Annotated in this window: 57 protein-coding genes, 2 tRNA genes and 3 pseudogenes (2 of these 62 cut by a window edge); 29 read left to right on the forward strand and 33 right to left on the reverse strand. The window is 62.2% G+C overall.

Features of this window, described 5'->3' with window-relative positions; translation table 11 throughout:
- The 3 genes from LIW51_RS16220 to LIW51_RS16230 all read left to right on the forward strand — a co-directional run.
- Positions 1-341: the end of a succinylglutamate desuccinylase/aspartoacylase family protein gene (locus LIW51_RS16220; RefSeq protein WP_227375129.1), read on the forward strand. 616 nt of this gene lie to the left of the window's left edge; 341 of the gene's 957 nt are visible here — the last part of the coding sequence; its start codon lies beyond the left edge, outside the window; the stop codon is at positions 339-341.
- Positions 341-1,429 carry a threonine synthase gene (locus tag LIW51_RS16225; RefSeq protein ID WP_227375130.1) on the forward strand — a complete coding sequence of 363 codons (1,089 nt, stop codon included), beginning with the start codon at positions 341-343 and terminating at the stop codon, positions 1,427-1,429. The genes LIW51_RS16220 and LIW51_RS16225 overlap by 1 nt, the downstream gene beginning before the upstream one ends.
- Before the next feature lie 406 nt (positions 1,430-1,835).
- Positions 1,836-2,537: a hypothetical protein gene (locus LIW51_RS16230; RefSeq protein ID WP_227375131.1), complete on the forward strand. Its 702-nt coding sequence runs from the start codon at positions 1,836-1,838 to the stop codon at positions 2,535-2,537.
- 228 nt (positions 2,538-2,765) lie between these two features.
- On the opposite strand, the gene LIW51_RS16235 is transcribed toward LIW51_RS16230, so the two are convergent.
- On the reverse strand, positions 2,766-4,052 hold the full coding sequence (locus LIW51_RS16235; RefSeq protein WP_227375132.1) for a tRNA(Ile)(2)-agmatinylcytidine synthase: 1,287 nt from the start codon (positions 4,050-4,052) through the stop codon (positions 2,766-2,768).
- Between the two features lie 146 nt (positions 4,053-4,198).
- Between LIW51_RS16235 and LIW51_RS16240 the strand changes: the two genes are divergently transcribed.
- A complete protein-coding gene (locus LIW51_RS16240; RefSeq protein WP_227375133.1) occupies positions 4,199-5,146 on the forward strand; it encodes a transcriptional regulator in 948 nt (315 codons plus the stop codon).
- A 36-nt stretch (positions 5,147-5,182) separates the two neighbouring features.
- On the opposite strand, the gene LIW51_RS16245 is transcribed toward LIW51_RS16240, so the two are convergent.
- From LIW51_RS16245 to thrS, 5 genes are all read right to left on the reverse strand, one after another.
- Positions 5,183-5,353 (reverse strand): hypothetical protein, encoded by a 171-nt coding sequence (locus tag LIW51_RS16245; RefSeq protein WP_227375134.1) that lies wholly within the window; start codon positions 5,351-5,353, stop codon positions 5,183-5,185.
- Between the two features lie 250 nt (positions 5,354-5,603).
- Positions 5,604-5,852, reverse strand: a complete 249-nt coding sequence (locus LIW51_RS16250) for a glutathione S-transferase N-terminal domain-containing protein (protein ID WP_227375135.1) — start codon at positions 5,850-5,852, stop codon at positions 5,604-5,606.
- Positions 5,853-6,008: 156 nt separating this feature from the next.
- The gene (locus LIW51_RS16255) at positions 6,009-7,442 is read right to left on the reverse strand and encodes an NCS2 family permease (protein WP_227375136.1); all 1,434 of its coding nucleotides are present in this window, start codon (positions 7,440-7,442) and stop codon (positions 6,009-6,011) included.
- Between the two features lie 93 nt (positions 7,443-7,535).
- Entirely contained in the window at positions 7,536-8,249 is a 714-nt protein-coding gene (locus LIW51_RS16260) for a phosphoribosyltransferase family protein (RefSeq protein WP_227375137.1), read from the reverse strand.
- A gap of 84 nt (positions 8,250-8,333) precedes the next feature.
- Positions 8,334-10,274 (reverse strand): threonine--tRNA ligase, encoded by a 1,941-nt coding sequence (gene thrS, locus LIW51_RS16265; protein WP_227375138.1) that lies wholly within the window; start codon positions 10,272-10,274, stop codon positions 8,334-8,336.
- A gap of 374 nt (positions 10,275-10,648) precedes the next feature.
- Between thrS and LIW51_RS16270 the strand changes: the two genes are divergently transcribed.
- Positions 10,649-10,858 carry a hypothetical protein gene (locus tag LIW51_RS16270; RefSeq protein ID WP_227375139.1) on the forward strand — a complete coding sequence of 70 codons (210 nt, stop codon included), beginning with the start codon at positions 10,649-10,651 and terminating at the stop codon, positions 10,856-10,858.
- Positions 10,842-10,979 (forward strand): hypothetical protein, encoded by a 138-nt coding sequence (locus LIW51_RS16275; RefSeq protein WP_227375140.1) that lies wholly within the window; start codon positions 10,842-10,844, stop codon positions 10,977-10,979. The genes LIW51_RS16270 and LIW51_RS16275 overlap by 17 nt, the downstream gene beginning before the upstream one ends.
- 117 nt (positions 10,980-11,096) lie before the next feature.
- On the opposite strand, the gene pyrE is transcribed toward LIW51_RS16275, so the two are convergent.
- From pyrE to LIW51_RS16290, 3 genes and pseudogenes are all read right to left on the reverse strand, one after another.
- Positions 11,097-11,624 carry an orotate phosphoribosyltransferase gene (pyrE, locus tag LIW51_RS16280; RefSeq protein WP_227375141.1) on the reverse strand — a complete coding sequence of 176 codons (528 nt, stop codon included), beginning with the start codon at positions 11,622-11,624 and terminating at the stop codon, positions 11,097-11,099.
- Positions 11,625-11,676: 52 nt separating this feature from the next.
- On the reverse strand, positions 11,677-12,237 hold the full coding sequence (locus tag LIW51_RS16285; protein ID WP_368411745.1) for a CDP-2,3-bis-(O-geranylgeranyl)-sn-glycerol synthase: 561 nt from the start codon (positions 12,235-12,237) through the stop codon (positions 11,677-11,679).
- Positions 12,238-12,339: 102 nt separating this feature from the next.
- Positions 12,340-13,649: pseudogene (locus LIW51_RS16290) on the reverse strand (RNA-guided endonuclease InsQ/TnpB family protein).
- Between the two features lie 189 nt (positions 13,650-13,838).
- Here LIW51_RS16290 and LIW51_RS16295 point away from each other — a divergent pair.
- From LIW51_RS16295 to LIW51_RS16310, 4 genes are read left to right on the forward strand one after another with little or no spacing between them, the layout of a single operon-like run.
- Positions 13,839-14,669, forward strand: coding sequence for a proline dehydrogenase family protein (locus tag LIW51_RS16295; RefSeq protein ID WP_227375142.1), 831 nt, complete (start codon positions 13,839-13,841; stop codon positions 14,667-14,669).
- A 50-nt stretch (positions 14,670-14,719) separates the two neighbouring features.
- Complete coding sequence (locus LIW51_RS16300) at positions 14,720-15,364, forward strand: DUF502 domain-containing protein (RefSeq protein WP_227375143.1); 645 nt, start codon at positions 14,720-14,722, stop codon at positions 15,362-15,364.
- A 54-nt stretch (positions 15,365-15,418) separates the two neighbouring features.
- Positions 15,419-15,814, forward strand: a complete 396-nt coding sequence (locus LIW51_RS16305) for a DUF6276 family protein (protein WP_227375144.1) — start codon at positions 15,419-15,421, stop codon at positions 15,812-15,814.
- A 59-nt stretch (positions 15,815-15,873) separates the two neighbouring features.
- Complete coding sequence (locus tag LIW51_RS16310; protein WP_227375145.1) at positions 15,874-16,299, forward strand: HIT family protein; 426 nt, start codon at positions 15,874-15,876, stop codon at positions 16,297-16,299.
- A 172-nt stretch (positions 16,300-16,471) separates the two neighbouring features.
- On the opposite strand, the gene LIW51_RS16315 is transcribed toward LIW51_RS16310, so the two are convergent.
- The 4 genes and pseudogenes from LIW51_RS16315 to LIW51_RS16330 form a co-directional block, all read right to left on the reverse strand.
- Complete coding sequence (locus LIW51_RS16315) at positions 16,472-16,924, reverse strand: DUF7504 family protein (protein WP_227375146.1); 453 nt, start codon at positions 16,922-16,924, stop codon at positions 16,472-16,474.
- Between the two features lie 212 nt (positions 16,925-17,136).
- Positions 17,137-17,413: pseudogene (locus tag LIW51_RS16320) on the reverse strand (DUF7854 family protein).
- 1 nt (position 17,414) lies between these two features.
- Positions 17,415-19,511: a minichromosome maintenance protein MCM gene (locus LIW51_RS16325; RefSeq protein WP_227375147.1), complete on the reverse strand. Its 2,097-nt coding sequence runs from the start codon at positions 19,509-19,511 to the stop codon at positions 17,415-17,417.
- Positions 19,512-19,559: 48 nt separating this feature from the next.
- Positions 19,560-19,958, reverse strand: coding sequence for a helix-turn-helix transcriptional regulator (locus LIW51_RS16330; protein WP_227375148.1), 399 nt, complete (start codon positions 19,956-19,958; stop codon positions 19,560-19,562).
- A 160-nt stretch (positions 19,959-20,118) separates the two neighbouring features.
- On the opposite strand from LIW51_RS16330, the gene LIW51_RS16335 reads away from it, so the two are divergent.
- Positions 20,119-20,361: a hypothetical protein gene (locus LIW51_RS16335; RefSeq protein ID WP_227375149.1), complete on the forward strand. Its 243-nt coding sequence runs from the start codon at positions 20,119-20,121 to the stop codon at positions 20,359-20,361.
- A 220-nt stretch (positions 20,362-20,581) separates the two neighbouring features.
- Here the strand turns inward: LIW51_RS16335 and LIW51_RS16340 are convergent.
- From LIW51_RS16340 to LIW51_RS16350, 3 genes are all read right to left on the reverse strand, one after another.
- A tRNA-Pro gene (locus LIW51_RS16340) sits at positions 20,582-20,654 on the reverse strand.
- A gap of 421 nt (positions 20,655-21,075) precedes the next feature.
- The gene (locus LIW51_RS16345; RefSeq protein ID WP_227375150.1) at positions 21,076-21,864 is read right to left on the reverse strand and encodes a helix-turn-helix transcriptional regulator; all 789 of its coding nucleotides are present in this window, start codon (positions 21,862-21,864) and stop codon (positions 21,076-21,078) included.
- A 119-nt stretch (positions 21,865-21,983) separates the two neighbouring features.
- Positions 21,984-24,038 carry a DEAD/DEAH box helicase gene (locus LIW51_RS16350; protein ID WP_227375151.1) on the reverse strand — a complete coding sequence of 685 codons (2,055 nt, stop codon included), beginning with the start codon at positions 24,036-24,038 and terminating at the stop codon, positions 21,984-21,986.
- A gap of 254 nt (positions 24,039-24,292) precedes the next feature.
- On the opposite strand from LIW51_RS16350, the gene LIW51_RS16355 reads away from it, so the two are divergent.
- Positions 24,293-24,469, forward strand: a complete 177-nt coding sequence (locus tag LIW51_RS16355) for a hypothetical protein (protein ID WP_227375152.1) — start codon at positions 24,293-24,295, stop codon at positions 24,467-24,469.
- On the opposite strand, the gene LIW51_RS16360 is transcribed toward LIW51_RS16355, so the two are convergent.
- Positions 24,466-24,834, reverse strand: coding sequence for a cupin domain-containing protein (locus tag LIW51_RS16360; RefSeq protein ID WP_227375153.1), 369 nt, complete (start codon positions 24,832-24,834; stop codon positions 24,466-24,468). The two genes, LIW51_RS16355 and LIW51_RS16360, sit on opposite strands and share 4 nt — an antisense overlap.
- A 24-nt stretch (positions 24,835-24,858) precedes the next feature.
- Positions 24,859-26,070, reverse strand: coding sequence for an RNA-guided endonuclease InsQ/TnpB family protein (locus tag LIW51_RS16365; RefSeq protein WP_227375154.1), 1,212 nt, complete (start codon positions 26,068-26,070; stop codon positions 24,859-24,861).
- Positions 26,071-26,210: 140 nt separating this feature from the next.
- On the opposite strand from LIW51_RS16365, the gene LIW51_RS16370 reads away from it, so the two are divergent.
- The gene (locus tag LIW51_RS16370) at positions 26,211-27,377 is read left to right on the forward strand and encodes a M50 family metallopeptidase (RefSeq protein ID WP_227375155.1); all 1,167 of its coding nucleotides are present in this window, start codon (positions 26,211-26,213) and stop codon (positions 27,375-27,377) included.
- Between the two features lie 34 nt (positions 27,378-27,411).
- Here LIW51_RS16370 and LIW51_RS16375 read toward each other — a convergent pair whose 3' ends face one another.
- Both LIW51_RS16375 and LIW51_RS16380 read right to left on the reverse strand, forming a co-directional pair.
- A complete protein-coding gene (locus LIW51_RS16375) occupies positions 27,412-29,028 on the reverse strand; it encodes an ABC transporter substrate-binding protein (protein WP_227375156.1) in 1,617 nt (538 codons plus the stop codon).
- Positions 29,029-29,030: 2 nt separating this feature from the next.
- The gene (locus LIW51_RS16380; protein ID WP_227375157.1) at positions 29,031-30,371 is read right to left on the reverse strand and encodes an APC family permease; all 1,341 of its coding nucleotides are present in this window, start codon (positions 30,369-30,371) and stop codon (positions 29,031-29,033) included.
- 109 nt (positions 30,372-30,480) lie between these two features.
- Between LIW51_RS16380 and LIW51_RS16385 the strand changes: the two genes are divergently transcribed.
- Together LIW51_RS16385 and LIW51_RS16390 are read left to right on the forward strand one after the other, a co-directional pair.
- Entirely contained in the window at positions 30,481-31,146 is a 666-nt protein-coding gene (locus LIW51_RS16385) for an SOS response-associated peptidase (RefSeq protein WP_227375158.1), read from the forward strand.
- Positions 31,147-31,201: 55 nt separating this feature from the next.
- Positions 31,202-31,621, forward strand: coding sequence for a hypothetical protein (locus tag LIW51_RS16390; RefSeq protein ID WP_227375159.1), 420 nt, complete (start codon positions 31,202-31,204; stop codon positions 31,619-31,621).
- A 193-nt stretch (positions 31,622-31,814) separates the two neighbouring features.
- Here the strand turns inward: LIW51_RS16390 and LIW51_RS16395 are convergent, their stop codons facing one another.
- The 7 genes from LIW51_RS16395 to LIW51_RS16425 form a co-directional block, all read right to left on the reverse strand.
- Entirely contained in the window at positions 31,815-32,579 is a 765-nt protein-coding gene (locus LIW51_RS16395) for a hypothetical protein (RefSeq protein ID WP_227375160.1), read from the reverse strand.
- A 38-nt stretch (positions 32,580-32,617) separates the two neighbouring features.
- Positions 32,618-33,337, reverse strand: coding sequence for a hypothetical protein (locus LIW51_RS16400; protein WP_227375161.1), 720 nt, complete (start codon positions 33,335-33,337; stop codon positions 32,618-32,620).
- Positions 33,334-33,684, reverse strand: a complete 351-nt coding sequence (locus tag LIW51_RS16405; protein ID WP_227375162.1) for a DNA polymerase V family protein — start codon at positions 33,682-33,684, stop codon at positions 33,334-33,336. Before LIW51_RS16405 ends, LIW51_RS16400 begins: the two co-directional genes overlap by 4 nt.
- Positions 33,681-34,397 carry a hypothetical protein gene (locus LIW51_RS16410; RefSeq protein WP_227375163.1) on the reverse strand — a complete coding sequence of 239 codons (717 nt, stop codon included), beginning with the start codon at positions 34,395-34,397 and terminating at the stop codon, positions 33,681-33,683. The genes LIW51_RS16405 and LIW51_RS16410 overlap by 4 nt, the downstream gene beginning before the upstream one ends.
- Positions 34,398-34,516: 119 nt before the next feature.
- A complete protein-coding gene (locus LIW51_RS16415; RefSeq protein ID WP_227375164.1) occupies positions 34,517-34,681 on the reverse strand; it encodes a hypothetical protein in 165 nt (54 codons plus the stop codon).
- 20 nt (positions 34,682-34,701) lie between these two features.
- Positions 34,702-34,774, reverse strand: a tRNA-His gene (locus LIW51_RS16420).
- A gap of 79 nt (positions 34,775-34,853) precedes the next feature.
- Positions 34,854-35,255, reverse strand: a complete 402-nt coding sequence (locus tag LIW51_RS16425) for a hypothetical protein (protein ID WP_227375165.1) — start codon at positions 35,253-35,255, stop codon at positions 34,854-34,856.
- Positions 35,256-35,326: 71 nt separating this feature from the next.
- Between LIW51_RS16425 and LIW51_RS16430 the strand changes: the two genes are divergently transcribed.
- Positions 35,327-36,520 carry an ATPase domain-containing protein gene (locus tag LIW51_RS16430; protein WP_227375166.1) on the forward strand — a complete coding sequence of 398 codons (1,194 nt, stop codon included), beginning with the start codon at positions 35,327-35,329 and terminating at the stop codon, positions 36,518-36,520.
- A 195-nt stretch (positions 36,521-36,715) separates the two neighbouring features.
- Complete coding sequence (locus tag LIW51_RS16435) at positions 36,716-37,900, forward strand: aspartate kinase (RefSeq protein ID WP_227375167.1); 1,185 nt, start codon at positions 36,716-36,718, stop codon at positions 37,898-37,900.
- 271 nt (positions 37,901-38,171) lie between these two features.
- On the opposite strand, the gene LIW51_RS16440 is transcribed toward LIW51_RS16435, so the two are convergent.
- On the reverse strand, positions 38,172-39,572 hold the full coding sequence (locus LIW51_RS16440; protein ID WP_227375168.1) for an FAD-binding oxidoreductase: 1,401 nt from the start codon (positions 39,570-39,572) through the stop codon (positions 38,172-38,174).
- A gap of 238 nt (positions 39,573-39,810) precedes the next feature.
- Between LIW51_RS16440 and hemL the strand changes: the two genes are divergently transcribed.
- Positions 39,811-41,151, forward strand: coding sequence for a glutamate-1-semialdehyde 2,1-aminomutase (gene hemL / locus LIW51_RS16445; RefSeq protein WP_227375169.1), 1,341 nt, complete (start codon positions 39,811-39,813; stop codon positions 41,149-41,151).
- Positions 41,152-41,210: 59 nt separating this feature from the next.
- Here hemL and LIW51_RS16450 read toward each other — a convergent pair whose 3' ends face one another.
- Positions 41,211-41,483 (reverse strand): hypothetical protein, encoded by a 273-nt coding sequence (locus LIW51_RS16450; protein ID WP_227375170.1) that lies wholly within the window; start codon positions 41,481-41,483, stop codon positions 41,211-41,213.
- Between the two features lie 185 nt (positions 41,484-41,668).
- Here LIW51_RS16450 and LIW51_RS16455 point away from each other — a divergent pair, with 185 nt between their 5' ends.
- The 5 genes from LIW51_RS16455 (at position 41,669) to recJ (ending at position 46,791) form a co-directional block, all read left to right on the forward strand.
- On the forward strand, positions 41,669-42,229 hold the full coding sequence (locus tag LIW51_RS16455; protein ID WP_227375171.1) for a DUF7847 domain-containing protein: 561 nt from the start codon (positions 41,669-41,671) through the stop codon (positions 42,227-42,229).
- A gap of 307 nt (positions 42,230-42,536) precedes the next feature.
- Positions 42,537-42,986, forward strand: a complete 450-nt coding sequence (locus tag LIW51_RS16460) for a hypothetical protein (protein WP_227375172.1) — start codon at positions 42,537-42,539, stop codon at positions 42,984-42,986.
- A gap of 539 nt (positions 42,987-43,525) precedes the next feature.
- On the forward strand, positions 43,526-44,623 hold the full coding sequence (gene hemC, locus LIW51_RS16465; protein WP_227375173.1) for a hydroxymethylbilane synthase: 1,098 nt from the start codon (positions 43,526-43,528) through the stop codon (positions 44,621-44,623).
- Positions 44,620-45,351, forward strand: coding sequence for a uroporphyrinogen-III synthase (locus LIW51_RS16470; RefSeq protein ID WP_227375174.1), 732 nt, complete (start codon positions 44,620-44,622; stop codon positions 45,349-45,351). Before hemC ends, LIW51_RS16470 begins: the two co-directional genes overlap by 4 nt.
- A gap of 27 nt (positions 45,352-45,378) precedes the next feature.
- On the forward strand, positions 45,379-46,791 hold the full coding sequence (recJ, locus tag LIW51_RS16475; RefSeq protein WP_227375175.1) for a RecJ family nuclease: 1,413 nt from the start codon (positions 45,379-45,381) through the stop codon (positions 46,789-46,791).
- A 75-nt stretch (positions 46,792-46,866) separates the two neighbouring features.
- Here recJ and LIW51_RS16480 read toward each other — a convergent pair whose 3' ends face one another.
- Positions 46,867-47,286, reverse strand: a complete 420-nt coding sequence (locus tag LIW51_RS16480) for a hypothetical protein (protein WP_227375176.1) — start codon at positions 47,284-47,286, stop codon at positions 46,867-46,869.
- A 1,071-nt stretch (positions 47,287-48,357) separates the two neighbouring features.
- Between LIW51_RS16480 and LIW51_RS16485 the strand changes: the two genes are divergently transcribed.
- The 4 genes from LIW51_RS16485 to LIW51_RS16500 all read left to right on the forward strand — a co-directional run bounded on the left by LIW51_RS16485 (position 48,358) and on the right by LIW51_RS16500 (position 51,917).
- Positions 48,358-48,684 (forward strand): DUF5783 family protein, encoded by a 327-nt coding sequence (locus LIW51_RS16485; RefSeq protein WP_227375177.1) that lies wholly within the window; start codon positions 48,358-48,360, stop codon positions 48,682-48,684.
- Positions 48,685-48,923: 239 nt separating this feature from the next.
- Complete coding sequence (locus tag LIW51_RS16490; RefSeq protein WP_227375178.1) at positions 48,924-49,283, forward strand: NifU family protein; 360 nt, start codon at positions 48,924-48,926, stop codon at positions 49,281-49,283.
- An 80-nt stretch (positions 49,284-49,363) separates the two neighbouring features.
- Positions 49,364-50,866 carry a sulfatase gene (locus LIW51_RS16495; RefSeq protein WP_227375179.1) on the forward strand — a complete coding sequence of 501 codons (1,503 nt, stop codon included), beginning with the start codon at positions 49,364-49,366 and terminating at the stop codon, positions 50,864-50,866.
- Position 50,867: 1 nt separating this feature from the next.
- Entirely contained in the window at positions 50,868-51,917 is a 1,050-nt protein-coding gene (locus LIW51_RS16500) for a lysylphosphatidylglycerol synthase transmembrane domain-containing protein (RefSeq protein WP_227375180.1), read from the forward strand.
- 45 nt (positions 51,918-51,962) lie between these two features.
- Here the strand turns inward: LIW51_RS16500 and LIW51_RS16505 are convergent.
- The 3 genes and pseudogenes from LIW51_RS16505 to LIW51_RS16515 form a co-directional block, all read right to left on the reverse strand.
- Positions 51,963-53,172, reverse strand: a pseudogene (locus LIW51_RS16505) (RNA-guided endonuclease InsQ/TnpB family protein).
- Between the two features lie 151 nt (positions 53,173-53,323).
- Positions 53,324-54,223: a ketopantoate reductase family protein gene (locus LIW51_RS16510; RefSeq protein ID WP_227375181.1), complete on the reverse strand. Its 900-nt coding sequence runs from the start codon at positions 54,221-54,223 to the stop codon at positions 53,324-53,326.
- A 30-nt stretch (positions 54,224-54,253) separates the two neighbouring features.
- Positions 54,254-54,577 (reverse strand): DUF7130 family rubredoxin-like protein, encoded by a 324-nt coding sequence (locus tag LIW51_RS16515; protein WP_227375182.1) that lies wholly within the window; start codon positions 54,575-54,577, stop codon positions 54,254-54,256.
- A gap of 197 nt (positions 54,578-54,774) precedes the next feature.
- On the opposite strand from LIW51_RS16515, the gene LIW51_RS16520 reads away from it, so the two are divergent.
- The gene (locus tag LIW51_RS16520) at positions 54,775-55,095 is read left to right on the forward strand and encodes a hypothetical protein (RefSeq protein ID WP_227375183.1); all 321 of its coding nucleotides are present in this window, start codon (positions 54,775-54,777) and stop codon (positions 55,093-55,095) included.
- 68 nt (positions 55,096-55,163) lie between these two features.
- Positions 55,164-55,775: the 5' portion of a prephenate dehydratase gene (gene pheA / locus LIW51_RS16525; RefSeq protein WP_227375184.1), read on the forward strand. The gene runs 201 nt beyond the window's last position; 612 of the gene's 813 nt are visible here — the first part of the coding sequence; the start codon lies at positions 55,164-55,166; its stop codon lies beyond the right edge, outside the window.

Below are 55,775 nucleotides of genomic sequence, written 5' to 3' on the forward strand. Positions count from 1 at the left end.
GCTGGGACGAAGAGAGCATCCAGTTCGGCGTCGACGGTGTGTTCAACGTCTTACGCTACTACGGCTTCCTCGACGGGGACGTGGAACTCGAATCCCAGACGCGAGCGACCGGATTCGACCGCTACGGCGCACCGAGCGGCGGTCTCGTCACCTTCCGACGAGACCTCGGCGACGAGGTTGACGCGGGCGACGTGCTCTTCGAGGTCACCGACGTGTTCGGCAAACTCAAAGCCGAAGTCACCGCCGACAGAACTGGCATCTTCTGGCGCTCCCGCCGCCTGCCGCAGGTCGCCACGGGCGAGTACGTCTGCTCGGTCGGAACCGACGTCGACCAGTACTGATGCCGACCGACCTCTCCTGTTCGGCCTGCGGGCGCGAGTTCCCCGCCGGGCCGGACGAACCGTGGCGGTGCAAGTGCGGTCAGCCACTCGACTTCTCCGAGCGACCGCTTCCCGACGGCCCCGCCCCGAACTTCGCCAAAACCGACACGCGCGAGGGTCTCTGGGCCTTCTCGGAGTTCCTCCCCGTCCGGCAAGTCGTCACCCTCGGCGAAGGCTTCACCCCGCTGGTGGACGCGGACGACTGGAACGCCCAATTCAAACTCGATTGCGTCTTCCCCTCGGGGAGTTTCAAAGACCGCGGTGCGACCGCGACCCTCTCCCGCGCCGCCGAACTCGGCGTCGAGACGGTGCTCGAAGACTCCTCGGGCAACGCGGGCGCGGCCATCGCCCAGTACGCCGCACGGGCGGGTATCGACGCGGAGATCTACGTTCCCGCGGACGCGAAGGAATCGAAACTCGACGCCATCGAGCGCGCCGGTGCGACTCCGGTTCGCGTCGACGGAAGCAGGCAGGACGTGACCGAGGCTTGCATCGACGCGGTGGAGGCGGGTGAGGGCTGGTACGCCAGTCACGCGTGGAATCCGGCCTTTTTCGCGGGGACGATGACCGTCGCGCTGGAACTGGCCGCCCAGCGCGACTGGTCGGTGCCGGACGCCGTCGTCTGCCCGCTCGGCCACGGTACCCTCTTTCTCGGGGCGTACCGGGGCTTCCGCGCCCTGTTCGACGCGGGGTGGATCGACGGGATGCCCCGACTGCTCGGCGTGCAGGCCGAGGGTGTCGCACCGATCGCGAGCGAACTCCACGACGCCGACGAGGGGCGAAACGACGTGGCGGACGGTATCCAGATCGCCCACCCCGCCCGCCGCGACCAGATTACAGACGCAATCGAGGCGACCGACGGCGACGCTATCGCGCTGGACGCGGAGGCGACCCGAGAGGCGCTCGACGCGCTCCACCGGACGGGCTTCTACGTCGAACCGACGAGCGCCGTGGCGGTCGCCGGGTTATCGGCGTACCGCGAACGCGGTGTCCTCGACGAAGACGCGGGCGTGGTCGTTCCGCTCACCGGTCACGGACTGAAATCGTAGCGTTCCTCCAGCATTTTCGGCCTCGTCGCTCTTCATAATTTTACTACGATTAGGGTAGATTTACTTCGTCTCAGGATATATTATTAAAATGTTTGTCAAGTCAATATTATACAACGAGAAGAAGTGTACTAAAAGGAGTCGCGGCCGGAACGACCGCGCTCGCAGTTCCGGCGGGCGCGAAACGCCCCGAACGAGGACGGAGTCTCGTCGGACGACGCGTCTTCCTGGAATCGGGCGTCGGTCTTGACCTACCCGCCGGAGCGAACCGCGTCGAAAGTCCCACCGCCGCCGACGCGCTGCTCCTGTCCGCGGATACATCGGTTCCGCGCGGCCGACTCGTGAGCGCGCTGAACGCGGCGCGCCGATCTCGTTCGTCGGGACTGGTGCCGACGACGCGCTCGTCTCCTTGTTGTACGACGTGCGCCCCTCGAAGGCCGCGGACGCGGCGACGTCGTCCGCGCTCGAAAAGCCCGCCGACCTCTCGGCGATCTTCGGCGTCAAGTACGACCGAAACGCTCCCGCCTCAGTCGCGGTCGCGTGGCCGCGCGGCGGCGCCATCGACACGCATCAGTATCGAACCGACAGTCCGTCACGGAGCTATGTCCTCTCCCGAATCGACGGGACGTTCGAACTCGGCGGTGCGACGAGTACCCCGACGAGCAGCGCGACGACGATGGCGTACACCTGTCCCGACGCCGAAAGCGGCTGGGACTGCCTCGGCCGGAGCCACGAGGAGAAAGACCTGAACGAACACGGGCAGATAGAGAAGTTCGTCTGGGGTGCGAAAGCCGCCAACGAAACCGACCCGAACCGCGATTACTTCTCGTGGAAGACCAAGTTGAGCATGACGCCCGGCAAGGCGCTCGGTCGCTCTGACTGGATGAACGACTACGTCCTCCGAACAATGGATTTCGAGGACAACTGGCGAAGCACGGCCCCCCGTCCACGAGCGGGTCGAGCAGTAGTTCGTTCAGCGTCGGCGTCTCGGCGACCGGCTCGGAGGTCGACACGAGCCTCGGGTGGGGCTGGTCGACGGCCCACTCGCACACGAACATCGAGGAGACCATCGACCTCGTTGCGGAGAAGGCCACGCACAAGTTCGACCTGAAGTTCGGCGAGAACGTCTCCGAGACGACGTTCAACGCCTACCCCGGCTACCGAATCGACCCGGCGGACGGGACGACCACGGTGAACTACTCCTACACGACCGATTGGATGTTCAAGGACGACCACTGGTACGGCGACGATACGTACAAGTACCACATGTACGGCGACGGGACGTGGACGGCCTGAACTCTCGACCGACGCTTAGTTCTTCGAATCCCCGACCGCTCGGCTATCGCTCCGGATGCGTCGGCGCGTCGAATCCGCCTCTGACGAGGGGTTTTGCGATGTGCCTGCGCGCCTCCGGCGGCACCTCGTACCACCCCGGTTCCAGTTCGCGCTCGACCTCCCGTTCGACCTTTTCGTCCGCTCGCGTTCCGCAATCACGACACCGATAGCCCTGTCCCGCTCCCGCGCTCTTCATCGAGCGTCCGCAGTTCGAACAGCTTGGCGTGACGAGTTCGGTCGTGTCGAGGTCTCGCACCGCGAATTTCTCCAGCTTCAGGGTTCCTCGGGCGACCTCGCCGCAAGCCGTGATTCGGTCGCCGGCCCGGAGGTCTCTGACGCGGTTCCGAAACCGCTTCGTCGGTTCGAAGGCGGCACAGCGCAGTTCGCTCCGTCCGTCCGCCAAAGCGAAGAAAACGTGCCCTCCGCGTCGCGTCTCCGGCTTCGAGACGACGGTTCCAGTGACTCGGTAGGCGCGCCCCTCCGCCACTCCGGAGTCGTCCTCGACCGTTCCGAGGTCGGCGTCTCGGAGGTGAGCGTCGGTGCCCTGATTCGTCACGAAGAGGGCAGTTCGCGCGACTGGTTCGCCGTCGATTCGGTCGGCGACCCGCCGGACTGCGTCCGGGTCGTCGCCGCGAATCCCGTGTAGGATGGGACAGGGCGTGCGTGGGACGCAGACCGCCCCGCCAGTTCCGCGGTCGACCGTGTCCCAGACCGCGGGGTAGGCGTCGTCCGCGGCGTCGAACACCGACTCCACATCCACCTCGCGGGGCGTCCCCCAACGTTCGGCTTCGCGGTAGGAGATGTGCTCGTAAGTCCACTCGGCGAACGCGACCCAACTCCCAACCGCGGCCAGCGCGCCGATCTTTCCGCGGGCGTTTTTCCACCCCGCGTGGCGGTAGTCCGCCGCTTCGATGCGTCGCTCGGCGTCCTCGCGGGAGAGGTGCTCTCGAACCGCGGAACGGGCGAACACGGCGACTTGGTCGGGCGTCTCGTCAGGGGCGTGCGGCGCGACCACGAGTCCGGGATTTGTCTTCGGGTCGTCCGTCTCGGCGGCGGCTTCGAGTTCGTCGCGTGCGAGTTCGAACGCCCGCTTCGGATCGAGGTCGGTGTGGATAGCGAGCGCGGCGTTTCCTCGCGTCTTGTGCTTCACGGCGGGGTTGAGGCGAACGAGGAGCAGTCGCTCCACGTCACCTCCCGCCTCTCGAACGCGCTCCGCGACGCGCGCCGCGAGGTGGGTCGTGCACATCCCGCGTTCGCGGGAGTCGGTGTCGTCGAGACCGATGACCGTCACGTCCGGGGATTACCGCGTGGTGGATTAACGACTTTCGGAGCCGCGTTGCGGTATATGAATCTATCGCCGTCGCTCTCCGCAATCGCAAGACTGCGGCACGGTGTTCCGACAAAACGTATTTATATTGGAATCACTTACCTCTCACTATGTCTCGGTCTGCACTGGTCGACAACGTGACTGCGATGCTCGACGACGCAGGGTTCGCGGTTAGCGACCGGTGTGCTATTCGACCGAAGAGCTTCGACGTGGCGGCTCGACGCGGCTCCGACCTGCTACTGTTGAAGATCCTCGGAAACATCGATGCGTTCGACGCCGAGACCGGCGTGGAGATGCGACGGCTCGGCACTTACCTCGAAGCGACGCCGATTGTCATCGGTCTGCGCTCTCGAAACCAAGACCTCGAACCCGGCGTGGTGTACTTCCGCCACGGCGTGCCGGTGTTCAGCCCCGACACGGCGCTCGACCTCTTCGTCGAAGGCGTGCCGCCGCTGGTGTACGCCGCGCCCGGCGGTCTGTACGTCAACATCGACGGTGACGTGTTACAGGACGAGCGCAAAGAGCGCGGGTGGAGCCTCGGCCAGCTCGCCACCGAACTCGGCGTCTCCCGCCGAACCGTCTCGAAGTACGAGGACGGTATGAACGCCAGCGTGGACGTGGCGATCGCACTCGAAGATCTGTTCGACCGGGAACTGACCAGCCCGGTGGAAGTGTTCGAAGGTGCTGAGGAGGTCATCGAGAATTCCGAACTGGACGAACCGGAAGCCGAACCGGACGACCAGCATATGTTCACCGTGCTCACCCGCGTCGGCTTCACGGTGCATCCGACGACTCGCGCCCCATTCAAGACCGTGAGCGAGGACGAGCAGGAAGACCGCGTCCTGACAAGTCACTCGGCGTTCAACCGCACCGCCGAGAAGCGCGCTCGAATCATGAGTTCCATCAGTCACGTTGCGCGCACTCGGTCGGTCTATTTCGTGGACTCGGCGCGGCGCGAGACCGTCGACGACACCGCGCTGGTCGAACGCGAAGAGGTCGAAGGAATCGACGACCCCGACGAACTTCGGAAGCTGATCCGCGAGCGGGCGAAGGCGTAGTCGGTCGACTCGATTCGCTTTTCAGCCTCCCCCGCCCTATCCGTCGTCCCCACCGCCCTCTCCACCTTCTCCGCCTTCACCGCCCTCCCCGCCTTCTCCTCCTTCTCCTCCCCCGCTATCCTCACCGCCTCCGCCGAATCGCGCACAGCCGGCGAGGCCGCCGATGAGCAGACCGGTCGCACCGAGCAGTTGGCGTCGAGTCGTCATGTTCGTCGCTACGTGCGGGACTGTGGTAAATCGGATGGCCCGACGGCAAAAATGACGATCCCTGCATGGGGAGCGATAGCACCAAGGCTGAAGACGGTGTGGCTTCGTGTTGTTCGGTGGTCGATACTCGTTCGCGGGCGGTACGGTTACTTTGCGGGCTGTACTCGATTCGTCGTAAGCCGACATTTCGTCGTAACTATACGACAGATGGTGTTCCAGTTCGTCTTCTACGTTAATATCTGCAGTAGTTTTAACTCCCGTACGTCTCTTCGAGATAGTTCACGATGTCGTCGCTCTCGGCCATCCCCTCCACGCCGTGCTCCGGGTCGACCAGCACCGGGACGCCGGTCTGACCGCTCACTTCCTCCACTTCGGTGCGCTCTGCGTGGGCGCGCGGGACGTAATGGGATTCGTAGTCGAGTTCGAGTTCGTCCAGTTTCCGCGTCACCTTCGCGCAGAACGGGCAGCCTTCGAGTTCGTACAGTTCGAGATTCGACATGCGCGAACGTAGGAACGGACGAAACAAGAGTTTGTTGTTGGTGAGCAAATCCGCTGGATTTGCGAGGGACAGAACGAGGCGGTTCGTCTTCCGGCGGTGAGCAACTCCGACGGACTTGCGAAGTGCGAAAGACGCGGTAAAAAGCGACTCGTCGATTCAGACGTTCGCCTGTAGGAATCCGCCGGTTCGGACGACAAAGTAGATAACGAACGCCAGCGCCAGCGCCCACTGGCCGGGGCGCACGTCGCGCCACTCGCCGGTTGCCACCTTCACGATGGGGTAGCTGACGATACCCGCAGCGATACCGTAGGCGATGGAGAACGTCAGCGGCATGATGATGATTGTCATCCCCGCCGGAATCGTGTGGGTGATGTCGTCCCACTGGATGTCGGTGACGTTGCCGAGCATGATGATGGCGACGACGACTAGCGCGATGTGGGACGCGTACAGCGGAATCGCCGCCGCGAGGGGAACGATAGCCAGCGACGCGACGAAGAGGAGACCGACCACGAGCGCGGTCATGCCGGTTCGACCACCTTCTTCGACGCCGGTCGCGGACTCGATGTAGGTCGTCACCGTCGAAGTGCCGAGAATGCCGCCGACCGTCGTCCCAACCGCGTCGGCCATCAGCGGTTTCTCGACCTCGGGGAGATTCCCGTCTTCGTCGAGGAATCCAGCTATCTGTCCAACGCCGGTTAGGGTTCCCGCGGTGTCGAAGAAGTCTACGAAGAAGAACGTGAAGACGATGAGAGCGAACGTGAACTCGTCGACGTTGTCGAATCCTTCCAGAAACGCGCCGACGAGCGGCGTGATGTCGTACTGCGCTTGCGTCATCTGGGAGAAGTCGAAGCCGCCGTTCTGGACGAACGCAGGCGCGACGACGCCGGAATCGACCAGTCCCGCGAACGTGACGATACCCCCGAGGAGGGTAGTCAGGAGGACGCCGATGATGATAGAACCGGTCATTCCACGAGCGTAGAGCCCGAGCGTCAAAAAGAGGCCGATGACTGAGAGGATGGCGACCGGGTTCTGTGCGACGCTCCCGAGCGTGACGTACGTCGCCGGGTCGGCGACGACGATCTGCATCTCCTCCAACCCGATGATGGCGAGGAACAGTCCGATACCCGTCCCGACGGCGAACTTGACGGGTTCGGGGAATAGGTAGATGACGTACTTTCGTGCACCGATCACCGTGAGGATGATGAAGATGACGCCTTCCGTGACGACCGCCGCGAGGGCGGTTCGCCACGAGATGCCGAGCGTGCCGACGACTGTGAACGCGAAGAAGGCGTTCAAGCCGAGGCCCGGCGCTTGCGCGAAGGGCCGTTTCGCGTAGAAGGCCATCACGAAGATGGCGACCGCCGCCGACAAGATGGTGACGACGGCCAGCATCTGCTGTACCTCGCCCGGCGTGTAACCGTCGATGGCGATTCCCGGTTTGCCGTTCTCGCCGGGGAACATCGTCATGATAGCCGGGTTGACCACCACGATGTAGGACATCGTCAGGAACGTCGTGATTCCCGCGAGAACCTCCGTTCTGAGGTCTGTGTCGTGCTCGTCGAAATCGAAGAACTCACCTAGCGCGCCCATGTTGCACACTTGAGCATGCTTGTTGGTATCTATTTAAACATTTTCGTCCCACTCGACCAGATTATGCACGAATTTGCTCATCAAGCGTGCGAGCTACTCGAACGAGGCGAGCGCACCCACGGGTGCCTCGGTTCGCCCTTCGGCGCGTTCGATGCCCTCCGTCCCCGCCGCGATGAGGGCGAAGACGCCGCCCACGTCGGCGCCCGCGTCGTCGGCGATGTCGAGCAACAATTCCTGCGTTTCGCCGGAGCGAATTAAGTCGTCCACGACCAGCACGGTTTCGCCGGGCGCGATGGCCGAGGCGGGGAGGTAGTAGGTGAGTTCGATGCCTGAAGCAAGTCGCTGACGAGCCTCGATGAACTCCTCGACGGCGGTCTCCTTCGACTTCTTCGCGTAGGCGCACCGAGCGCCGAAGTAGCTCGCCATCGCGGCAGCGAGGGTGATGCCGTCGGTCGCGGCGGTCAACACCACGTCGGGGTGGCCGAAGTCGAATGACTCGGCGGCGACGGGCGCGACGAGGTCGAGGAACGACTGGTCGAAGACGACACCGGAGTTGTCCACGTACCCCTCGGGGTCGAGGCGAGTGCGAGCTTGGAGTTCCGCCGCGAGCTCCTCGCGTCCGACGCCTTCCACGACCGCTTCCGCACGGTCGGTGCTCGGCAGGACGTGACCGTTCACGTATCGGTTCAGGTCGCCTGCGGGTAGACCGGTCACCGCGGCGAGTTCGTCGTAGGTGCGAGTCTCCTTCAACATCCGAAGGACGGAGACGGCCTGCAACTGGAGATTGGCCTTCTCTGCTCGGTTCACACTCCTACCCTCACCTTCGTGCAACCTTGAACACTTCGATGCTAAACGCGATTCGTCTAAGCACAACCGTGTAATCGTACGATGTCAGTCGAGGAACTTCGACTCGCGGTGCTTCTCCTCGCGTTCGCGTTCGAGATGGCGTCGGAAGTCGGCGGGTTCGACGCCGTTTCGCTGGCGCTCCGCTCGGTCGCGGACGGAGATCGTGCCCGATTCCGCTTCGTCGCTTCCGACGATGACCATGTACGGAACGCGGTCGTCGTGGCCCGCGCGAATCTTCTTTCCGAGCGTCCAATCGCGGTCGTCCACTTCGACCCGAAATCCTGCGAGTTCGTCCGCTACGCCCTCGGCGTAGTCCGAATCGTCGTCCGTGATGGGCAGAACGCGAACCTGCTCGGGTGCGAGCCAGAACGGGAACCTCCCGGCGAAGTGTTCGATGCAGACGCCCATGAACCGCTCTATCGACCCGAGGAGCGCGCGGTGGATCATTACGGGGCGGTGTTCCTCGTTGTCCTCGCCGACGTAGCTGATGTCGAGTCGTTCCGGTTGCACGAAATCCAACTGCACCGTGCCTATCGTCCACTCGCGTCCGATGGCGTCGTTCGCGTTGATGGCTACCTTCGGCCCGTAGAACGCACCTTCTCCATCCGCTATCTCGTAGTCCAGTTCTTCGTCTTCCAGCGCCTCTCGGAGGGCGTCGTGAGCCTGCTCCCAGCGAGCGTCGTCGCCGATGGCGTCGTCCGGTTTCGTCTCCAGTGCGAGGATAACGTCGAGGTCGAACGCCGCGTACATCTCGCGGATGACGGCCAACGTGCGGGCGATTTCGTCTCGAATCTGGTCGGGACGGACGAACGCGTGGCCGTCGTCCTGCGTCAGGCAACGCACTCGTAGCATCCCGGAGAGTTCGCCGGACTGCTCGTTGCGGTAGACCGTCCCGAACTCTGAGAAGCGAACTGGCAGGTCGCGGTAGGAGCGTCGCCGGAGGTCGTAGATGGACGCGTGGTTCGCGCAGTTCATGGGTTTCAGTCCGTACTCGCGGCCGTCCTGCTTCCACGCGAACATCTCGCCCTCCTCTTTGAAATGCTCATAGTGACCCGACTTCTTCCAGAGGTCGGCATGGTTGAGTTCGGGCGTCTTCACCTCGTCGTAGCCCAACTCGGCGTTCTTCTCGCGCACGAACTCCTCTAATTCGCGGCGAATCGCCATCCCGTTCGGGTGGAAGTGGACGCAACCCGGCGAGTGGTTGGGAACCGAGAACAGCTCCATCTCCTCGCCGATTTTGCGGTGGTCGCGCTTCGCGGCCTCCTTCTTACGGTCGAGGAACTCCGCTAGCTCCGACTCCCTCTCGAACGCCGTGCCGTAGACTCGCGTGAGCATCGTCTTGTCCTCGTCTCCCCGCCAGTACGCGCCGGCGATTTCGAGGAGCGAGAGCGCGCCGATGTCGCCCGTGGACCCGACGTGCGGCCCCGCACAGAGGTCTTCGAACTCGCCTTGGCGGTAGAACGTGACCGGTTCGTCCTCGCTCTCGATCTCGTCCAGCAGTTCTCGTTTGTACGGCTGGTCGGCGAGCCGTTCGCGCGCTTCGTCGGGCGAGACCTCCTCGCGCACGATGTCGTCGTCCGCGGCCACGATGTCGCCCATCTCGGCCTCGATGTCGGCGAGGTCGTGCTGGTTGAGTTCGACATCGTCGAAGTCGTAGTAGAAGCCGTCGTCCGTCGGCGGTCCGATGGCGAGTTTCGCGTTCGGGAACCGGCGCAGGACGGCCTGCGCGAGGACGTGCGCGGCGGAGTGACGCAGGACGCGGACGTACTCCGCTGAGTCGGGCGTGACGATCCGCAAATCGGCGTTGGAGGCAATTCGATGCTCCGGGGCGACGAGGTCGCCGTCGACGACTCCGGCGACGCAGTCGTCGCCCAGTCCAGAGCCGATGTCGTACGCGACGGCCTCGACCGAAATCGGGCGGTCGAAGGCGCGTTTCGATCCGTCGGGAAGCGATACGACTACTCGTGGAGATGACCGTTGGTTCATGGTTGTGACTCGTGATTCGCATTTCGGTTACGGTATCGCCGCGCTCCATTCACGAGTGCGCGAATCGGATTCGAACGAATCCTCTCGTCCGGAGACGCTTCGCTCCTCGTGTCGAGAGCGGGCGGAGAAGCGACGATGGTGGTGACTAGATTAGCGGGCGAGAACCCGGCGTGTAAAGTAGCCACCTATCATCGTGTTGCTCAGGAGAGAATAATCGCAGTATCGTATAAATATCTTCCGCAGGTTTGGTATTGGATTTCGTGCGGAACCGGTTCCGCGGTACCACCCTCGAAGCCCCCGAGAGTACAGCCAGAAGTCGTCATGAGGGACGAGCGACGAAAAAGCAGATAATTGCTCACCGAATTCGAGAGCATATGACTCCACCGTCCACGACGCTCGACTTCGCGCTCGCCACCGTCGCGTTGGTCGGGTCGTTCTGGTGGTTCGTCCGGACGCGAAACGACTCTAGAATCGGAATCGTACCGAAGTACAACCGCGGGACTGGCTCTCCTCGGAGCGTGTGGACTACTCTGGTGGACGCTCGTTCGATTTCGATTCATCGGCGCGGTGGTTCACCGGAGTAGCGGATTCGCCGATTCCGGCCCCTACTGGCGAATCCTTCCGGCTATCGGTGCAGAGGCGGTGAGTGTAGTTCTCTTGGTGGCGGTACTCGTCGCCGATATCGGTCGGTTCCGGGACGATTAATACAATTATGATGACATTTTCCAACGACGGTGACGGAAGGGATTACGAGAAATCGACAAAGCGTGGTGTCTCTTACTGAGGCTCGAACCAACCGAAAACGACTGCAACGACTTCCCGCTATCCCTCTCGCACATCGAGCAAATCGGACGCGGAGAGCAGCGCCTCCATCTCGACGCCCGCCTCGACTAGATTCTCGCGCCCGCCTTCCTCCCTGTCCACGACGACCAGAATTCGGCTCACCTCCGCTCCGGCCTCCCGCAGGGCCTCGACCGCGTCCACCGCGCTCCGACCCGTGGTGACGATATCCTCCACCACGACGACTTCCTCGCCCTCGTCCAGTCGGCCTTCGACGAGGTTTGCGGTGCCGTACTCCTTCTTCTGCTTCCGGGCGATGACGTATGGCAGCCCCGTCTCGACGCTCGTAACCGCCACGAGGGGTACCGCGCCGAGCGCCACGCCCGCGAGTTTCGCCTCTCCGAGTCGCTCCGCGAACGCTTCGGCGATGAGCTCAAGGCAGTGCGGGTCGGTCTCGAAGAGGTACTTGTCCACGTAGTAGTCGCTCGTCCCGCCGTGGGACAGTTCGAACTCGCCGTACTGCACGGCGTCGGCCTTTCGCAGGGCGTCGATGAGTTCTTGGCTCGCCATGCGAGAAACCGGGTGGGGAGCGGGTTTAAAGGTAGTTCTTCGAGATGCCGGCTCACCACGGTTCGTTCTTCAACCCTAGCACGTACGCGATGACATTCGTTATCAGGTGGAGCAGCGGCGTCACCAGAACGACCACGGTGAGCACGGGGAGCGTGAAGGTGTCGAGTGTCCACTCCGGTGCTGAGAGCGAGGTGAAAAGGAGCGCCATCACGACGAAGTCGAGTTGGTCGACGCCCGGAAACGACGCTCCGCGTGCTCGGCCCGTTCGACGCTTGAGAAAGGAGGCCGCCATGTCCCCGAGCATGGCTCCGGCGGGCATAGCGAGGACGACCGCGATTGGAAACGCAGGGAGCGACACGTTCAGCGCGTCGGTAACCCCCTGACGAACCGCGTTCAGTCCCCACGCCAGCACCGCTCCGGCGGCGATTCCGGCGATAGTCCCCCGCCACGTCTTCCCGTTGCCGAGGAGTCGCCGCCCGTTCCACGTTCGCCCGCCGTCGATAGGCGCACCGCCCCCCGTCAGCACCGCGATGTTGTTCGGCACGTAGGCGGGCAACATCGCCCAGACCGCGACGACCATGACCTCGAAAACGTCCACGTCGAACAACTCCATAATCGAGAAGAAACCCTCGGGGTCTTAAGAACCGACGGTCTGGCGCCGTCATATTTGACATCCTCCTCGCATGAACACAGAGGAATTCCGAGCGTTGGAATATTACGGTTTGGAATCTACCACCGCTGTCTGCGGTTGGAATCCGCAGGAGTGGTCATGAAAGTAGACTTCAGGCTGTGCCAACCAGCCGGTACTCCTATCCCCGGCCAAACTGACCGAAGACTCGGAGTTACTTTTGTCGAGTCGAATGTTCTCCGCACTATTCACGTCAGCGTTGAACGCTGCATCACAATCCTCGCAGACGTACAAGCCACGTTCAACACGCTGACTTTCATCTTCTCTACCGCAAACACAACACGTCTTACTCGTGTTCCGCTCAGATACTTCTCTGACCTCGATGCCCTCGACCTTCGCTTTGTATTCAAGGATGTTGTCAAATCGGTCGAACGCCCACCCGTGCAGGTCGAGGTTTCCATGTTTCCCCAGTTCTTTGCGTCATCGTTTCCGTCCTCACGGATACCACTCAACTCACCGATGTTTATGTAATCCACGCCGCGCTCACCACATCGTTCAACGATGTGCTTGGCAAGACCGTGGAAAAAGTGAGTGCGACGTTCTGACCACCTGTGGTGCAAGCGAGTCGCTCGCTAGCCACCCGAATCATCGCATTTGGCAATCTCCTTTGGGAAGTAGTACCCGTCCTGTTTCAGTCGGTTGCCGGGGTACAAGTCAGCTTGCTCTGCGCTGTACGCGACAGCGGCGAAGTTACAGATACCGAGGTCGATACCTGCGGTTTCGTCACCGGGCGATTCGGGCGTCTCAATCTCGTGTTTGCAGACGAGATGGAGTTCCCACTGCTCTTTGGGTGAGTTGTAGGCGGCACGAACCTGCTGGATGTTCTCCACCTCCGCGTCGTCACGAACCTCGTATTCGACGAGGATGTAGTCCCAGTCACGCGGGTGGTCTTTGTGATTCGCACCCTTCGAGAGTCGGAAGCGGTTATGTTTAGTGTCGTGGCGGATACCTTTCTGCTTCCACGTCACAGCGGAACGAGGGTGTTCTTCATGAACACGGTTTCCGTCTCGGTCGTAGTAGTTTTTCTTGCGGTATCCGGGCGGATTCACTCGATTATCGAACTTGCGTTTTCCGTACCACGAGTTGAAGGCTTCAGCGAGTTCGTCCAGAACGCGCTGACTGGACTGGGAATGGAGTCCTTTGTACGTCTCGTGACCTTTTAACTTGCAGTTCAAGTCAGAAACATCGGGGATCTCGCCCGTTTCGTCCCACATTTGGCGGGAATGATAGTTTGCGACGTTCCAGAGTTTCGATGCACTCCCCCCATGCCAGTCAAGCATCTCAGCCACTTGACTGTGGTTGAGGATTTTCGCCCAGAAGGTTCGGTGGATGTGCATTCATGAAACGCCTCCATACTAAGTTATGAAACACTTATTGTAAACATTTGCATTAGAACATAGAATATTCATTCGTACTATCGACAGTGGATTGTAGAATGGATCGTCGGATTCATCCTGCGACTTTAGGCGCTGGAATTCCCTTTGATTTCATATAACCATAAGGCACGGGGGTGCAAACCCCGGAGTATGATTCCACCCGTCGCCAGTCGGTTCGTCGCGGGCGAGACGCCGGCGGAGGCGCTCGACCACGCGAAGGAACTGAACGAACGAAACGTCAACGCCATCCTCAATCTCCTCGGCGAACACTACGACGACCGTCGATCGGCGGACGAGGACGCGGAAACCTACGTTCGACTGCTCGAGGATATCGACCGCTCCGACCTCTCGGCCTGCGTCTCGGTCAAGCCCTCGCAGGTCGGTCTCGACGTCGGCACGCACGTCTTCCGCGAGAATATGGAGCGCCTCGCCGACGCCGCGGACGACACCTTCGTCTGGATCGACATGGAAGACCACACGACGACCGACGCGACGCTTGACGTGTACGAGGAACTCGCCCGCGAACACGGCGGCGGCGTCGGCGTCTGCGTGCAGGCGAACTTGAAACGAACGGAGGACGACCTCGAACGACTCGCCGACGTTCCCGGCAAGGTTCGACTGGTGAAGGGCGCGTACGACGAACCCTCTGACGTCGCGTACAAGCAGAAAGAGCGCGTCAACGCCGTCTACCGCGAGTACCTCGCGTACATGTTCCAGGAGTTCGAGGGCGGCGTCGCGGTCGGAAGCCACGACCCGGCGATGATAGAGTACACCAAAGACCTCCACGAGGAGTACGGCACCGACTTCGAGATTCAGATGCTGATGGGCGTGCGCGAGGACGCCCAGTACGACCTCGCCCGCGAGTACGAGGTCTGGCAGTACGTCCCTTACGGAGACAAGTGGCTGTCGTATTTCTACCGCCGCGTGATGGAGCGAAAGGAGAATCTACTGTTCGCGGCCCGCGCCGTTCTCGGTCGATAGTACGAACGTTGCAACTGGTTTATATTCCCGCACACAAATGCTACACCTAAATGTCCTCGTGGAAACGTGACGCCGGTAGCGGACTCATCGTCTTAGCCCCCCTCTTGGTAACCTCGTACATCGTGGCGTGGCTGTTCCTCAAGATAGCTAACCTGCCGTTTTTAGGTGGTTTTTCGGAAACGAACTTCTTCGGCGTGATTCCCGGCGACCTCGTTCGCGTCGGCATCGTCCTCGTCGTGTTCTCGATGCTCGTGCTCAGCGTCGGCTATCTCATGCGGACGACGGTCGGCGGCATCGTCGAGAACACCATCGACGGGATAATGAACCAACTGCCCGGCCTCCGAATCGTCTACAACGCGTCCAAGATGGCCGCCGAAACCGCGCTTTCGGACACCAACCAACTCCAGAAACCGGTCAAGATAGAGACGTGGGACGGCATGCGGATGACGGCGTTCAAAACCGGCAAATCGACTGACGACGGCCGCGAGCTCCTCTTTTTGCCCACCGCGCCGAACATCACGACCGGGTTCGTCGTGGAGGTCGAACCCGAGCAGTTCACCGAAACCGACGAATCCGTCGAGGACGCCCTGACACGCATCCTGAGCGCCGGATTCGGCGAGAACAGCGACGCCGGGATTCCGATCGACGTGACCGACGAAGGCGAAGACCACGCCGAGACGCCCCCGCCGACCTGATCCGGGCCGACGTCGGTGATAGGCTTTTGAAGATTGCACTCCTCTATTCGTTTCATGAACTGTCCAGAATGCGGAGACGACCGACTTCCGTTCGCAGTTCCGCCCGACCTACGCGAACACGTTCCGTCGGAACCGGCCTCGGTATTCATCTGCCCGCGGTGTCTCTCGCTTGACCCTGTCGAGAATCCGGAGACCGAACTCACCGACTTCTCCCGAATCAGCGACGTGCTTCCTGACGACGGGGAGGCCGCCGCCGCCATGGCGCTCGCCGCCGCGCTCCTCTCGTCGCTCGCACTTCACCGTCGGCGAATCGACCCCCTGCTTGACCGGGTAGAGCGTGCGGGAATCGATCCGCTGCTCGTCCTCGACAGGCTCGCGGACGACCCGGAACTCGAACCCAACTTCGACATCGAATCGCGGCGTCGACAACTGCTCCAACTGCGGGGGTAGCGACGTCGAACCGCCTCGGAGCCTCAACTTTCTTGGCGCCGACCCACAACTAGCGACGTATGCCGGACGACTGCATCTTCTGTCAGATCGTGGCGGGCGACATCCCCAGTAGAACCGTCTACGAGGACGATACCGTGTTCGTGTTCCTCGACGTGAACCCACTTGCGCCGGGTCACACCCTCGTCATCCCGAAAGACCACCACGAGACGCTCGGCGACCTGCCCGCCGACACCGCCGCCGACGTGTTTGCAGCGCTCCACCGCCTCGCGCCGACCGTCGAGGACGCGGTGGACGCCGACGCGAGTAACGTCGCGTTCAACAACGGCGAGGCGGCGGGACAGGAAGTCCCGCACGTCCACGGGCACATCATTCCGCGGTTCGAGGGCGACGGCGGCAGACCCATCCACGCCATCGCGGGCTCCCGCCCCGACCTCTCGGACGAGGAGTTGGACGACATCGCCGCCGACATCCGGAACGCGCGGTAGATTGCCCTTTGAGTTTTCGGACACTTACTATCCGTTTCCAGACATCGAGAACGAGACTCTGCTAACTTGGAGTCCGTAGAACGGCGTGAGTAGTCGTATAATGGTCTTGAATCAGTTACTCTGCTTTCGATTCCTCAAGACGAATCTAGCGCTAGGCTGACGACCGAATCTATTAGACAGTCTGCACGTCCGAGTATTGGAGCAGAGCGGTCAGCGAGTGGAAACAGACGACGATTTTGTTGCCGTCGCCGTGCCACTGCTGGAGCACCTCGCTGGTCTTGATTCCTAGTCCCGTCAGATCGCCGGGATTCGAGAGCGTGTCGATGACGGCGTCTGCCGCCACGTCGCCACTCGTCTCTTGTATCGGGGTCGTCGCGGTAACCGAGCGAACCGTCTCCCCGACGCTGAGGAACCGGAGGTTCGCCGGTCGCTCACCGGCGTGCGAGAGCCAGTTTTGAAGGCAACTGTCCGGCGAGCGTGTGTACGTGATCCAGAGAACGTTCTCCTGCTCCGGTACGGTCCGTGTGAGCAGGTCAATACAGACCTCGTCGGTTTCTGTGCTCATTGAGGGAGCGAGGACGAGGACGTTGGATTCGTCGTCCAGTTTCGCCGAAACGCCGCTCATGACGGATCGTCCTCGGCGATACCGCGCTCGCTGCGTGGCCTCTCCTGTGCCATCTGCTGTGTATCATCGTGCCACCCCCATTATTACGGAATTGGAAAATTCTGAAAAATTGTCCACGCTGTCTCGTTTCACACCCCTAACCACACAGTTTTCGTCTATACTATTCGATGACCATATTTATCCATTTTTCACATCCTGATTATTATCAAATATTATACGGTATCCATCTCGAATTCCGGTTCCTCGGCATCGAACAGGTCGTGGACTCGTTCGCGCGCTAAGTTCCTCGAACCGGCGACGACGATACCATAGGCTCGTTCGTCGCCACGTGCTCGGTACGCCGACAAAATCGCGCTCGCTAACGAACTCCGTTGCCTACGTTCGAAGTACGGCCACCATCCGTCGTTCCGTCTCCTTCAGGCCGCTCTCGCCGGATTCGAAATCCGAGAGGGCATCTTCGATGTTCCGAAGCGCGGAGATTCTGTCTATGTTAGGTCGTTCGCAGATGGTCGGTGGACGGTTCGTACACCTCGCCTTTCTGTTTCAGCTTCTCGATCTCGTGCTCGGCTTTCGAGGGATCCATGCCGATCTCGTCCGCCCGGTCGAGGACGGTTTCGACGGGCGCACCCTCGTCGTACTCCTCTTCGATGTCTGCGATGAGTTGCTTGATGTTCTTGATGCGGTCGCGCTGGGACTTCGACGTTCCCGTCTCGACCACGTCGGCGTCGAACTGCCCCGTCTCGGGGTCGACGCCGATGTCCTGCAAACACGACCGAACGATATCGATGACGCGGTCTGCATCCTCCTGTTCGACCGTGTCGGAGAGCCGGACGCGGGCGCTCGCTTCCGAGAGCCGAACGAGCGCCTCCAGCTTTCGGGCCGTGACCGGAACCGGTGCATCCTCGTCGGCACCCTTCGCACGTAGATCGACGTAGAAGTCCCGGATCGCTTCGCGGGCTTCCGGCTTCATCGTCGGGTAGACGTTCGATTTCGCGTAGGCGATGTACTTTCGCAGGAGTTCGGCGTCGATGGCCGGAGCCACCTCTTCCGTCTGGCTCTGGACGTCCTCCTCGCTGATGTTCGGCGCGTTGATCTCCGTGCGCTGGGTGTTCAACTCCCCCGCGAAGTTTGTCTGGAGGATGTGTTCCGCGAGACGTGCGTCGTGGTCGGGGTCGGGCTGATCGGTCACCGTGAAGATGAGGTCGAATCGGGAGATGAGCGCGGGTTCGAGGTCGATCTGCTCGCCGATGGATTCGTACTGGTCGAACCGCCCGTACTTCGGGTTCGCCGCGCCGAGGAGCGAACAGCGCGATTTCAGCGTCGCGTTGATTCCGGCCTTGCTCACGCTGATCTTCTGCTGTTCTAGCCCTTCGTGCATCGCGGATCGGTCGTCAGGGCTCATCTTGTCCAACTCGTCCACCGCCGCGATACCCTTGTCCGCGAGCACCAGCGCGCCCGCTTCGAGCGTCCATTGCTGGCCGTCGCCGAAGTCGTCGCGGACTGCGGCGGCGGTGAGACCTGCTGAGGACGAACCTTTCCCGGAGGTGTAGACGGAACGAGGCGCTATGTGTTGGATGTACGATAACATCTGTGATTTACCCGTACCGGGGTCACCGATGAGGAGCATGTGCAGGTCGCCGCGAATCCGCGACCCATCCGGGAGATGTTTCGTCACGCCGGAGAACAGCTGGAGTATCATCGCCAGTTTCTCCTCGTCGTAGCCGTAGATGGCCGGCGCGATGGAACCCACCATCTGTTCGTAGATGTCGTCCTCGTTCGAGAGCTCGATGATCTCCTCTTTGTCCTCGTCCGTGATGTCCATGTCCTCGAACTCTTCGTCCTCAATTTCGACCGTCGTGCCGTCCATGTACACGTCGAAGACCGCGGACTTCTCCTGTCCGCTCCCCTGCTGCTCGAGGTGAAGCACACCCGTCACCGTTACGTGGTCACCGGGCGACACCTTTCCGGTGATGTCGTCTTCGATGTGAATGTCGATGCTCTGGGGCGTCTCGCCGCCGCGCAGGCCTTCGGGACTCTCCTGCACGCGGAGTTTCTGGGAGTCTATGAACTCGGACTGGTCGAAGTTGATGCGGAACGGTCCCTGTCGCTCGCACCCCTGACACTCGTGGGGTTCCTGAAAGTCCCCGCCTGCTTGCGGAATGTAAGTCAACGTTCCGCAGCGTTGGCACTCGAAGGCGGCCTCCTGAATCTTCGGTCGAACCCCCGTCGCTTTGCGGACGATGCCCTGCACGCTCACCAAGGTGTTGACGTGCCGGGCGCGAATCGCGCGAATCTCCGTCGTCTCCGGAAGACCCCGCACCCGGATGTGAGCCTGTCCGAGACTCACGTCCACTGGAAGGTCGTACAACCGGAGCGCTTCCTCGGCGTACTCCTGTAACTGCTGCGGTTGCGCGAGGTAATCGTCGGCGATGTCCGCGTCGTACCGATAGAGGTCGTCCCAGTCGATGTACAGCGAGCGTTTCTCGTTCGGGTACTGCTGTGCGAGCTCCCCGACCTCGTCGCCGTAGTACCGCCGGTAGAACTGCTCGAATCGATCTACCAGTTCCGTATTCTCCGCACGTGCCATTCAGTATCCATTGGTGCTCGATTACGTAAGAAGTTTCGCAAAGTCGTGTCAGATATCTGCCGTCGATGCGGCGTCGGACGGTCTGGCGAGGTCAGGCACGGCGTCCGGTAGGTACACTTCGTTCTCCGTGCTGAGTCTGACGCGACGTATCTGCCCGTTCTCTTCCATCTCACGAAGGAGCCGACTGACGCTCGACCGATTCAACCCCGTTTCGGCGATGATTTCCTGTTGGTGCAGGTCGCCGCCGCGTTCTTCGAGCAGGTTCACGACGTACTCGTCCGGCGAGATGCCCGTCTCCAGTACGAAATCGGCCAGCGACCGACCGCCGGCTGGCTCGCTCGCGTCGCGTTCCCCGAACGTTGCCAGCCTCGACTTCGTGCGAGCGATTCCGGCACTCACCCGCGAAATCGCGCGGCGGAACCGCGCGAGGAGTTTACCGTCAGCCACCTCTCGGCGTCCAACGAGTCTCATATTCAAGCGGATTATATGTAAGACTAGTATTAAATCGAATGGATAAGATGTCCGCCCCGCTATAGGACGGTCGGCGGATAAACGACTTGCGTGCACAACCCCGCCACCTTCGGTTTCGGAGGTCACATCGTAGAGTATGCTCGGACCACTGACGGTCGGCAAGAAGGCGGCGAAGTTCGGCTATCGTCGTTTCGGCAAACCCGGTGCCGTGGTGTTCGGCGCTGGCTCCGTCGGCGGATACTACCTCGTCAAACGGAAGTTCAAATCGAAGATGAAACAGGAGACCCTCGAAAACAACCTCGAAGAGAGGGGGTCTGAACAGACCGACGGGCGCGATGAGGGCGTAGGGTCTGGCGATTCGAGTCAGCAAGTGGAGTAACGAGCGTTCACCGTTTTCGCGTCGAAGTCGTTCAAGGACGAGTAATCGCACGTTCGATTGCTACCGGTGGCGCCGCTGTGCGGTTACGCTTCCAGTGATTCTCCTGCGAGCGGAGCGGGCGGGCCAAGCGACGACCACCGGGAGGAGCGCAATGCTTTTCATCGACGTTTTGCCAGTGAATGAGTGCCTCTGGCCCACCTGAACGCAGCAAAAGGTTGTATGGGATCGCCCGGATTTGAACCGGGGTTATCGGCACCCAAGGCCGAAAGGATACCAAGCTACCCCACGATCCCGTACAACGCAATAGTGCGTTTACCTTGTAAAGCGTTTCGTTTAATTTGAAGCCGGCGCCGACATCGCGTCGGTTTCGTTCCGTGTCGGACTCGGTTCGACGAAATTTGCGATTTCCAGCGGCACGTTCGCATGGTCACCGGCGACGTTAGCGAAGCGTTCTCCCATTTATCGCACGGCGCTCGGCGGTTCGACGCTGTGTTTCACGGGATGAACGAACGTTCACACCGTGTACGGTCGCTCATGGGGTAATTATAAGACAATCAATGAACGAATATATCCTGTCGATGGAACATCCCAGCTACTTTCGGTGGCTGATATCGGAGTTCTGGCGTCATCACCAGCCCCGCACCATTCCTTCGACACCGCTCATCTACGAGTGAATGGTTACTTCGGCCCTCCGATGGTTTCTAAACGAGGCATTCATGCTCTGTCTGAATCACGCTCGACCGGCTCCGCCTCCGCACGGAACTGGTTATACCGATCCGCCACCCAGTCGAACAGTTCCTCGTCGGTGCTGTCGAGACACGCTTGTAGTTGTCCGTTGTCGGTGTGGCTACCGACGAAGACCCGATCGTCGAACAGGGCGAGGCCGAACGTGAGGTCGTCCGGATACACGTAGAGGGAAAAGTGATCGACTTCGAATGCTTCAGCGATATCGTTCGGGTATGCCGCTTGAGCCACGCTTAAGACGGTTTCGTCGATGATGAGTTCTATCTCGGTTCCTGATTCGACGAACGACCGGCCCGCTTCGTTGAACTCGGGGCTTACTATCGGTGAGATGCCGTAAAATCGCTTGCTCGATAGCTCGGCGATCTCGGTCGTGTAGTACCTTAGCGGTGCGTGCGGGTTCTCCGGCGTCGCAGTCACGACTGTTCCGGAGTCGAACCCGGCGAGCGGAATATCGAGACCGAGATCGCCGAGGTGCTGAAAGAACATCTTGTGAGCGTTCACGGTGGAAATCGTTTCGAGGAGTGAATCGAACTGGTCGAGGATTCGTTTGCCCACTACGGTGAGTTCGTAGCTGCCATCAACCGACCGCACCCACCCGTACTGCTGTACCGTCTCTAGGTTCCGGTGGACGGTCGCTCGCGAACACGTACAGCGAGCCGTGAGCGTACTCGGGTCTAGCGATTGGTCGCGTAGTTTTCTGAGGAGGCAGAGACGGGTTGGTGAGCTAGCGAGAAAGTCAACCTGTTCTCTGGAATCCATCGTCGGTCACTCGGATGCATCACTAATTAACGCTGTTGATAAAACTCTCTTCCGCGACCGTCCACCGCTTGCCGACCCTACGGACTCCTACTAGCGCCGACTTCGGACGTGATGGTGACCTACTCGTCCTCGCCGTGGAGTTCGAGGTCAGCCACGATGCGGAACGGGTGTTTTTCCTTCCGGATTCCGTCCACCATCTTGAACGCCTCGTCCGGCGCGAGGAAGTGGGTGGTGATGACGCGCCCGAGGCGGGTCGGCGAGAAGCCGTCGATGAACTCGTATTCGAGCAGTTTGCCGAGGGCGTGTTTCGTCGGCACGTCGCCGATCATCCGGTCGTTCAGGCGCTTGGCGGCCTTCCCGCTGACCGTGATGTTCGCGAGCGTCTCCTCGACGGCGGCGCTTTCGTCGTAGAGCGTGCGAACGTCCTCCATCTCGCCTTTCAGGAGTTTGAACGCCACCTCGTCTTCCGACATCTCCATGCTGTTGTGGTAGCTCCCGTCGGGTTCCACGAGGACGTACACCTTCCCGCGGTCGTGGTAGTCGGGCCGCCCGGCGCGTCCGAGCATCTGGTGGAACTCCTGTACCGAGAGCCACTCGATGCCCATCGCCAGCGAATCGAAGACAACCTGCGAGGCCGGGAAATCGACGCCTGCGGCGAGGGCGGCGGTCGTGACGACCGCCGCGAGTTCCTGTTCGGCGAACATGCGTTCGACCTGCTTGCGCCGCCCGTAGTCCAGTCCGGCGTGGTAGGGCGCGGAGTTGTACTCCAACTTTCTGGATATCTCGTGACAGCGCCGCCGCGAGTTGGTGAAGACGATTGTCTGGCCGCGATACCCCTTCGAGGATTCGCGGTCGAACTCGCGCTTGACGAGTTTGTTCTCGATGTTCGGCTTCTCGCGCCCGCTGGCGAAGGTGACGTGGCGTTCCAGCGCGACCGGGCGTTCCTCGAACTCTACGAGGTTCGCTTCGAGCGCCCTCGCCAGATCGCGGGGGTTGCCGACCGTCGCCGAGAGATACACCCACTGCGCGCCGCCGTACCCCTCGCGTCGCTTCGCGCGCTCCTCGCAGTAGTATTTGAGCCGCGAGATGAGGCCGTCGAGTCGGTGGCCGCGCTCCTGTTCCTGTAGGGTGTGCACCTCGTCGATGACGACGGTGCCGATGTCGCCTAAGTCGCGGCCGGTTCGAAGCGCGTGGTCGATCCCCTCGTAGGTGCCGACGATAACGTCCGCGTTCGGGTCGAACCGATTGCCGTCGTCGCGCACCCTGCTTGCGCCCACCCGGATAGTGACGTTCACCAGGTCGCCGTACTCCTCTTTGAAATCCTCGTGTTTCTGGTTCGCCAGCGCGACGAGGGGGACGAGAAAAAGCAGTTTCCCCTGCCCGTTCAGCACGCGGTCGATGCCCGTCATCTCGCCGACGAGGGTCTTCCCGGTCGCCGTCGCGCTCACGATGAGTTGGTCGTCGCCGTCGAGCAGTCCGTTCTGCACCGCGAGGCTCTGAACGGGAAGCAGTTCGTCGAACCGCGGTTCCAGCAAGTTCTGGATGCCGGGGTGCAGGTCGAGCGAATCGACCGGCACCGTCTCCACGTCCTCGACGTTCGCGCTGATCTCGTCGAACTTCGTCAGGTCGGGGTCGAGGCGTCCTTTGAGCAGGTTCGTGATTCGCTCCAAGTCCTGGACTTCCAGCAGGAGGTCTTCGAGTCGGTCTTGCGCAGCCCCGGTCAGGTCGCCCCGGAACGAGAGTTCGCGCTCCAACTCCTGGGTCGCGCAGTCGGGGCAGATGTACTCCTCTCCCGCGTCGATGGCCGTCTCGCCGTTGATGGGCGAGTAGCGTCCGCTGTTGGCGCAGTACCGGCAGGTGCGAACCGCCTTCGCGTCGAGTTGGTAGCCCGCGAGCATCTCCTTCAGTTCCTCCCGCCCTTCGGGCGAGGTCTGCTGCGAGATGCGGATGCGGTTCGCTCCTCGCGCCAGTTCGACGAACTCGTCGGGGCTGCGCGGTTTCTCGCTCGACCCTTCTTTCTGGAGAAACCGTCCGGGTCGAGGCCCGGCGCTCGTCTCCTTGAGTTCGAGGATGGCGCGGAACTGTCGCTGACCGTTCCGTCGCGCGACGATCAGATAGCCGCGATCCGTCTCGTGGCAGAAGAGCGTCTCCACCTGCTGGGCCTGCTTCGACACGGTGCGTGCTACACGGCGGAGCTATTTCAGGGATTCGAACCGGACGAGATTCGAGCGTTCGTTCCATCCCGCCGCAGAGCCGCGGTAGGCACCGCCAACGCGCCTCGAAATCCGTCGTTGAATCGCGGTAATCTCTCGATAACAGCCGCGGAAAATCGGTATTCTACCACTACCGTCCCGCAACCGGCTCATAACAAAGCCGGCTCGCTCGGAAGGCGCAGACAGCGCGCGGTAGCGTCCGACAGGTGGCTCTCATGGAAGGCACGCACGAAGAAGAACTCCCACAGCGGTTCGACGACCGAATCATCCTCGAAATCGAAGACGGAGCAGACCGCGACCGACCGCTCGTTCGGATGCGCGATTCGAGCGACGACGGAGCGTGGGTCGCGTCGTCCATCGACGCCGTCGTCTCGCTCTCCGAGTACCGCTAAACGAGCCGAATCTCGTCGTCCCCGTTCGGTACAGCGCAGAGAAACGCACCCGGAACGTCGCTCTCATTTCGATACCAGTGAACGACCCCGGCGGGAACGAGGAGCGAGTCGCCCGCCTCGACTTCGTACTCCTCGCCGTCGATTCCGACCACGTACTCGCCCTCTAGCACGTACTGTTCGTGCTCAACTTCGTTCGTGTGCTCCGGAACTTCTGCCCCGGGTTCGAGTGTGAACCGACGGATGGCGAAGTTCGGCGCATCCTGTTCGTCGCCGATGAGGACGCCTTTTTCCATCCCCTCGGCGGCTCCGACCGCTTCGTATTCGATGTCGTCCGCCCTGCGTACGACTGGGTCTGGGTCAGTCATACCCGGCGCTTCGAGGAGGGGGGGCTAAGTTTTTTGCACTTCTTCGAGCTCCGCGTTCGGCACGAACTCCCCGTCCGGGGTCACCCGTCCCGATTTGAGCGCACAGTATCTCGCGCCGACGCCCCGCGAGGAGAGCGGCCCGCGCCGAATACACCGAAACCCGACGTTCTTCGCCGCGTTGTAGTCGTCGTTGGCCTCGTTGCCGCATTTCAGACACTCGAAGTGGTTGTTCTCCACATCCCGGTTCTGCGGATGCGTGAACCCGCAGGCGGTACAGCGTTGACTCGTATACTCGGGGTTCACTTGGACGACGGTGATTCCCCGTTCCGCGGCCCGGTACGCCACGAACTCGAAGAGGCGCTCGAACGCCCACGCGTGGAACCTCCCGCCCGCCGGAAGCGTCTCGCTGATGGCTTCGAGTTCGCCGAACGCGACGACGGAACAGCCGTGCAGTTCCGCCTCCCCGACGATGCCGCCCGCGACCTCGTGGAGCGCGTCGCGGGCGAAGTTATCGGCGCGGTCGCCCGCCCGCCGGAGCGTTCTACGCGCGTTCCGCGTCCCCGTCTCGCGCAGGTCAGCGCGCAACTCCTCGAACTCGCGGCGGCGGTGCGCCAGTTCGCCGCCCGCGAAGAATTGCGCCGTGCTCGTCACAGCCAGATTCTCGACGCCGAGCGCGACGCCGAGGACGGTGGCGTCGTCGTCGGGCGGTTCGATTTCGGGCTGAGGCTTGCGAAATCCGAGGTGCAGGTCGAACTCGCCGTCGCGGTACCGGAGGACGCTCTTCGCCGGTTCCCACTCGTCGTCGAGATACCGCGACTGATAGCCGCCGGCCGGAAAATCGAGGTCGCAGTGAACGCGCTCCCCGGTCGTTGTCAGGCTGACGCTTCGGTCGTCGAACAGCGTCATCGTCCGCGTGTCGTAGACGACGCTCGGGCTGGTGAACTCCGGTTTCGCGGCGTCGTCGCCGTCGCGGTCGAGGGAGCGTTTTATCGCTTCGGCGGCGCGATGGGTGGCGAGGACGGCGTGCTGGCTCCCGAGATCGGTGCGCTCGCGTAGTTCGTCGTAGGCGAGTTGCTGCACCTCGTTGCGCGTGTGGCAGACGCCCCACGCGGCGTTTACCGCGAGCTGACACCCCCGCTTCCACTCGCGCACCATCGCCAGCAGGCGCTCGCGGTCGTCCTCCGCGACCGCGAGCCCAGTTACCGCCGTCCGCTTGAGATAGTCGGAACCACTCACGCTATTTTCTCCCCGGAGCGCCCCCTTGAATACTTCGGGTCGCTGCGAGGCGGAGTGATTCCGACCGAGGACGGTCGGTGCACCCTTGGGACGCCGCGATCGCGAGGAAGTTTAAGGCTCTTCCGCTGCTAGATACTCCTATGCGAAGCTTCAGAATCGGGAGCGCGTTCGGCATCCCGATCAAACTCGACCTCACGTTCCTCCTCATCCTTCCGGTGTTCGCGTGGCTCATCGGAACGCAGGTCGGCCAGTGGGTCGAAATAATGAATCAGCTTTGGAACCTCGGTCTGACCGCCGAACCGCTCTCGACGGGGTCGATGCCGTTGCTCCTCGGCGCCATCGCCGCGGTCGGTCTCTTCGTCGGCGTCGTGCTCCACGAACTCGGCCACTCGGTCGTCGCCATGCGGTTCGGGTTTCCGATCGATTCCATCACCCTGTGGATCTTCGGCGGCGTCGCTCGACTCACCGACCAACCGGAGAACTGGCTCGAAGAACTGCTCATCGCCATCGCCGGCCCCGTCGTCAGCATCATCCTCGGCGTCGGCTCCTACCTCGCGCTGTTCGCCATCCCCGTCGAGCAGGAGGCTATCAGATTCGTCGTCGGCTACCTCGCGCTGATGAACCTCGTGCTCGCCGCGTTCAACCTCTTGCCTGGCTTCCCGATGGACGGGGGGCGCGTCCTGCGCGCGCTCCTCGCGCGCACTCGTCCGTTCGCGCAGGCGACCCAGATCGCCGCCGAGGTCGGCAAACTGTTCGCCATCCTGCTCGGACTGTTCGGCCTGCTCGGCGGCAACATCATCCTCATCGGTATCGCCTTCTTCATCTACATCGGCGCGTCCAGCGAGGCCCAACAGACGGTCCTCTCGGCGGCGTTCCGGAACGTCCGCGTCCGCGACGTTATGACGCCCGCGGAAGACCTCCAAACCGTCTCGCCGGACACCTCCATCGCCGACCTGTTGGACAAGATGTTCCGCCAGCGCCACACCGGTTACCCAGTGGTGCACGACGGCGAACTCGTCGGGATGATAACGCTGGACGACGCGCGGAGCGTCCGAGAGGTCGAACGCGACGCCTACACCGTCGAAGAGGTGATGTCGACCGACGTGAAGACGATCTCCGCCGACAGCGACGCCATCGACGCGCTCGAATCCATCCAACAACACAGTATCGGTCGCCTGCCCGTCATCGACGCGAACGGAGACGTGGCCGGCATCATCTCCCGCACCGACCTGATGACCGCGTTCGACATCATCAAGAGTAGTGGGCGCTCGGAAGAGGAACTCGCGCCGCGCGAACATCCGTCGTAACCGCCGCTCGTCACGACGTGACCTTCGCTCGTCGCTACTCGCGGAGCGACACCAACCCGTTCGGGCTCACGAGCCGCGGATTGAGCTGTGAGACGGGATGCGGGCGGAAACCGGACACCCGATTCTTCACGCCGAAGCTATTGTGCAGGGTGTACGCCGGGATGTGAACGCGCTGTTCGAGGACTGTTTCGATGCTCTTTTCGTACAGTCGCCTGCGCTTATCGCGGTTCGTCGTCTGTCGCGCGTTCTCGATGTCCTCCATCAAACGCTCGTCGCGGTAGTAGGTGCCGTTCGTCAGCCCCTCGTTGTTGCTATGGAACAGCGGGTAGAGGAACGTGTCCGGGTCGGGATAGCCGGCCCACGACCCGACGAACATCGCGTAGTTCCCTTGGTCGCCGTTGGTGACGAGTTCGCGGAACTTCGGCCACGGGTACTTCTGCGTCCGGGCCTTGCGAAAGCCCATCTTCTTCAGGCCGTGGACGATGGTCTCGGCTATCTTCTCGCGCATCTTGTCGCCCGAACTCTTGGTGCCCGGCACTGCGATCTTCGGGCTCCATGACTTCAGCCCCGCCTCCTCCTTTATCAGCTTCTTCGCCTCGTGGTGGCTCTTCTTCTTGGGAATCTTCCTCCACTCCTCGATGGGCATGTTCCACGCTTCGGCGACCCGTCGCGGAAGTGGACTGTACTGTCGTCGCCCCGCCGGTTCAACCACGTGTTTCACCAACTCGTCCATCGAGACGAGCGCATCGATTCCCTCCCGAACCTTCGGCTTCGCGGTCGGCGTGCCGCTGCTGCAGTTGAAGCCGACGAAGTGGTAGTGGTAGCTCTCGCTGGAGACGACCTTCGAGTCCAGAAAGCCCTTCGTTGGCCCCCACAGCTTCGGATCGATTCGCTCGACGATGTCGTTCTGCCCCGTCTTCAGGCTCATCGTCCGCGCCAGTCCGGCGTGGTTCGGAACGAACTTCGCTCGCGGAATCGCCTCGCTCCGCGAGCGCCAGTGGTCGTTCCACGACGATAACGCGGCGTACTTCCCGGGTTTGAATCGGTCGAGTCGGTACGGCCCCGACCCGATCGTCGTCTTCGTCCCGAACGCGTTCGGGTTCCTCTCGCGCACCGACTTCGGCACGACCGGTCGCGTCAGTACGTGTTCGAACCCCGGATAGGGGTGTTTTAGCACGAACTCCACCTTCTTCTTCGAGGGCGTCTTCACCGACTCTATCGTGTCCACGTGCCACTTCGTCGGCGGCGGCGTCTCCTCCTGATTCGGTTTCTCGAAGCTGTATCTCACGTCCTCGGCGGTGACCGGATTCCCGTTCTGGAAGCGCGCTTCGTCCCGAAGTTCGACGGCGTATCGCTTCCTGCCGTCGCTCTGTTTCGGTTTCCCCATCGCCAGCACCGGGACCAGGTTCATCCTGCGGTCGTAGGTGAACAGCCCCTCGAAGATGAGCGACTGCACCTGCCCCGACCACGGGTCGTCCACCGCGATGGGGTCGAGCGAGACGGGCGTGAGCACCTGCGCGTAGCGTAGTCGTTCGCCGTCGCCGGAACCGCCGGCGATGCCCGCACAACCCGCGAGTGCCGCCGACCCGGCGACCGCGCCAATTCCTTTCAGTGCGGTGCGACGGTCGAGTTCGCGTGCGTTCTCGTTCATGCTTAGTCGGTGTTGATGCCGGGAACCGTCTCCTTGATCGGCTGTCGTTCGAAGTAGACCAGTTCCACGCCGATGACGACCACGGCGATGAAGAGCACGATGAAGAACGTACTCGGACTGTTCAGGTAGAGGTCGTAGAGCAAGAGGGGGAAGAAGGCCACGCAGCCCACCATGCCGACGACCGGCAGGGCGACTATCATGTCGTCGATCTCGTCGCGTTTGCGGAACGCGAGATAGCTCATCGCGCCGAAGACGGCGATGAACGCGAGCGACGCGAAGGAGGTGATGCTGCGGAGGCTTCCGTACACCGCGAACGCCGCCGAGAGGACACCGAGCACGACGACGAGTTTCGACGGGACGCGCTCCCCCTCTCCGGTGTTGAATCGCTCCGGCAGAAGTCCCCTGTCGATGAGGTTTCGGGAGAACTGCGCCCCGCTGAACAGCGTGGCGTTCACCGCGCTCGCGGTTGAGAACAGCGCCGAGATGCCGATGACGAACGCGCCTATCGCCCCCATGAACGGGAGCGCGGCGTACAACAGCGACACCTCGGGCGACACCGCGATGACCGACAGTTCGAGTATGCTGACGGTCGTGAACGCGACGAGGACGTACAGGAGGGTCGCTATCGGAATCGAGATATAGATGGCTTTCCTGATGTTCTCGACCGGGTCTTCGAACTGCGACTGGTCGTACATCAACAACTGCCAGCCCTGAAACGCGACGAATGACATCGCCGCGCCGATGACGGGTCTGAAACCGAGTTCCGAGAATCCGAGGTTCAGCGTCTGGCCGGTGTAGGCGAACCAGACGCCCCACGCGCCGAAGATGGCGATGATACCGACCTTGAAGAAAGAGAGCACGTCCTCGACCTTCCCTGTCTCAGTGGCTCCGAGGAGGTTCAGCCCGACGAACGCGCCGATGAGCAGGACGGAGATGATGTTCGGGACGGGAACGACCAGTTCGTAGTCCACCACCGGAATCACCGTCGCGTAGTGGAGTCGACCGATAAGTTCCGAGAAGAACGAGGAGAAGGCGTAGGCGTACAACGCCATCGAACCGATGTAGCCGAACAGGAGCGTCCACCCCGTCATCCCCGCCGCGGTCGAGTGGTCGACGATCTCTTCGATGTAGGTCGGCGCACCCCCCTTGTTCTCCGTCAGTTTGTTCAACTGGACGTAACTGTAGCCGGCGCACATTGCCACGAACCCCGCGACGCTGAACGCCAGCCACGCGACCTTTCCGGAGATGGCGACGACGATACCGAACGCGGAGTAGATGCCGCCGCCGATCATCCCTCCGAGAGCCATCGCTATCGCTTCCTTCAAACCGAGCTGCTCGCCCATAGTCGTATCGAGGGTACGAAGGCCCGCATATCTAACGGCTGAATACACAACCGTATTTAAACCGATTTAAGTCAGAGGGCGTTCTTCGGTCGCGTTCTTGGTCAGCTTTTTGCCCGCTCCCGTCCTCTATCGACTCCTGTGTGGTCGCCTCTCGCTGTTCGCCCTCGAAGCCGATCTCGCGGAGCGATTCGACGCCACGCCCACCCGACCGCTCCGACCGCGATACAACGTCGCACCCGGCCAGGAACATCTGGTCGTCCGAAACGACGCGCCCGAGGAGATGCGCTTTCCGACGTGGGGGCTCGTCCCGCACTGGGCCGACGAGTTCCGTGACGGACACATCAACGTCCGAGCGGAGACGCTGGCCGAAAAATCGAGTTTCCCCGATGTCTACCGCGAACGCCAGTGTCTCGTCCTCGTGGACGGCTTCTACGACTGGAAACGGACGACGACCGGCAAGCAACCGTATCAAATGACCAGAAGCGACGGGGAGCCGTTTGCGATGGCGGGGCTGTGGGAACTGTGGAACGAAACCCGGGGAGGGCAGAAAACATCGTTTACGGTCGTCATGACCGAGTCGAACGACCTCGTCGACGTGCTCGTCTTCGCGCTCGGCGGAGTGTTCCTCCTGCTCGGCGTGACGATAACGACGACACCTCCCGCACCGTACTTTCAGTCGACGACCGACCGGCTGATTCTCATCGGCGTCTCGCTGGCCGCGATGGTCGTCGGCGCCGGCATCGTCCGGGGGTCGCTGTCCCTCGGGAGGTGGTGACGAATGGCCGATAACCGCGGTTCCGAGCGCGATTCCGCGGACGCCGATTGGTTCATTGGTTCGACCGGTTCACCGTCGAACCGGTTCCCCCGAAGAGATCGAGCGACGATTCGCGGAGTCCACCCTGACAACGCTCGACATTCCGTCCCACCTCGATTGGAAACTCGCCACGGAGGTCGAGACGGGAACCGCACTGTATCTCCTCGTTCAGCTGTTCGGAACGCCGAACGTCCCCGGCGTCGAAGCGGGAGCCGACCAGCGCGACAGGGAGAAGACGACGTGGCAGTACCTCTTCGCGGTAACGTACGAGCCGCCGAACGACGACCGAGCCGAACCCCGCGGCGAGGGGGGGTGTTCCGACCGAATTCCTACTGTCGGTGTACGATTACAAGAGCGTTCTCTCGGTCGGCCTCTCCGCGTGGGCCGATATCGAACACGACGGTCGCTCCGCTCCTCGAGACGGTGGCGTCCGTGAACCGGCACCCGAGGACGACGGGTGGCTCGACCCGATTCCGGATGCGGACTTTTTGGTCGGCGTCGTCCAACTGGCGCTCAACGTCACCGAAGAGCCAGTGTTAGCCACGTACAAACAGCTGTGGGTCTGAACGGGACGGCGGTTCTCGTCCGCACTCGTTTCGGTCAGTTCGAATAGGGCGGCGCTACCTCCGTCACTTCTTCTTCGGCATCGTCGAGGGGCGAGCCGAACGACCCATGTCCGACCGCGATGACGGCATCGTGGACACTTTGGTCGTGACTCGCCCCCGCTCGCCACGCCCGCCTCCGCCCTCGTCGGCCGGTTCTTCCTCGGTTTCCTCCGTCGCTTCCGCCGCCTCGTCGTCCGCGTCGCCCAGTCCGGCGGCGTCGAACAGCGAGCGAAGCTCTGCGAGCGTTTCTTCGGTCGAGGAGGAGTCGTCTTCCTCACCATCTGCGTCTTCGCTCTCCGTCTCGTCCCCCTCGCCGTTCGCTTCCTCGCTTCCCTCCTCGGTCGCCGCTTCGTCGGAATCGGCGGTCGAGAACAGCGTCGACAGCAGATCGCTCACGCTTCTGCCGCCGTCGCTGGACGGCGCATCGCCGTCGATGCGTTCGAGTCGGTCGATGCGCTCTTCGGCGTCGAGACCCGACCACTCCTCCGAGAGATCCGCCAGTTCCAGTAGGCGGCGGAGGCCGAGCACCGCGTCGGTGTCGGCGTCCTGCATTACCCTCGGGAGGTCGGCGGGTGCGACGTCGTCCGCCGTGTCCTCGAAGCCGGTGGCGGTGAGCAGTTCGTCGAGCGACGCGTCGGCCACCGCCTCGGCCGCGGCGTCGGCGGTCTCTCGCACGGACTCGGTCTTCTCGTCCGGCAGTTCGCCGCCTTCGACGTCGTCGAGCGCCGTCCGAATCTCCTCCACCCCGTCGGCGAGAAGTCGTTCGATGTCGGATTTGTCGTTACTCATGGTTCGAGTGGGCGTTCGTGGGTCGCTCGCTGAGCGTTCTATTCTGCATCGGATTCGTCCTCGTCCGCCCCGTCGTTGAACTCCTCGACGATGGCATCGAGTATCTCCTCGCGCTTCAAGTTGGCCTTCACCCCAACCTCCTTTGCGATGGATTGGAGCTCCGAGTACTCCATCGTTTCGAGGAGTTCGCGGTACGTCTCCTCCTTGATGGCCTGCACGTCGTCGGCGGTGAGGTCGCCGACGCCTGCGTCGGTCACGTCCTCGGCGGCCTCTTTCGCCTCCGTCGCCGCCCCTTCGGTGGTCTCTTCTGCGGTGTCGGCCGCCTCTCCCGCCGCCTCCTCGACGGTTCCGGCGGCCTCTTCCGCGGCCTGTTGGGCGGTCTTCTCCGCTTCGTCGAGCGCCTCCTCTCGCTCTTCGACGTACCCGCGGAGCGCGTCTTCGATGGGTTCGCGGAACTGGGGTCGGCGCAGCGTCCGCCCGAGCGCCACGACGAACGCACTAGCGAGGCGGCGAAGCGGCGAGCGCTCGCCCTCGTGGTCGTCCTCGCTCCGGAACGGAAGCTTGGAAACGACCCGGTCGACCGCGATTCGTCCGAGTCGGCGTCCGGCGAACGCGCCGACCGCTTCGCCGAACGCCCGCCCGAGCGACGCCCCGTCGACCTGCTCGGCCACGCTGTCGCCGGTCATCAGCGAGCTAACATCGACTTGCTCGGTCAGTTCGTCGGTGACTGCCTCCTTCGGGTCGGGTGCCTCGGTCACGCGTTCTCACCATCCTCGTTGCCTTCGGCGTCGTCGCTCGTATCCTCTTCGCTCCCCTCGCTCTCATCGTCCCCGTCTCCCTCACCGTCGGCTTCGCTATCGGCGTTCTCGTCCGATTCCTCTTCAGACGGGGAAGCGAGGAGCGAGTCCAACAACACGCCGCCGAGGAGACCGCCGAGCCACCCGCCGAGGTGGCGGCCGACGAACTCTCCGACCGTCTCGCCGAGCGACTCCGCCGACGTTTCGTCGTCGAACTCCCCGGCGAGCGGCGTATCCGCGAACACCTCCTCGAAATCGATGTTCCGGATCGCCGCTCCGAGGTCGAGCGGCGGAGTGTTGTCGCTCATGCTTCGGATTCCGCTCCGGACTCGTCCGTCGATTCGGAGCCGAACATCTGATCCACGAGCTCTTTGAGGAGCGTCGTCAGCAGCTCGTCGAGCGGAACGTCCGCCATCGCGTCGCTCACCGAATCACGAACCGAGCTGGCCGCCGACGAAACCGGACCGGAGCCGGACTCCTCCGACTCCTCGTCGGAACCGCCGAACAGACCCTCGAAGAGGCTTCCGGAGAAGAGGTTCCCCAGCAGTCCTCCCGAGCCGCTGCCGAGCAGATTTCCGACCCCAGAGAGCAGATTCCCCAGCAGCCGACCGGGGCCGCTCACCGCCGTCACGTCCAGTTCGACCTCGTTGAGGTCGACTTCGAGGCCGAGCAGGTCGAGGAACAGTCCTTCGAGGTCGAGGTACAACACCGTCGTCTCCCCTTCTTCCCGGTAGCCGTACTCGTCCGACTCCTCTTCACTCGCTTCCCCTTCCTCCGCGGTCTCCTGCGCTTCTTCCGTCTCCTCCGCCGTCTCGTCTTGTGACTCTTCGCTCGCTCCTTCCGTCTCCTCGTCGGTTTCCTCGGACTCGTTCGCCTCGTCGGCTTCCTCCTCTTCGCCACCGTCGGGCAGCAACCGCCGTTCGTTCGGAGCGTCGTCGCTTGCGGCGCGGCGGCTGTCGTCGGAGGTGGCATCTCCCTGTTCTTGACGGGTCGAATCGCTACGCTCGGCAGTTCCTGTCATGGTAACCAACTTCGTTTTAAGTTCGGCCGGTTCTCACTAAGGCATTCTGGCCTCTATCACGACAGTTCGACCGGCGCAACGCGACCTCACGCGTCGGAAAAGTTAGTTCTCACGGTCGTCTATCCGTCGCCGATTCGGACGCGTTCGGCCGATTCGGTTACTAGCGAGACGACAGTGACTCCCGCTACCGCTGGACGACGAACACAGTCGGCTGTCGCGTTTTCGTACTCCTCCGGTCGGTTACGCTCGTTCGCGGACGATTCCCGCGAAAACCGTCCGCTCACAGGGAATCGCTTCGAAAAAGGTCCAGGTGCGAGAATCGAACCCGCGTCCCAGCCTCCACAAGGCTGGAGGATAGTCCACTACCCCAACCCGGACACGCATATCGTGGTTGACGGGTGAGATTAAAATACGTTTCGGAAGCGGGCGTGGTTTTCGTCGGTTCGAAAAATCGGCTCACTCCATCGCTGTCTCCGGATTCTCCAGTCGAAACCGAAGGGTTCGTTGCCCCTCGAACTGCGGTCCCAACCCTGTCTGCTCGAACCCGGCGCGCTCGGCGGCCGCCGCGGTGTCGGCTTCCGACTCCGGAAGCAGTATCTCGACCGCCATCCCCTCGTTCGCCGCGAATCGAATCGGTTCGTCCAGCAGGTGTTCGCAGGAGGACTCCGTCCCGAAGAGGTGGGTGACATGAACCGTGTCTTCGTATGCGTCGAAGCCGACGAACCCCTCGATCTCCTCGTCCGACTCGGCGACGCAGACGGTTCGATCGTGCACCACGTCTGCCATCACCTCCGTCGGAACGTCTGCGAGCGAGGCGAGGCGGCCGCCGTCCGCTTCGATTGCGTCTCGGACGCGCATAGTGGGCCATTGTCGCCCCGTGCATTAAAAATGGGAGTAGCTTCATTTCGTTCGGACGCCTACGTTCGGCCATGAGCGACGTACCCGGCGACGGCCGGAATCGGTGCGATTTCTGTCGCCTGCCGTGTCCGGCGGAGGCGGTGACGCTGGAGTACGAGTCGGACACGTACGAATTCTGCTCGACGACGTGCCGGGACGAGATGCGACGGAACGACCGCGTGTTCACCGAGTACCACGGTTTTCGACAGATCGAGACGGGCGTCTCGGCGCTGGACGACCATCTACCCGAAGGATTGCCGCGAAACTCCTTCGTCCTGCTCTCGGGCGACGAAGGTACCCGAAACGGTGCGGTAGAGGCCGAACTCGTCTGGCGGACGCTCCAGCGCGACGAACCCGCCGTCGTCGCCAGTTTCACCGAACCGCCCGTCTCCGTCGTCGAGCAGTTCCTCTCGCTGGAGTGGAACGTCCTGCCGTACCTCGAAACGGGCCAACTGCACATCGTCGACTGCTTCACCTACCGCGTCGGCGACCGCAAGCGAATGTTCGCTCGGATGGACGACTGGAACCAGTTCCTCCACCGGGTCACCACCGCCGCGACCACGACGGTTCGAGACCCGAGCGACACCAGCGAACTCCAGCACAAACTCGACAACTGCCTCGAAGCCCTGTCGATGAGCGACATCGGCGTCGTCGTCATCGATTCGTTGACGGAGTTCGGGACGCTCGTCCAGCCGGTTCAGGCCTACGATTTCGTGAAAGACCTCCGAGCGGACGTGTGCAAGGGTCGATTCGTCCCCGTGTTCGCGGGTGCCACGTTCGCCGGAGAGGACGACGTGTTCCCGCACGACTTGGGGTACGTCATAGACGGTCTAGTCGACCTGCAACTGAACGGGTCGCTAATCGAGGACGTGCTCGTCAAGCAGATTCGAATCCGGAAGATGAACGGTGTCCTCGTGATTCCCGAGTGGGTCGCGTACGAGTACACGAGCGGAGACGGGTATGGTCACGTTCGACCCCCTCGAAGAGCTGAAGAAGTCGACGGAACTGCTGGACGAACCACTCGAATCCGCCCCCGACGAACGACCCGAGGACGACGAACGGCCCCCCGATTCCGCCCCCGATCCCACCAACTCGCTGGCAGGGGAACGTCCGAAATCCGTACCGGACGACGTATCGGCGGACGACTCGCCCGAACCGCCCTCCGGCGACCCGTCGGAGTGACGGTTCGACGGAAAACCCGGAGCACGAGGGTCATAGCGCGGTGAGAACGACAGTTCTCCGTGAAAGCCGATTCTGTGACCGCCGAACGATGGTACGAACCGACTTCGCCGAAACCGACTCGGCCGAACTTCGCGCGAAACGAGTTAACTGGCAGAAATTCCGGACATGAAAGCAGTTATCTGACTACCGTGGCTATCACCGGGTATGAATCATCGTTTACCGGAACCGGTGGTGGTTCGGTGCGCGTAGTCGCCAAGTTCGGGGGTACCAGCCTCGGAAGCGGCGACCGCATCAACCGGGCCGCGGACTCCGTCGCCGCCGCCGTCGAAGCGGGGCACGAGATCGCCGTCGTCGCCAGCGCGATGGGCAACTCGACCGACGAACTCCTCGACGAAATCCAGTTCGATGCGGACGAACCCGACCGCGCCGAGATCGTCAGCATGGGCGAGCGAACAAGCGTCCGAATGCTCAAAGCCGCCCTCTCCGCCCGCGGCGTGGACGCCGCGTTCTTGGAACCGGGGAGCGACGACTGGCCCGTCGTCACCGACTCGCGCGGGGAAGTGAACCCCGAGGAGACTCGCGAGCGCGCCGCCGAACTCGCCGAACGGTTGGGCGACACCGTCCCGGTCGTGACGGGCTTTCTCGCCGAGAACGAAGACGGCAACGTGACGACGCTCGGACGCGGCGGGAGCGACACGACGGCCGTGATGCTCGGGACGTTCATGGACGCCGACGAGGTCGTCATCGTCACCGACGTGGAGGGCGTCATGACCGGCGACCCCAGCGTCGTGGAGGGGGCGCGAAACGTCGGCAAGATAACGGTGGACGAACTCCGGAACCTCTCGTTCCGCGGGGCCGAAGTGGTCGCACCTTCGGCACTCTCGTACAAGGACGACGATCTCCACGTCCGCGTGGTTCACTACCAGCACGGCGATCTGCTCGCGGGCGGGACGAGCGTCACGGGCCAGTTCGAGAACCTCACCGACATGCGGGAGGAGCCGCTGGCCTGCCTCACCGTCGCGGGGCGGGCGATTCGAAACCGCCCCGGCATCCTCGCCGACCTCTCGTCCGCGCTCGGAAACAGCAGCATCAACGTGGACGCCGTCGCCAGCGGGATGGACAGCATCACGTTCTACGTGGACGCCAAGGTGGCCGAGCGCGCAGAGAACATCCTCCATCAGGAGGTCATCGACGAGGAGTCGCTCTCTTCCATCTCCGTGGACGACCCGGTGGCGGTGGTTCGCGTCACGGGCGGCGAACTCCCCAACCGACCGGGCATCATCCACGAACTCGTCCAACCCATCGCGGACGCTCGCATCAACATCCACGACATGATAACCAGCGCGACCAGCGTCGCGGTGTTCGTGGACTGGGCCGACCGCGAGCAGACCCTGGAGATTCTGCAAGACCACTTCCAGCAGTAACGGTTTCGCGTCTTACAAGTTCGCGTTCTCCCTCGGTTACATTGGGTTTCGAGCGGAGAATGTTGTGAGACGGCTCCATTGAAATCATCATTAACTGACAGAAGCCACACGCTGAATACAGTGTGCTATCTGCCACAGCTCCTAATAGCGTGATACTCACTGAGTGGTAGCCCCGTCGTCGGTCGCCGATCTTAGAATGGTTCAAAGTCCATCGGATCCTACCGAAGCGTTTGGAGTGGTTAAGTACCTTACTGAGAACAAGGGTGAGGTGTCAGCCTGTTGGCTCGATATTCTGGTTCATTCGGAACATATTCTCCGGATCCCACTCGTTTTTCAACTCCACCAAGCGGTCGTAGTTCTCCTCATAGGCACGATCCTCTTCACCCTCGCGTTCGGTGATGAAGTTTACATATGCACCACCCGTCGCGTAGGGTGCCAGCTTATCGTGGAGGTCTCGGACCCACTCGATACACTTCTCGTCCTGCGAAGCGTCCTCCCAGCGGGTATGGACGTTCAATACGTAGTTGACGTCGCGGTGGGGATAGGCAGTCGCATCCACCGGAACGTCGTTGACGGCCCCGCCGAGTCGGCCGAAGATGATCTCCGTATGCGGTGATGGAATGGTCGTAACGTACTCAAGAGCCGTCTCGATAACCTCGTCATGGAGTTGCTCGAAATTATGCGTCTTCCAGTAATTCCGCAGCCCGGGTTCGAGCAGTGGATCGAACGCCTGCTGCCATCCGACGTAGGGATGCGGTTCGACTGCATCGGCGATGGGATCACCGAACTCCTGAAGCGGTGTGAGCGCTTCTTTCCCCCCCTCTAAATTTCCGGCATAGAACGCAGCCACGATACAGACCTCAGTCCCGTGCGTTTCTTCGGGAAGGAACGGGAGCGGCGGTGCCTTCCGTAGCACGGGCCATGCAACGACTTCGTTCGGTGCATTTTCGCTGAACTCGCGGACGAATTCCAGTACTTCTGTCGCATCGTCGTGCGAGTAGACGATCGGTCCACAGAGCACCTCGGGGCCGACCTCGTGGAGCTGGAATTCGAACGTCGTCACGATGCCGAAGTTACCGCCGCCCCCGCGAACCCCCCAGAACAGATCGGTGTTCTCGTCCTCGCTTGCATAGACGAACTCGCCATCCGCAGTGACCATGTCCACCGACAGAAGATTGTCGATGGTCAGGCCGTAGTTGCGCGAGAGCCACCCGAAACCACCGCCGAGCGTGAGGCCGGCGACGCCCGTCGTTGAGTTAATTCCGAGCGGCGTGGCGAGTCCAAATGCCTGCGTTTCGTGATCCATATCGCCGAGCGTCGCACCCGGTTCAACCCGCGCAGTTTTCTCGTCGGGATTGACTTGGACTGAGTCCATCAGCGAGAGGTCAATCATGAGTCCATAATCGCAAACTGCGTTGCCTGCCACGTTGTGACCGCCGCCCTTGACAGCGATCCGAAGATTATGTTCTCGCCCGAAATTCACGGCGCTGATGACGTCCGCAGCGCCCGTTGGCTGCGCGATTACCGCCGGTCGGCGGTCGATCATCGCGTTCCAGATTGACCGGGCTTCGTCGTAACCGTCATCGTCTGGTTGGAGTACCTTCCCCCGAAATCCGGTTTTGAATCCTTCAACCACTTTTTCATCGACCGGGCGATGTGCTGCAAATGTCATTATCGAAACCCCGTTGTACGGTACCATACACCAAGACTAAAATATAGTGGCACGGCAGATCGCAAATCAAGGGACAAAACTTTCGAAGTAGCCGATACGAGCCCTGTATTTAGCACGATCATCAAATATGGCACGATCTCAGAAGGTCAACAAAGTCATTGAGACCGGGATCGATGGAGAAGCGACGCACACGCAATTCTCGACACAAACTTTACCCGGGAGTTCGAACCCGTCGACTATGAACCGCGAGCGATCTCGAAACCTGTATGACCGCGCGCTATCAGTGATGCCGGGCGGCGTCAACTCCCCCGTCCGAGCCGTCCGTCCGTACCCCTTCTTCGTGAAGCGGGGCGACGGCGCGCACGTTATCGACGCCGACGGCAATCGGTACCTCGACTACGCGATGGGGTACGGTCCGCTGCTGTTGGGCCACGACCTGCCCCAGTCAGTCCGGTCGGCCGTCCAGTCGTGTCTCTCGGACGGTCCGATGTACGGCGCGCCGACCGAAGTGGAGGTCGAACTCGCGGAGTACGTCGCCCGACACGTCCCGAGCGTCGAGATGGTTCGGTTCGTCAACAGCGGGACGGAGGCGACCGTCTCCGCCGTGCGCCTCGCCCGCGGCTACACCGACCGCGACAAGATCGTCGTCATGCAGGGCGGCTACCACGGCGCGCAGGACTCGACGCTGGTGGAAGGCGAGTCCGGCCGCCCCGCCGAACCGAGTTCCGGCGGGATTCCGGGGTCGTTCGCGCGCGAGACGATTCCGGTTCCGTTCAACGACGAGGACGCGATCCACGAGGTGTTCGCGGAGCACGGCGAAGACATCGCCTGCGTCCTCGTGGAACCCATCCTTGGCAACCATGGCGTCGTCCATCCCGTCGACGGCTACCTCGAAACGCTCCGCGAGGTGACCGACGAACACGGCTCGCTCCTCGTCTTCGACGAGGTCATCACCGGATTCCGGGTCGGCGGCCTGCAGTGCGCGCAGGGCAAGTTCGGCGTCACGCCCGACCTGACGACGTTCGGGAAGATCGTCGGCGGCGGCTTCCCCATCGGCGCAATCGGCGGCCGGGCGGAGATCATCGAGCAGTTCGCGCCGACCGGCCCCGTCTTCCAAGCCGGGACGTTCTCGGGCCATCCCGTGACGATGACCGCCGGACTCGAAACGCTTCGCTTCGCCGCAGAAAACGACGTGTATGACCACGTCGACGACCTCGGCGAGCGACTCCGGAAGGGATTGACCGACATCGTGGCCGACCGCGCCCCCGAGTACACCGTGGCCGGCATCGACAGCATCTTCAAGGTCATCTTCACCCGCGAGGGACCGAGCAACCGCGAAGGCCACTGCGAAGCCGGCTGTACGCAGGACGTGAACTGCCCACGATTCGACTACTGCCCCAAGTCCGGGGCCGACGTCGACCGCGCCGAGACCGAACGCTGGGAACGTCTGTTCCGGCCTGCGATGCTAGAGCAGGGCGTCTTCCTCACGGCGAACCAGTTCGAAGCGCAGTTCGTCAGCTACGCTCACACCGAGGAAGATATCGAGGCGACGTTGGAGGCGTACAAAGAGGCACTGTAGGTTCTCTCGCTGTAGCGTTTACCACTTCCCGGATAGACGGATTCGATAAGCAGACCCAGTCAGTCACCGTCGACTCCAACTGGTGGTATCTCGTCACCGCGACGCCCATCGTCTTCGTCCTCTCGTGGTTCGTCGGCATCCTCCTTTTCGGGTGGTTCCTCCTCGGCTGGGGAATCGACTTCGCCAGCCCCCGCATCATCGGGCCGTTTTTCCTGCTCACGCTGTTCAGCTTTGCTATCTTCGCCCTGTTCGTGACGGCGATGCTCGTCCTGTTTCCGGTGGCGATCTACCTCGACGCGGAAGTTGTCAATCGCGCGAATCTGGACTGGCAACCGGATAGCGCGCTCTACGCGCTGCGCTCATCACCGTCGTGAGCGCGCTCGTCACTGGATTCACGCTGAGCGTTCCGGTGGCCGTCTACTACCTCTACCAGCGCCATCGGCACGTCGGAGTTCCGTTGACGGATTTTTAGTTAGTAATCAAAAAAATCATGTATCAGTCGTAAAACGTTCTTCGTATGGCCGTTATCAGCGCGTTTCGAACCGCCGGACGGGCAATCCTCCGAAATCCTATCGTCCTCGTCGTCACCGCCCTCTTCGGCGCGGTTCAGTTACCGCAGCTACTCACACACATCATCGACCCGTTCCTCGCGGACGTGTTTTCGCTCGTCGTCAGCTTCGTCATGATATTCGTCAGCCCCTTCTTCCAAGCGGGTCTCATCGGGATGGTGAACGAGGGTATCGACGGACGAACGAAGCTCGGAACGTTTGTCTCGGAAGGGAAAGACCACTACGTGTCGATGCTCGGCATCTACCTGTTCGTCGTGGCGATGAGCTTCGTGTTCGGCATCCTCGTGATCTTCGGAGCGTTTGCCGGGGTCGGGGCGACGTTCGCCACCGGCGGAGAGGCGAGTCTCCCTGCCATCGGCGTGCTCGGAATGATCGCCCTTCTCGTCGTCGGTGCGTATCTGCTCACCGTGTTCTTCTTCCAGTTCTACGCGCAGGCGATAGTCATCGACGACCTCGGGGCCGTCGCCGGAGTGAAACACAGTTTCCGGTGCGTAGGGCGCATCTCGTGACCACCCTCGGATACTCGCTTCCCGCGGGTGCGGTCGGCCTCCTCTTCGGTCTCGTCGGGGTGGCGCTCACCTTTTTAACGATGCCGCGCGGGAAGTCCAGTTCGTCGACCCGGTCACCTCGGTCGGGGGACTTCTCGGAATCGCCCTCGGATTCATCGTGCTCACCAGTCTCTTCAGCGGATTCATGGCGGCGTACTCCGTCGCCTTCTACCGCGAGATTCGCGTCCCGACCTTCGGGTGAATCGAGCACCGGTCGGTGTTTGGGAGGCGATATTCGTTTTATCCCTCCGCCCTAACAAGCAGCCAGATGCAACGTCCGAAGCTCTCCGGCGACCGGGTGAACTCGCGCTGGTGGTACTGGATCGCGGCGGTGCCGACGGTCTTCGCCTTCTGGCTGGTGACGGTCGCGTGGGTCGCTTTCGCAATCTGGCTGGAACCCAATCTCCTGTACGGCCCGAGCAACCCGCTCGTTCACTCGGCGCTCGTCTCGCTGGCCGCGATGGGTATTCCGTTCGCCGTACTCATCGCCATCTTCCCGCTCGCGGTGTTTCAGGATACGGTGGCCATCAACCGCGCGGAAGCCGGATGGGAACCGTCGAGCAGAAACTACGCCCTCGTCGCTCTGCTCGGTCTCGTCGCGCTGGCCGGACTCGCGTTCGCCGACCTCTCGCTCGCCGTCATCGTCGGATTCGTTCTGAGCGTTCCGTTCTCCCTGTACTACCTCCGAGAACGCCACGAACACGTCGGCGTGCCGTGAGCGGTTTCATAGGAAGAGAAGTCCGAGGACTGCAAATCCGACGCCGAAGACGAGCCGCAGGATACCGATACGCCGATAGACCCGCTCACCATCAGCTGTGAGCCCATCAGAAGACGCAGAATAAACGGCCACACGTCGAGACGGAACAGCTTCTGCGGCCACAGTAGAAAGCCGAGTCCCAGCATCACCGGCTGCATGCTGACAAACAGAATCGCTCGCCACGCCATAAAGTAGCACTCTCGACACGATAGTAAAATGTTTGTGCGTACCGGGGCTGGCACGATTGATATGCCATTTTCGGAGTTGCGGGGACGAACTACCGCACTTCGTGCAGGTAAGCGACTCCCCATTGCGCTGTAGCAGCCGACGCAACCGTATGAACTAGCGCACTCACCGCGAACGAATGGCTCGTCAGAGCTTCGCTCTGACGGTGCTTTTGGTCGACCTTTTACGACGGTCGCCGCCCTCGTCGACCCCCTGACCGTCGTAAAAGGTCGCGTTGCGAAGGTGGTTTCAACGTCGGGTTCCCACTGTCGGATATGAGCTATCGCGGAAAGGAACTCCGTCTCGCCACACGGGGGTCAGATCTGGCCGTTCGACAGTCGGGGGAGGTAAAGGCGGCGCTGGAAGACCGCCGGTTCACGGTCGAACTGGTCGAGGTGGAGACGACGGGGGATAGATTGGACGACGCGCTCATCACCGAACTCGGGAAGACGGGCGCGTTCGTTCGGGATTTAGACCAGCGCGTGCTGGACGGCGACGTCGACGGGTCGATTCACTCGATGAAGGACATGCCGACCGAACAGCCGGACGAACTCATCGTCGCGGGGGTTCCCGAGCGCGCAAACGCGAACGATGCGCTCGTGACGCCGGACGGAAAATCGATCGACGAACTTCCGGACGGTGCGGTCGTCGGAACGTCGAGCCTCCGCCGGAAGGCGCAACTGCTGAACTACCGACCCGACCTCGTCGTCGAACCCCTGCGGGGCAACGTCGATACGCGCGTCGAGAAACTGCTCGCGCCGACGCTTCAGCTGGAACATCAGGAGCGAAGCGAGGAAGAGAGCGAGCGCAAGGGCCACGTCGGAAAGGACGACGGCTACGAGTTCCCCTACGACGAGACAGTCGAGGAGTGGTTCGACGATCTCGCCGAGGTCGAGCGCCGAGCGCTCGAACGGGAGGTGGAGACGGAGTACGACGCCATCGTGCTCGCGGAAGCGGGCCTCCAGCGGAGCGGTCTCGCCCACCACGTCGAGTACGAACCCCTCCCCCGGAAGGAGTTCGTCTCGGCCCCGGGACAGGGCGCGCTCGCCGTCGTCACGCTCGACACCGAACTCGCGGAGGACATACACACCGTTATCGACCACCCCCGAACGCGTGTCGAGACGACCGTCGAGCGAACCATCCTCCGCGAACTGAACGGCGGCTGTATCGCACCCATCGGCGTCCACGCCATCATCCAAGGCGAGAACGTCCACGTCGAGGCGCAGGTGTTTAGCGCCGATGGTTCGGAGGCCGTCTCCATCAAGCGCGACGTACCAGTGCAGACGCACGTCTCCGGCGCGAAGCAGGTCGCCGGCGAACTCGCGGATCGCGGCGCTCGTGAACTGATCGAGGCGGCTCGGGGGGACGAATGAAGGTAGCGATCTTCCGCCCGGACGACGAGCGACTCGACGAGGCGGTGACCCTGTTGGAATCGCTCGGCGCGGAGCCCGTGGCAGACCCGATGCTCGCGGTGAAGCCGACGGGAAGCACACCTCAGGACGCCGACTTCGTCGTGCTGACGAGCAAGACGGGCGTCGAACTCGCACACAAGGCCGGCTGGTCCCCCGACGACGCGACCGTCTGCGCCATCGGCGACTCGACCGCCACCGCGCTCCGCGAACACGGCTACGACGTGGACACCGTTCCCGACGAGTTCTCCTCGCACGGACTCGTCGCGGCACTCTCGGACCGCGCCCAGGGCGAGCGCGTCGAAGTCGCCCGAAGCGACCACGGGAGCGAGGTACTGACCGACGGCCTCGCCGACGCCGGGGCCGACGTTCACGAAACCGTGCTCTACGAACTCGTCCGCCCGGAGGGGGCGGGACGTTCGACCGAACTCGCCGCCGAAGGAAAACTCGACGCGGCGCTGTTCACCTCGTCGCTCACGGTCGGACACTTCCTCACCGCCGCGGAAGAGCGCGGGATTCGGGGCGAAGCGGTCGCGGGTCTCGAAGCGGCCGTCGTCGGTGTTATCGGCGAACCGACGCGCGAGACGGCCCGCGAGCACGGTCTCCAGGTCGACGTGGTTCCCGAAGTCGCCTCCTTCGACCAGCTGGCGCGCGGCGCGGTCGATCGTCTCCGCAACAAAGCTGAACTTTAAACGATAGAACGTCTCCATGATGTACCTATGAGCACCCCGGTTCCGGAACTGACGGAGCGCGCAACGGCGTGTGCGGATCAATTACGCGACGCCGACGGCGTCCTGCTCGCATCGCACATCGACGCCGACGGTCTGACGAGCGCCGCCATCGCTTCGTCCGCGCTCAAACGCGCGGGGATTCGATTCGAGACCGTGTTCAGCAAGCAACTCGACGCGGACGAAATCGCGTCCGTCGCGGCGACCGAATACGACACTGTCCTGTTCACCGACTTCGGAAGCGGGCAACTCGACATCATCGCGGAGCACGAGTCGGCGGGCGATTTCACGCCGGTCATCGCCGACCACCACCAGCCAGCGGACGCGGATACCGAGTTCCATCTCAACCCTCTCCTGTTCGGCATCGACGGCTCGTCGGAACTCTCCGGCGCGGGAGCAAGCTACGTTCTCGCACGTGCGCTCGAACCGGACGACAGTGATAACCGCGACCTCGCGGCGCTCGCGGTCGTCGGGGCCGTCGGCGACATGCAGATTTCCGACGGTGAACTCGTCGGTGCGAACGCGAACGTCATGGAGGAGGGGATCGACGCAGGCGTCCTCGAAATCGGAACCGACCTCGCTCTGTACGGCAAGCAGACTCGTCCTCTCCCGAAGCTGCTGGAGTATGCGACTGACGTGCACATCCCCGGTATCTCGAACGACCAGAACGGCGTCCTTCGATTCCTCGACGGACTCGGCGTCAACCTTCAGGAAGACGGCGATTGGCGGCGCTGGGTCGATCTGACCGGCGACGAGAAACAGACCGTCGCCAGCGCACTCGTTCGGCGTGCGATGCGAAAAGGCGTCCCCGCCGAGAAGATAGACGGACTGGTCGGAACTTCCTACACGCTCGCCGGTGAAGTGAAAGGGACGGAACTCCGCGACGTGAGCGAGTTCTCGACCCTGCTCAACGCCACGGCGCGCTACGACCGGGCGGACGTCGGTCTCGCCGTCTGTCTCGGCGACCGCGACGCCGCACTGGAACGGGCGCGAACCCTGCTGACGAACCACCGACGAAACCTCTCGGAAGCTATCAACTGGGTTCAGTCCGAGGGCGTCACCCGAGAGGAGCACGTCCAGTGGTTCCACGCCGGAGACCGCGTCCGTGAGACGATCGTCGGCATCGTCGCAGGAATGGCGGTTGGTGCGAACGGAATCGACCGCGGAACGCCCATCGTCGCCTTCGCCGAAAAGAACGACGAGGAAGTGAAAGTCTCCGCGCGCGGGACGCCCGCGCTCACGCGCAAGGGTCTCGACCTCTCCGTCGTGATGAAAGAAGCGTCCCGTGCGGTCGGCGGCGACGGCGGCGGTCACAACGTTGCGGCAGGGGCGACGGTACCGAAAGGACGGGAAGAGGTGTTCGTCGCGCACGCCGACGAACTGGTCGGCGAACAGCTCCGGTAAGCGCTTCATTTCGGCGGTTTCACGCTTTGGATTTCCTCGTCGTCGTCCGGCGGTTCGGATGCCAATCTGTTCGAATCACTCGCTAGTCGTACTGTAAGTGTCGGATGGTGGCTGCCAACGCCGATTGGCGAACGTAGCGCCGAGGGCACCGAATAGCGCCGCTCCGACGAACCGTCCCCAGAGACATGCGGACAGGATGGCGTACTCCGTCGCGGTCGGACGGAGCGAAACCGCCGTTCCCGTCCAGCTTACGGGTGCGATTCCGATGCCGTACGCAACGCCTCCGACGGCGAACCTGGCGACGACCTCCTTGAGGGTCACCTCCTCGACACGCACGAGATAGAATCCGCCGATCACTGCGAGTAGCGGTATTTCGTAGAACGCGAGGTTCCCACCGACCGTAGCGACCGGCTGAAACCACGTTTCGAGAAACCGACGTGCGACGGCCTCGGCGAGGAAATGTTGCGGGGGTGCGAACAGGAGGAAGACGGTCACGGCGTCGACGAGGACACCGAATCCGCCGAGACCGACTCTGATTCGAACTGCGGATCGTCGGAACTACATTTCCTCTCAAATAGTTTGGATATTATATAAGTTCCGAACGCAAAGCGCTCCTGTTCGTCCGAAATTGCTCGTCATAGCCCGAAGAAAGCCGGTTCTAAAGCCGGTGGCGATTCCGGCGTTGAAACCGCATCCTGTGATTTTGTATAGCGACAAACGATTTATCTCGACGAAACTGTCGATATCCGGTATCGCCTCGAAAGTGCATCGCTGAGCACTCGATCGTTGGCCGACGGTCGGCTCACCGATTCGGACGGTCGTTCCCTTCATATCGTCCAACACGAGAAGACTTCCGTCGCGCGTGGGAGAAAAATCCGGAAGAGGAGAGGAACGAATTTCTGGAGATGGAATACTTGGCGCCGGTCGGGCGAAATGCGCACCCCCTCCGAGAACAGCGAAGCGAGCACCTGCAACGGGACGCCATCGAGGATGACGGCGGAGAACTCCTATTCCTCGTGCGAACCTGCGAGGTTCGCAGCCGATTTCGTGTGCGCGAAGGGTACGAGACGTGCTCCGCTGACGTTCGTGTAATTTCGGCTTTCTCCTTCGGATTCTGTCGGGGCTCGAACCGGCAAAAGGAACGTCGTCGCTGGAAGTCACCTGCCGTTTCCGTGGCTTCCTCGTTCGCCTCCGTCGACCTCTCCGTAGCCGAAACGACTCGAAAGTCGGTCGAACCGAGCAGATCCTCTATTATTGGTATCACTATACACTCCGACGATATACCGCATATCGATATGCGAAATAACGGGGCAGCCGTTTTCCGGTGCCGTACATCCAGTCGGACGCCTGGCTATCTGTCGAATAATCGTAATTCAATCGCCGAACGACGAGTATCTCGCAGTACGGTCCCCGAAACGCGGCAGAACGCATCGACTGGCGACTTCTCGGCAGGGCGGGCGGACTCCTCGGCCTCGCCATCGCGTGGTGACTCTCCAATTCGGTAGTGCGGTCGAGGATCCGCGCCGAACGGTTCCATTTTTACCCGCTCCGCTCCTCGTTCCGGGCATGACCGAGTTCGACCCCGAGAAGTTCGAGGACAAGTACGTCCACTACTTCAACGAACTCCAGCGAGCGTACAAGAACGCCTTCAACTACATGAACGACCGATACGACTCCGAACTCGTTCACGCCATCGACCAGCAGGTGTTGAACGAGAGTGAACCGTTCTACGAGGGGGATGGCGAGTTCCGCGTCGAACTCCCCGAGAATCCGGCCGACCGCGTGCAGGGTGTTCTCGCGGACGACGAGAAGATCGCGGAAACGGTGAACGTCTACGTCGAACGAATCGAATCCGAACTGCGTCGCACGTTCGGGTTCGAATCGAACGATTAGAGTTCGCGGTCGAACGCCTGTTCCGCGGTCTCTTCGACGCCACCGTTGCGGAATCCTCCGACCATCTCCAGTAGTACCTTTAGGGGGGTTCATCGTCGCATCTCTCAACACGGGAACGTAAGCGTTCCGTTAGAAAATCGGAGAAAAGGTTGGAACACGGTTCATAACCGGCGAAAATACCCGAATTCGAATCGAGGATAGTGGAAAGGCCTAAGGAGGCTGGCCCCCTACGCCGGAACATGAGCACCGACACTCAGGAAGAGGCCGATGACTTGGAAGAACGGGTCAGCAATTTCCTGCGCCGTAACTTCCCACAGATCCAGATGCACGGCGGGAGCGCCGCCATCCAGAACATCGACCGCGAGACCGGCGAAGTCACCATCATGCTGGGCGGCGCGTGTAGCGGCTGTGGCATCTCCCCGATGACGATTCAGGCGATCAAGAGCCGGATGGTCAAGGAAATCCCCGAAATCGAGAGGGTCAACGCCGACACCGGAATGGGCGGCGACGGCGGGATGGGCGGCGGCATGAGTCCGTCTTTCCCCGGCGAATCGAGCGACGATTCCGACGAAGACGAAGGTCCGCAGGCCCCGTTCTAACCCCGTATTTTTAGCTTTCGGCCGGTTCCACGCCCGGAATCACGATATTTATCCCATCGGACGGTGTAGCAGGCGACAGTATGACGAACGACGACGCCGTGGCGCAGAACGTCGTATTCGTGGTCATAGACACTGTTCGGAAAGACCACCTCTCTGTCTACGGATACGACCGACCAACGACGCCGGGCCTCGAACGGTTCGCGGAGGACGCGACCGTGTTCGAGCAGGCGGTCGCCCCTGCTCCGTGGACCCTGCCGGTACACGCCTCGCTGTTCACTGGTATGTATCCCAGCGAGCACGGAGCGAGCCAGGAGAACCCCTATCTGGAAGGCGCGACCACGCTCGCACAGACGCTCTCCGCCGCCGGATACGACACCGCTTGCTACTCCTCGAACGCGTGGATAACGCCGTACACTCATCTCACCGACGGTTTCGACGACCAGGACAACTTCTTCGAAGTGATGCCCGGCGACTTCCTCTCCGGGCCGATGGCGAAGGCGTGGAAGATGATGAACGACAACGAACGACTCCGCGCCGTCGCCGACAAACTGGTCAGTCTCGGCAACGTGGCACACGAGTATCTCGCCAGCGGCGAGGGTGCGGACTCGAAGACGCCGCAGGTCATCGACAGCACCATCGAGTTCATCGACGACGCCAACGGCCCCTACTTCACGTTCATCAACCTGATGGACGCCCACCTGCCCTACCATCCGCCGAAGGAGTACCGGGAGCAGTTCGCACCCGGCGTCGATTCGACCGAGGTGTGCCAGAACTCGAAGGAGTACAACAGCGGCGCACGCGACATCGGCGAGGATGAGTGGGAGGCCATCCGCGGCCTCTACGACGCCGAAATCCGGCACATCGACGACCAACTCGAACGACTGTTTTCGTGGCTCCGAGCGAACGACGAGTGGGACGACACGATGGTCGTCATCTGCGCCGACCACGGCGAACTCCACGGCGAACACGACCTGTATGGCCACGAGTTCTGCATCTACGACCCCGTCGTCAACGTTCCGCTGCTGGTCAAACACCCCAAGCTCGACTCGGATGTGAGCGACGAACAGGTCGAACTCATCGACCTCTACCACACGGTTCTCGACCACACCGGCGTTTCGGGGTCGAACTCGACGCGCCCGCTCGACGAAGCGCGCTCGCTTCTCAGCGCGAATTATCGGTCTTTCGCCGAGGACGTGCCGGGCGACGGCGAGTGCGCCTTCGTGGAGTACTACCGCCCGGTGGTCGAACTGAAACAGCTCGAAGAGAAGGCGAAGCGGGCGAACATCGAACTCGACGAGGATTCGCGCTTCTACTCCCGGATGCGGGCTGCCCGCAGGCCGGACGCGAAGTACATCCGCAACGAGCGCATCGAAGACGAGTTCTACCATCTGGACGACGATCCCGGCGAACGCCACGACGCCCGCGGCGAGGGTAGCGACGAGGAAATCGAACTCGAAGCCGCGCTCTCCGCGTTCGAGGAGACCGTCGGCGGCGAGTGGAACGAAGTTGGCGGCGACGACGTGCTCGGCGATATGAGCGACGACGCGAAAGACCGACTGCAAGACCTCGGATACATCGACTAACGTGACGGACGAGTCGGCATCGGATGGCGGGAAGGCGCTGTCCGCAGGACTTACGGAGCGGTTCGGAACCGGCAAGCTACTGCTGGGGTTCGTCGTCGCCGGTATCCTCATCTACCTGCTCGTCATGGTCGCGGGCTGGCGACGGGTGCTCAACGCCCTCGAAGGGGCGGACTACACGTGGGTCTGGGTCGCCTGCGCTTCGACCGTCGTCGGACTGGCCGCGTGGGGGAAAGCGTGGCAGATCGTGCTCGCGGTGCTCGACATCGAAGTGCGGTTCAAACGCCTCGTCGTCACCTACTTCGCAGCGACGTTCGCCAACTATGTCACGCCGCTCGGACAGGCGGGCGGCGAGCCGTTCATCGCGTACATCCTCTCGCGGGATACGGAAGCGAGTTACGAGGACAGCCTCGCCAGCGTCGTGACGGCCGACCTACTCAACCTGCTTCCGTTCTTCAACTTCGCCGCCCTCGGGCTGAGCTATCTGCTCCTCCGGGCGTCGCTCCCGGACAACGCGAAGACGCTCGCGCAGGGACTCGCCGCGCTGGCGTTCGGCGTTCCGGCGATAGCGTACGCCGGATGGCGATACCGACAGCGGGTCGAAGACCTCATGCTCACGCTCGTTCGACCCCTCGCCAACCGAACGAACCGAATCACGCTCGACGGCGTCAGAGCGCGCATCGAGCGGTTCTACCACTCGCTGGAGCGAATCGCGGACGAGCCGCGCGAACTGCTGTTCGCGCTCGTCTTCTCGTACACCGGCTGGATCTTCTTCGCCCTCCCGCTGTACTTCGCGGGACGCGCGCTCGGCCTGCCCCTCGAACTGGTGCTCGTGCTCTTCATCGTCCCGGCGAGCACGCTGGCCGGACTGACGCCGACGCCGGGCGGACTGGCGGGCGTCGAGGCGGCGCTGGTCGTCCTCATCGTCGCGCTCGTCCCGGCGATCGCACCGGGGTCGGCGGTCGCGGCCGCGCTCATCTACCGGTTCGCGAGCTACTGGTTCGTCCTCGGAGTGAGCGGACTCGCGGCGCTGTTCGTCATCATGCGTTCGTAAATCGCCTCGGGGTCAAGTCCCGAGGCTTTCGCGTAGACTCCCGTTCTATGCCTCGGAAGAGGCAGGGGGTACGTACTCCCCACTCACATTCAGCGTCCCGCGATTCAAGCGCACATCTACGGGTGCGCCTCCGTCACCTGCATTTTGCCTGCGACGAAGATACTGCAAACCGATATTCTTCGAGGCGTTGTAGTCCGCTTGGTTCTCGTAGCCACACTGCTGACACTCGAACGTCTCTTGATACCGATTATCGTCGTGGGTAAACCTATATAACACCGCTTGGATGTGTTGCGAGGGTCAACCTGAACGACTTCCACGCCGTGTTTCTCGGCCTTGTAATCGATGTACTCGTAGAGGCGTCGGAACGCCCAGATGTGGTGCCACGTCGCCTTGGAGATGTTCTCCGAATGTGAGTCAAGCCCTCAAACACGATGTGCGAACACTCGTTTTCAACGGCTTCTTCGATGAGTTCATTCGCTACCGTGTGCATGTCGATCTCAAAGCGTCCGTACTCTTTCCGTCCAACGCACTCGATGTTCTCGTGAGCATGGCGAGACCCACACTGTTGGAGCGACCCACGGCGGTTCTCGTACTTTCGACGCCAGTGGTTAAACTCGTCTGCCGACCAGAATTGGCCCGTTGAGGTGACGGCGATATTGTTAATACCCAAGTCCACACCAAGGACTGTTCTGTGCTTGGATGCGGATTCGGATGTCTCGTCGTCCTCAACTTTCCGCATCGAAGCGTGGAGATACCAGTCGCCGTCGCGGTACTGGAGGTGCGCCATCCTAAACTCGGAATCCTCGTCGGAGACGTACTTCGTCGGTGGCGTCTTCGAGTCGTCTGGGAGGATGTACTCGCACTCGACGCGCCCATCAACGGTGGAGAGGGATACGTGGTCGTGGTGAAACGTTGCGGAGCGTTTGTCGTACACTGCGCTGTCTGCCGAGAAGTAGGGTTTCGAAGTGTTTTCTCCGCGTTTGAGGCGTTCGACCCCGCTCTTTACCGCTTCGACCGCACGGCGAATTCCTTTCTGCACGAAATTCGCTGTCAGGTCGGTTTCGTCGCGGAGTCGGTCGTACAGGGCGCGTTCGGCCTTGGCTTTTGAAATGACGTGGTATCCGTCGTCGCCGTGCCAGCACCACTCACTCGCGGTGTTGGCGCAATGTTTGAACTGCTCGACTGTCTCTCGGAGAAGCGGGTCGGCTCCGTCGGGAGTGTCGAGTTTAATGACGGCGGTACGACGGTATCCCACTGTGTTTCACATATAACGTAAGAGTTATTTAATGGTTGGAGAGTCGGATCTGCCATCGAACATAGTTAGTGGCATCGAGTATCGGCTTCCTCCCCGACCGCAAGGGTCGGGGCATCCGCTTTGACCAGCTGTGAACCGCCACCACTGATTTTTACGCTCGCGCATTCTCGCGTTCCCACGCCCTGACGAGTCCGACGAGCGTCCGGTTCACGGGCGTCTCGACGCCGCGTTCGCGTCCCCGGGAAACGACGTACCCGTTTATCGCGTCGACCTCCGTTCGGCGACCCGCCTCCACGTCCTGTCGCATCGAGGAGGTGTTCGCCGCGGTCGCTTCCGCGACCGCGGCGACCGCGGCGACGGCGTCCTTGTCGGCGAGTTCGACGCCCTCGGCGCGGGCGACTCCGGCAGTCTCGCGGGCCGCCGCCGATGCTATCTCGCAGGCATCTCCAGCAGCGAGCGCCTCGTTCTCTACTCGGGCGAGCGCGGTCGTCGGATTGATTCCCGCGTTTACGGCGAGTTTCTCCCAGAGGCGGTGGGGCATGTCCTCCGCGACCTCCGTCTCGATTCCCGCCTCGGCGAAGGCGGCTCCGACGCGACGCGCCGCATCGGAGCGACCGCCCTCGCGCGCACCGAGGACGACGTTCCCGACGCCCGTGCATTCGACCTCGCCCGGCCCGGTTCGAACCGCGCCGTAGGTCGCGGTTCCGGCGATGACGGGGCAGTTCACGTACTCAGCCAGCGTCCCCTCGTTGCCCATCCCGTTCTGGAGCGAGAGCACGGCGTCGAACTCGCCGGTCGCTAGTTGGCGCGCCGCGTTCTCGGTGTTGAACGCCTTGACGGTCACGACGGCACAATCGGCGTGCAGATCAGTTCCGGCGGCGGTGGCGTCCGGCCGAACTCGGAAATCGAACTCGCCGCCGACGTGCAGGCCCGCCTCGCGCACCGCGGTCACGTGGGGGTCGCGGGCGATGAGCGTGACCGCGTGCTCGCGGGCGAGCAGTCCGCCGACGAGGCTCCCCAGGCTTCCTGCACCGAACACGACGATGTCCATACCCGACCGAGGTGGTCGGGGGTGAAAAACTCAGTCTTCCGTCCAGTAGTAGAGTTCCTCTTTCGGGACACCGCAGTTCGGGCACTCGTCCGGAAGGCCTTCGTCCAATTCACCCATCTCCCCGCAGTTCGTGCATCGCCACATCAGCTCGGCTTCGCCGAACTCATGGCCCGACCGAGCGTGGCCGACGGAGAGGGCTTCGTAGCCGTCCCGCATCGTGGCGTAGAAGCCGCTTTTGTCGAATCCGCGGATGGTACCGATCTGCTGGTCGTCCTCGTCGTAGACGGCCTGTCCGAGGTCGAGCTGTTCCACGTCCGTATCCTCGTCCGGTTTTTCTCCAGAATCGCCCACCATGGCTGAAGTTTCGTCGTTCACCACCTTAAATCCGACCGCCAACTAGCGTTTCCACGGTCATCGACTGCAGATCTGTCGGTCGGCAGTGCGATTCGTCGGGCCGACGAATCGCGGACGTGTTTGCCGGCATGCATATGCAGCCACCGGGCTCTTCCGTCAATCGAGTGAACGAAAGGAACGCCCGAAACGGGAGATTCATGGAAACCGATATCCAGTTCGATTCGAAATACAGTCAGGTGACGACGGAGCACGAGACCATCGAGCAGTGGGTCGAAGACCGCGGCGGCGAGCCTGCGACCGTCGAAGCCACCGCCGACGACGGCGCGGGAATCCTCCGTCTCCAGTTTCCGGATACCGCCGACGACCACGACGAGTTGGTGCCCGTCGAGTGGGACGAGTGGTTCGAGAAGTTCGAGTCCGAAGACCTCGCGTTTGTCTACCAAGTGAAGACCGAGAGCGGAAACACGAGCCGATTCTACAAACTGGTCGATAGGAAGACCGCCCGACAGCACTCCTGAAACCGTAGTGGGCGCAGAATCTGTCGCCCCCGACGCGCTTTTGCCCGCCGAACCGAAACCCACCGCGCATGCAAGCAGTCACGCTCGGCCCGGCAGGAACTTATTCGCATCGTGCCGCCAGCGCGGTCGCGGACGACGTCGAGTTCCGCGAGTCGGTCACCGCCATTGTCGAAGCGGTCGTCGACGGCGAGTACCCTCGCGGCGTCGTGCCGATAGAGAACAGCATCGAAGGGAGCGTCACCGGAACGCTCGACGCCCTCGCCGAGAACGACGTGGCGGTTGTCCGCGAACTCGTGACGCCGATTCGCCACGCACTGCTCGCCCGGGGCGAGGAGTTCGAGACGGTCGCCAGCCACGCGCAGGCGCTCGCGCAGTGCCGGACGTACCTCGAAACCGAGTATCCCGACGTAAAGCGGGAAGCAGTCGCCAGCACCGCTCGCGGCGTCGAACGCGCCCGCGACGACCCTTCCGTGGCGGCCATCGCCCATCCAGACAACGCCGAGGAACTGACCGTCCTCGCCGAGGATATTCAAGAACGAACTTCGAACGCGACGCGGTTTTTCGTCGTCGCACCCGCGAACGAGCGCGCGCTCGCGGGCGGGAAAACCTCGCTCGTCGTCTATCCGGGTGCGAACTACCCCGGACTCCTGTTGGCGCTCCTCGAACCGTTCGCTGAGCGG

Origin of the sequence: Haladaptatus halobius (assembly GCF_020618475.1) — an archaeon.
Classification (GTDB): Archaea; Halobacteriota; Halobacteria; order Halobacteriales; family Haladaptataceae; genus Haladaptatus; species Haladaptatus halobius.

Excerpts from the sequence above, each read along its gene's own strand:
- LIW51_RS16425 (WP_227375165.1), bottom strand. The coding sequence starts at position 35,255 with ATGCGCGTCCGAGACGCAATCGAAGCGGACGGCGGCCGCCTCGCCTCG.
- LIW51_RS16380 (WP_227375157.1), bottom strand. The coding sequence starts at position 30,371 with ATGGGCGAGCAGCTCGGTTTGAAGGAAGCGATAGCGATGGCTCTCGGA.
- LIW51_RS16455 (WP_227375171.1), top strand. The coding sequence starts at position 41,669 with ATGGCCGTTATCAGCGCGTTTCGAACCGCCGGACGGGCAATCCTCCGA.
- LIW51_RS16485 (WP_227375177.1), top strand. The coding sequence starts at position 48,358 with ATGACCGAGTTCGACCCCGAGAAGTTCGAGGACAAGTACGTCCACTAC.
- LIW51_RS16245 (WP_227375134.1), bottom strand. The coding sequence starts at position 5,353 with ATGACGACTCGACGCCAACTGCTCGGTGCGACCGGTCTGCTCATCGGC.
- LIW51_RS16325 (WP_227375147.1), bottom strand. The coding sequence starts at position 19,511 with ATGGCACGTGCGGAGAATACGGAACTGGTAGATCGATTCGAGCAGTTC.
- LIW51_RS16315 (WP_227375146.1), bottom strand. The coding sequence starts at position 16,924 with ATGAGCGGCGTTTCGGCGAAACTGGACGACGAATCCAACGTCCTCGTC.
- LIW51_RS16360 (WP_227375153.1), bottom strand. The coding sequence starts at position 24,834 with ATGACTGACCCAGACCCAGTCGTACGCAGGGCGGACGACATCGAATAC.
- LIW51_RS16405 (WP_227375162.1), bottom strand. The coding sequence starts at position 33,684 with ATGAGCGACAACACTCCGCCGCTCGACCTCGGAGCGGCGATCCGGAAC.
- LIW51_RS16355 (WP_227375152.1), top strand. The coding sequence starts at position 24,293 with ATGGAAGGCACGCACGAAGAAGAACTCCCACAGCGGTTCGACGACCGA.
- LIW51_RS16375 (WP_227375156.1), bottom strand. The coding sequence starts at position 29,028 with ATGAACGAGAACGCACGCGAACTCGACCGTCGCACCGCACTGAAAGGA.
- LIW51_RS16370 (WP_227375155.1), top strand. The coding sequence starts at position 26,211 with ATGCGAAGCTTCAGAATCGGGAGCGCGTTCGGCATCCCGATCAAACTC.
- LIW51_RS16270 (WP_227375139.1), top strand. The coding sequence starts at position 10,649 with ATGACTCCACCGTCCACGACGCTCGACTTCGCGCTCGCCACCGTCGCG.
- LIW51_RS16495 (WP_227375179.1), top strand. The coding sequence starts at position 49,364 with ATGACGAACGACGACGCCGTGGCGCAGAACGTCGTATTCGTGGTCATA.
- hemL (WP_227375169.1), top strand. The coding sequence starts at position 39,811 with ATGAACCGCGAGCGATCTCGAAACCTGTATGACCGCGCGCTATCAGTG.
- LIW51_RS16300 (WP_227375143.1), top strand. The coding sequence starts at position 14,720 with ATGTCCTCGTGGAAACGTGACGCCGGTAGCGGACTCATCGTCTTAGCC.
- LIW51_RS16250 (WP_227375135.1), bottom strand. The coding sequence starts at position 5,852 with ATGTCGAATCTCGAACTGTACGAACTCGAAGGCTGCCCGTTCTGCGCG.
- LIW51_RS16410 (WP_227375163.1), bottom strand. The coding sequence starts at position 34,397 with ATGACAGGAACTGCCGAGCGTAGCGATTCGACCCGTCAAGAACAGGGA.
- LIW51_RS16240 (WP_227375133.1), top strand. The coding sequence starts at position 4,199 with ATGTCTCGGTCTGCACTGGTCGACAACGTGACTGCGATGCTCGACGAC.
- LIW51_RS16515 (WP_227375182.1), bottom strand. The coding sequence starts at position 54,577 with ATGGTGGGCGATTCTGGAGAAAAACCGGACGAGGATACGGACGTGGAA.
- LIW51_RS16345 (WP_227375150.1), bottom strand. The coding sequence starts at position 21,864 with ATGGATTCCAGAGAACAGGTTGACTTTCTCGCTAGCTCACCAACCCGT.
- LIW51_RS16490 (WP_227375178.1), top strand. The coding sequence starts at position 48,924 with ATGAGCACCGACACTCAGGAAGAGGCCGATGACTTGGAAGAACGGGTC.
- LIW51_RS16395 (WP_227375160.1), bottom strand. The coding sequence starts at position 32,579 with ATGAGTAACGACAAATCCGACATCGAACGACTTCTCGCCGACGGGGTG.
- LIW51_RS16305 (WP_227375144.1), top strand. The coding sequence starts at position 15,419 with ATGAACTGTCCAGAATGCGGAGACGACCGACTTCCGTTCGCAGTTCCG.
- LIW51_RS16285 (WP_368411745.1), bottom strand. The coding sequence starts at position 12,237 with ATGGAGTTGTTCGACGTGGACGTTTTCGAGGTCATGGTCGTCGCGGTC.
- pyrE (WP_227375141.1), bottom strand. The coding sequence starts at position 11,624 with ATGGCGAGCCAAGAACTCATCGACGCCCTGCGAAAGGCCGACGCCGTG.
- LIW51_RS16430 (WP_227375166.1), top strand. The coding sequence starts at position 35,327 with ATGAGCGACGTACCCGGCGACGGCCGGAATCGGTGCGATTTCTGTCGC.
- LIW51_RS16255 (WP_227375136.1), bottom strand. The coding sequence starts at position 7,442 with ATGGGCGCGCTAGGTGAGTTCTTCGATTTCGACGAGCACGACACAGAC.
- LIW51_RS16510 (WP_227375181.1), bottom strand. The coding sequence starts at position 54,223 with ATGGACATCGTCGTGTTCGGTGCAGGAAGCCTGGGGAGCCTCGTCGGC.
- LIW51_RS16460 (WP_227375172.1), top strand. The coding sequence starts at position 42,537 with ATGCAACGTCCGAAGCTCTCCGGCGACCGGGTGAACTCGCGCTGGTGG.
- hemC (WP_227375173.1), top strand. The coding sequence starts at position 43,526 with ATGAGCTATCGCGGAAAGGAACTCCGTCTCGCCACACGGGGGTCAGAT.
- recJ (WP_227375175.1), top strand. The coding sequence starts at position 45,379 with ATGAGCACCCCGGTTCCGGAACTGACGGAGCGCGCAACGGCGTGTGCG.
- LIW51_RS16225 (WP_227375130.1), top strand. The coding sequence starts at position 341 with ATGCCGACCGACCTCTCCTGTTCGGCCTGCGGGCGCGAGTTCCCCGCC.
- LIW51_RS16295 (WP_227375142.1), top strand. The coding sequence starts at position 13,839 with ATGATTCCACCCGTCGCCAGTCGGTTCGTCGCGGGCGAGACGCCGGCG.
- thrS (WP_227375138.1), bottom strand. The coding sequence starts at position 10,274 with ATGAACCAACGGTCATCTCCACGAGTAGTCGTATCGCTTCCCGACGGA.
- LIW51_RS16520 (WP_227375183.1), top strand. The coding sequence starts at position 54,775 with ATGGAAACCGATATCCAGTTCGATTCGAAATACAGTCAGGTGACGACG.
- LIW51_RS16335 (WP_227375149.1), top strand. The coding sequence starts at position 20,119 with ATGCTCGGACCACTGACGGTCGGCAAGAAGGCGGCGAAGTTCGGCTAT.
- LIW51_RS16310 (WP_227375145.1), top strand. The coding sequence starts at position 15,874 with ATGCCGGACGACTGCATCTTCTGTCAGATCGTGGCGGGCGACATCCCC.
- LIW51_RS16470 (WP_227375174.1), top strand. The coding sequence starts at position 44,620 with ATGAAGGTAGCGATCTTCCGCCCGGACGACGAGCGACTCGACGAGGCG.
- LIW51_RS16440 (WP_227375168.1), bottom strand. The coding sequence starts at position 39,572 with ATGACATTTGCAGCACATCGCCCGGTCGATGAAAAAGTGGTTGAAGGA.